Below are 55,461 nucleotides of genomic sequence, written 5' to 3' on the forward strand. Positions count from 1 at the left end.
AGTCCATCAATCAGCAACGCCGCCGCTTCCTTGGCGTCGCCGGCGGGATCCTTGCCGCCTCCAGGCTCGGCTTCCTCGGATCGGCCAGCGCGCAGTCCAAGCCGGCGCTGCCTGCGATCAAGGCTGGCGCCCACACCTCGATCGGTCCCGTCAAGCAGATCAATGCCGGCGTGCTTGATACCGGTTATGTCGAGATGGGTCCTGCGTCCGGTCCCGCAGTGATCCTGCTGCACGGCTGGCCCTACGACATCCACAGCTATGCCGACGTCGCGCCGGCGCTGGCCGAGGCCGGCTACCGCGTGATCGTGCCGCATCTGCGCGGCTACGGCACGACGCGCTTCCTCTCCAGCGACACCATGCGCAGCGGCCAGCCGGTCGCGGTCTCAGCCGACATCATCGCGCTGATGGATGCTTTGAAGATCGAGAAGGCTGTGCTCGGCGGCTATGATTGGGGCGCGCGCACCGCCAACATCATGGCGGTGCTCTGGCCCGAGCGCTGCAAGGCGATGGTGTCGGTGAGCGGCTATCTGATCGGCAGCCAGGCGGCCGGCAAGATGCCGCTGCCGCCGAAGGCCGAGCTGCAATGGTGGTACCAGTTCTATTTCGCGACCGAGCGCGGCCGCGAGGGCTATGCCAAGAACCGGCACGATTTTAACAAGCTGATCTGGCAGCTGGCGTCGCCGCAATGGAAGTTCGATGACGCCACCTACGACCGCAGCGCGGCGGCCTTCGAGAATCCTGATCACGTCGATATCGTGATCCACAATTACCGCTGGCGGCTTGGTCTCGCCGAGGGCGAGGCGAAGTACGACGCGTTCGAGAAGACGCTCGCCCAGGCGCCTGTCATCGCGATCCCGACCATCACGATGGAGGGCGATGCCAACGGCGCGCCGCATCCCGAGCCTGCCGCCTATGCCAAGAAGTTCTCCGGCCACTATGAGCATCGGCTCCTGACCGGCGGTATCGGCCACAATCTGCCGCAGGAAGCGCCGCAGGCCTTCGTCCAGGCCATCATCGACGTCAGCAAGATCTGAGCCGCAAGCGGACAACGGAATCATGAATCAGGTTGTGAAATGGGCAGCTGCCGCGATCGCGGCAGCCTGCATCAGCGCGTCATTGCCGTTTGCCGTCGGGCATGCCGATGATGCGGCACTGGCGTCGCCGATCTTCGGCGTGACAATTCCCGACGGCTATCGCGACTGGAAGCTGATCGCGGTCGGCGAGGAGACCGGGCTGAACGAGCTTCGCAGCGTGCTCGGCAACGCGACCGCCGTGAAGGCCTATCAGGATGGCGCCGCGCGTTTCCCCGACGGCACCGTGCTGGTCAAGCTGGCCTGGAAGCGCAAGCCGGTTGCAGGCCTCGATGGCGCCTTCATCACGGGGCCGGCGACCACGGTCCAGGTCATGGTCAAGGACGCCGCCAGATATGCCGCGACCGGAGGCTGGGGTTTTGGCCGCTTCATCGACGGCAAGCCGGTCGACGCCACGCAGCACGAGACCTGTTTCGCCTGCCACGAGGCGCACGCCAGCGATCACGATTTCGTCTTCACGCGCTACGCGCACTGAGCACCGGCAATATCGGTGTGGAGAGCGGCGCGGTCCGATCTGGCGCTGCGATGGCAGCGGGGCTAGTTTCCCCGCTGCAATCGCATGCGGGGAACGGCCTTGACCATCACCATCTACGGCATCAAGAACTGCGACACCATGAAGAAGGCGCGCAGCTGGCTCGACGATCACGGCGTCGCCTACGACTTCCACGACTACAAGACCGCCGGGATCGCCAAGGACAAGCTCAAGCAGTGGAGCGACGAGGTCGGCTGGGAGACGCTGCTCAACCGCGCCGGCACGACCTTCAAGAAGCTGCCGGATGCTGACAAGGAAGGATTGAACGAGCGCAAGGCGCTGGCGCTGATGGCGGAGCAGCCGTCGATGATCAAGCGCCCGGTGCTCGATCTCGGGCCGAAGCGCGTGGTCGGCTTCAAGCCGGATATCTATGCCAAGGAAGTGCCGGCGAAGGTGCGCAAGAAGGGCTGATGCGTTCCGCGCGAACTAGTAGGGCGTCTACTCATAAATCCGGGACCGTCCGCTTTCGAGGGGTAAGCGGACACGCGACCTCGACCGCAGGGATGTCGCCTTGTGACCCACAGCGGACTTCGCTGACGAGTTTGGAATAGTGCTCCGATACAGCTGTTTGTTCGCTATCTCCTTAAGGTCGAGGCAATCAATCCACGCTATTGTCTCGCCTGTGTCCTTCAAGATGGTAACGGTTGGCACCAAGGGTAATGTCTGGTTACTTCTTCACTGCCTGTCTGATCGTGGTAGCCTTGAGTTTCGAGGTATCGTTTCGCCGATCCTGGAATCTATCACGGAACTCTGAGCTGCTTGGCCCGGCCCAGCGGCTCGCAGTTCGGCGGCGTGCGATGTGGCCGGCAGGCTGCGGGCTAATTTGCATGCTGCTGGGGTGGATCGTACTTCATTTTGTTCAAGACAAGCTTGTTCTCTCCGTGACGGGCAGTCTAATAATGCTTAGTGCCTCTTTCTTCACCGGATCGTTTATTGGCTTTATGGCCGGGACAGCGAATCGGGTTTGAAGCGCCGCGATCAACGCAAAGCGAAAAAGTGCATCGGGCTATGGCCGCCGACAAGCGACCATGACTTTGCCATTGTCCTGTTGATGTCCAGTTTTGGCCCATCCCGACATTTGCTGCGGTTGTACAAAGGCGGTCGGTGTCGGGGCGAACTGGACGTCGGCGGGGGCTTATGAGTATCTGTCCTAGCACTACTTTGGCAGATTGTTGGATTTCGGCTTTTTATTAGGATTCCCGAATCAATTTTTCAATGATTCATGGGTGGTCGGCTCTTGGAGGGCTGACCATGGCGGAATGGGAAGACGAACTCGAACGCTGGCTGATGCCGTTCTTGGACCGGTTGGGTCATAAGACGCGGCAGCGGATGTGTCCCCTGTACGTTGCGGGATTGATCGGTCCTGGCGATCGCAAGAGCATTCAGCCGATGGCAGAACGCCTCGCAACCGGCAACTACGATCAGCTGCACCATTTCATTGCCGATGGTGTCTGGGACGCGTCAGCGCTGGAATCTGAGTTGCTCAACCAGGCCGACCGGCTTGTCGGCGGCAACGATGCGGTGCTGGTTATTGATGACACCGCGATCCCGAAGAAGGGTGAACGTTCGGTTGGTGTTGCAGCTCAATATGCATCGGCTCTCGGCAAAACGGCAAATTGCCAAACGCTGGTGTCTTTGACGCTTGCGCGAGGTGAAGTGCCGGTGATGGTCGCGTTGCGTCTTTTTCTACCCGACAGTTGGACGAGCGACCTGTCTCGTCTAAAGCGCGCTCGCGTGCCGGTCGAACACCGAACGGCACGGTCCAAGCCGGAAATTGCTTTGGCCGAGATTGACCGCGCGATGGCAGCCAACGTGCGCTTTGGATGTGTGCTGGCGGATGCAGGATACGGGCTCAGCGCGCCGTTTCGACAAGGGCTAACGGCACGCGGGCTGGCCTGGGCCGTCGGCATCCCTCGGCATCTCAAGGTGTATCCGGTCAATGTGAAGCTCATTTGGCCGATTACCAAAGTCCGCGGGAAACCACGAAAGCACCACGTACCAGATATCTTATCGATTGCGGCAGAACACATGCTGGCCAGCGCCAAATGGAAAACCGTGAGTTGGCGCAGCGGGACGAAAGGTCGGCTGAAAGCCCGATTTGCTGCTCTCCGTGTCCGCACCGCCGACGGCCCTCCGCAGCGGATTTGGGACAAGGGTCAGCAGCATCTCCCAGGCGACGAGGCCTGGCTCATTGGCGAGCAACGAGCCTCGGGGGAGAAGAAATACTATCTCGCCAATCTCCCTGCGGCGACGGATCTGCGCACACTGGCCGCCACTATCAAGGCAAGATGGGTTTGTGAGCAGGCGCATCAGCAGTTGAAGGAGGAGCTTGGACTTGATCACTTCGAAGGGCGATCATGGCAGGGTCTTCATCGCCACGCCCTGATGACAATGATTGCCTACGCCTTCCTGCAACATCGCCGCCTCGCATACGCGGGGCGGAAAAAAAAGAATCAACGGGCCTCCGCCTCAGCCAACCATGCCCGCCGTGCGTCACGCCATCGTCGATCTCATCCTTCGGCCACCGTCTCAACGGTGTCCATACTGCCGAAAACAAATCCTTGAAAAACACCGGCGCAAACAGATTCTGCCAAAGTAGTGCTAGAACTAGATCAACTCGACCGAATCCTGGCTTGCCGGACGATCTGAGGGGACGAACCTGCGGTCGATCACCGCCCGCACGGTGACGACAGGCACGGCCTTCGCCTTGACGCCCATCAGGTTGTGCAGCCGAAATCCGCCCTCGATGCTGGTCGTCTTGTACGAGCCGATGATGTGTTCGACGGTGTCGCCACGTCCAAACGGCAGCAGCAGCCGCTCATAGGAGACGTCCTTGCCGTCGGTGTCCTCGACCGTCGCAACCGTATAGGTCGGGCGCTTGCGCGCCAGGCAGGCACGATATGACAGGACGACCCCGGCGTAGCGCTCGGGTCCGATCGCATCGTCGAGATAGCGGTCGGTGCGCAGCGGCGGCTCGACATGCTCGTTGCCATAGGCCGTCGTCAGCCTCGCGCCTTCCTGCGTGATCAGGAAACGCGCGGCCTCGGCACTGCCGACGACGTCAAAGCTCATCATGTCGGCGCGCTCGTCGGCGCTGCCCTCGGTATGGAAGTCGCACAATAGCGGAAGCGCGTCCGGCAGGCGCAGCGCGCGCAGCCAGGCGTTCAGCAGGACACGCTGCGTGATCGACTTGACCACCGATGGATCGGCACTTCTGAATTGCATCGGCTAGCCGAATTCAAGCGCGTCCCCGAACGGGATGCGGCCAGGGACAAGTTCATCGATCTGCGGGATGGTTTGGCTGCGGGCATAAAGTCGCAGCCACGTGCCGAGGAAATCACGTTGCGGGATCGAATTGACTACCGAAGAATTGGCGCGTTCGAAATGCAAGGCTCTAGCCATTCATCATGCAATGGCCGGAGCTTCGGCGAGAGGCGCAAATATTCTATGAAAGCGGGAGTCCGGAGCAAAACACCGTTAACGACCGCTTTCCCGAGGCGCAAAGCGCGCCGAAATGCCATTCGACTAAGGATCAACCGGAACCGGTCACGCGGATGCCGCACTGCACAGCTTTCCACCTTGCGTAACCGCCGCAGATGACGGCATATTCCGGCCCGGAGGCGACGGGCCCCGGACGGTTTCCAAGACGGATCGGACGCCTGTCGGACACGAAAAAAGCTGGCCACGCGGGCGAGGGGCTTCGCAGCGATGGCGTATGGGGGAATCTATTTGGCCGATGAGTTCATCCTCGAAACCAGCGGGTTGACCAAGGAATTCGCGGGTTTCTTCGCCGTTCGCGACGTCGCGTTGAAAGTGCGTCGGGGCAGTATCCATGCGTTGATCGGGCCGAACGGCGCCGGCAAGACGACCTGTTTCAATCTGCTGACCAAATTCCTGAAGCCGTCGGCAGGCCAGATTCGCTACAAGGGCCACGACATCACCGCGATGCCGCCGGCCGACGTTGCGCGCCTCGGGCTGGTCCGTTCGTTTCAGATTTCGGCGGTATTTCCGCATCTGACCGCGCTCGAGAACGTTCGCGTGGCGCTGCAGCGGCAACACGGTTCGTCGTTCGATTTCTGGCGTTCGAAAAGCGTGCTCGACCGCTTCAATCCGCGCGCCCACGAGCTCCTGAACGACGTCGGCCTCAGCGAATTCGCCAACACGCCGGCGGTCGAGATGCCGTACGGCCGCAAGCGCGCACTTGAAATTGCAACGACGCTCGCGCTCGACCCCGAGATGATGCTGCTCGACGAGCCGATGGCCGGCATGGGCCACGAGGACATCGACAAGATCGCGGCGCTGATCAAGCGGATCTCCGCGAAATACACCATCCTGATGGTCGAACATAACCTCTCGGTGGTGGCCAACCTCTCCGACATCATCACCGTGCTGACGCGCGGGCAGGTGCTGGCCGAGGGCAACTACGCCGACCTCTCCAAGGACGAGCGCGTGAAGGAAGCCTATCTGGGAGCGGGTCATGGCTGAGGCAAAACTGGCGGAGAAGCCCGTGGCTGCGGCCGGCGCCGACGTGCTGACGGTCAAGGATCTGCAGGCCTGGTACGGCGAATCCCACATCCTTCACGGCATCAATTTCAACGTGAAGGCCGGCGAGGTGGTGACGCTGCTCGGCCGCAACGGTGCCGGCAAGACCACCACGTTGAAGTCGGTGATGGGCGTCATTAACAAGCGCTCCGGCTCGATCCGCTTCGACAATCAGGAAATCATCCGCGCCACCTCGGACCGGATTGCGCGGCTCGGCATCGCATTCTGTCCCGAGGAGCGCGGCATTTTCGCCAGCCTCGACGTGCGCGAGAACCTGCTGCTGCCGCCGGTGGTGCGCCCGGGCGGCCTGCCGCTCGACCAGATCTTCACGCTGTTTCCCAACCTGAAGGAGCGCCTCACCAGCCAGGGCACCAAGCTCTCGGGCGGCGAGCAGCAGATGCTGGCGATTGCGCGCATCCTGCGGACCGGCGCGCGCTTCCTGATGCTGGACGAGCCGACCGAAGGGTTGGCGCCGGTCATCATTCAGCAGATCGGGCACACCATTGCGCGCCTGAAGTCGCAGGGATTCACCATCCTGTTGGTCGAACAGAATTTCCGTTTCGCCTCGACCGTTGCGGACCGCTACTACATTGTCGAGCACGGCAAGGTGATCGACGGCTTCGCCAATTCCGAGCTGTCGGCCAACATGGACAAGCTCCATACCTATCTCGGCGTCTGATATCGCCAGAACCAGAAAATTTAAGACGAGGGAATACGACATGAAGAACAAGATTTCGGCGCTCCTGCTCGGCACCGCGATGGTGCTCTCGGCTGCAAGCGTCGCCTCCGCCCAGGAAAAGCTCGACAAGACGGTCAAGATCGGCGCGCTGTCCGATCAGTCCGGCCTCTACGCCGATCTCGCCGGCCCCGGCTCGACGCTGGCGGCGCAGATGGCGATCGAGGACTCCGGCCTCAAGGCCAAGGGCTGGACCATCGACCTGATCTCCGGCGATCACCAGAACAAGCCGGATATCGGCACCACCATCGCCCGCCAGTGGTTCGACGTCGACAAGGTCGACACCATCGTCGACGTGCCGAATTCCGGCGTCGCGCTCGCGGTCAACAACGTCGTGAAGGAAAAGAACGGCGTATACATCAATTCGGGCGCCGCCACTTCGGATCTCACCAACGCGCAGTGCTCGCCGAACACCGTGCACTGGACCTACGACACCTACATGCTCGCCCACGCCACCGGCCAGGCGCTGGTGAAGGCGGGCGGGGACACCTGGTTCTTCCTCACCGCGGATTACGCGTTCGGCGCGGCGCTCGAGCGCGACACCACGGCCGTCGTCACCGCCAATGGCGGTAAGGTGGTCGGCGGCGTCAAGCATCCGCTCAACACCGCTGACTTCTCCTCCTTCCTGCTGCAGGCGCAGGCCTCCAAGGCCAAGATCATCGGCCTCGCCAATGCCGGCGGCGACACCACCAACTCGATCAAGCAGGCGGCCGAGTTCGGCATCGTCAAGGGCGGCCAGAAGCTCGCGGCGCTGCTGCTGTTCCTCACCGACGTCAAGGCGATCGGGCTCGAGACCGCGCAGGGCCTCAACTTCACCGAGACGTTCTACTGGGACCTCAACGACAAGACCCGGGCCTTCTCCAAGCGCTTCTCGGAGCGGATGAAGAACAGCGCGCCGCCGACCATGGTGCAGGCCGGCGTCTATGCGGGCCTCATCCATTACTTCAAGGCGCTGGAAACGCTCGGCGGCAATCCGCATGACGGCGCCAAGGTGGTCGCGAAGATGAAGACGATCCCGACCGACGATCCGCTGTTCGGCAAGGGCGAGGTCGAGGCCAACGGCCGCGTCACCCACGACGCCTATCTGTTCGAGGTGAAGAAGCCCTCGGAGTCCAAGGGACCGTGGGACTTCTACAAGCTGGTCGGCACCGTGCCGGGCAACCAGGCCTTCACGCCGCTCGACAAGAGCACCTGCGCGCTTCTGAAGAAGTGACGATCATGCCCGCCGGCCATGCGCGTGGCCGGCGGGCTTCATCTATCTAGCGAAAGCTCATTCGATGCAGGCTCTCTACGCACAGCTTCTGGTGGGACTGATCAACGGCTCGTTCTACGCGCTGCTCAGTCTGGGGCTCGCCGTCATCTTCGGCATGCTCAACATCATCAATTTCGCGCATGGCGCGCTCTACATGATGGGCGCCTTCGTGGCGTATTTCCTGCTCAACCTGGGCGGCATCAATTACTGGTGGGCGCTGATCATCGCACCCGTCGTGGTCGGCATCTTCGGCATGATCCTTGAGCGGACCATGCTGCAATGGCTGACCGGCCTCGACCATCTCTACGGACTGCTGCTGACCTTCGGCATCGCGCTGATCGTGCAGGGCGTGTTCCAGAACTATTTCGGCTCCTCGGGCCTGCCTTACTCGATCCCGGATCAGCTCAAGGGCGGCGTCAATCTCGGCTTCATGTTCCTGCCGATCTATCGCGGCTGGGTCGTCATCTTCTCGCTCGTGGTGTGCCTTGCCACCTGGTTTCTGATCGAGAAGACGCAGCTCGGCGCCTACCTGCGCGCCGCAACCGAGAACCCGACGCTGGTGCGCGCATTCGGCATCAACGTGCCGCGCATGATCACGCTGACCTACGGGCTCGGCGTCGGTCTTGCCGCGCTCGCCGGCGTGCTGTCGGCGCCGATCAACCAGGTCCGCCCGCTGATGGGCGCCGATCTCATCATCGTGGTGTTCGCGGTGGTCGTGATCGGCGGCATGGGCTCGATCATGGGCTCGATCATCACCGGCTTCGCGCTCGGCGTGATCGAGGGACTGACCAAGTATTTTTATCCCGAGGCCTCCAACACCGTGGTGTTTGTCCTGATGGTGGTGGTGTTGCTGGTGAAGCCAACGGGACTGACGGGACGGGCGGCTTGATATGTCAGCATTGACCGACGATACACTTCCGATCACGCCGCGCGCGATGCGCGACGAGATGATCGTATTCGCCGCGATGGCGCTGCTGCTGGCGATCGTGCCGTGGACGGGGATCTATCCGTTCTTCGTCATGCAGGCGCTGTGCTTCGCGCTGCTCGCCTGCGCCTTCAACCTCCTGATCGGCTATGGCGGCCTGCTGTCGTTCGGCCACGCGATGTTCCTCGGCACCGCCGGCTACGTCTCGGCGCATGCGCTGAAGGTGTGGGGGCTGTCGCCGGAGCTCGGCATCCTGGTCGGCACCGCGGCCGCGGCCTTGCTCGGCCTGGTCACCGGCTTCATCTCGATCCGCCGCCAGGGCATCTATTTCTCGATGATCACGCTGGCGCTGTCGCAGCTGCTCTACTTCATCTACCTGCAGGCGCCGTTCACCCACGGTGAGGACGGCATCCAGGGCATCCCGCAGGGCCGCCTGCTCGGCATCTTCGACCTCTCGAAGCCGATGGTGCTCTATTACGTCGTGCTGGTCGGCTTCCTCGCCGGTTTCCTGCTGATCTACCGCACCATCAACTCGCCGTTCGGCGAGGTGCTGAAGTCGATCCGCGAGAACGAGCCGCGTGCGATCTCGCTCGGCTACAAGACCGACCAGTACAAGATGCTGGCCTACATCCTGTCGGGCACGCTGGCGGGCTTTGCCGGCTCGCTGAAGGTGTTCGTGGCGCAGAATGCCTCGCTCACCGACGTGCACTGGTCGATGTCCGGTGAAATCGTGCTGATGACGCTGGTCGGCGGTCTCGGCACCATCTTCGGCCCCGTGGTCGGCGCCTTCGTGATCATCGCCATGCAGCAATATCTCGCCGGCTTCGGCCAGTGGGTGACGGTGATCCAGGGCGTGATCTTCGTGGCCTGCGTGCTGCTGTTCCGGCGCGGCCTGGTCGGTGAGCTGGCCCACCTGTTGCGGCGGTCGCTGTAGGGCAGGTCCCGGCGATTTCCGGCCGACATAGCGGTGGACGACCGCCCGTTTGGGCGGTCGATCCCGGTGCTTTCCCCGCCAGATGCTCTATGACAGTTCTGTGACAGTCGCTAAAAGGGCTGTCCCGGAACGATGGAACTGAGACATGCTGCGGTGGTTTCGCGCTTTCCTGCCCAAGGAAGAGCGCTTTTTCGACCTGTTCGCCCGCCACGCCCAGACCTCCGTGCAGTGCTCGTTGGCGCTGCAGGACATGCTGAAGGGCGGGGAGGAGACACCCGTCTTCTGCCAGCGCGTCAATCAGTTCGAGAACGACGCCGATAGCGTCACCCGCGAGGTCCTGACCGCGGTTCGCCGCACCTTCATCACCCCGTTCGATCGCGGCGATATCAAGAACCTGATCACCTCGATGGATGACGCGGTCGACCAGATGCAGGCGACCGCAAAGGCGGTCATGCTGTTCGAGGTGCGCGAGTTCGAGCCGCCGATGCGCGAGATCGGCACGCTGATCGTCGAATGCGCCAACCTGGTGGTCCGCGCGCTGCCCCTGTTGCAGGCGATCGGCCACAACGTCTCGATGCTGACCCAGATCACCGAGGAGCTGACCAAGCTCGAGGGCCGGGTCGACGATCTCCATGACATCGGGCTCAAGGAACTATTCCTGAAGCACCGCGACGCCAATACGATGGACTTCATCGTCGGCGCGGAGATCTACGATCACCTCGAGAAAGTGGCCGACCGCTTCGACGACGTCGCCAACGAGATCAACTCGATCGTGATCGAGCAAGTGTAGAGCGGGGCATCACGTGGACGCCACGCTGGGTCTTCCGATTCTGACCATCCTGATCGCGGTCGCGCTGCTGTTCGACTTCCTGAACGGCCTGCACGATGCCGCGAACTCGATCGCGACCATCGTCTCGACCCGCGTGCTGCGGCCGCAATACGCGGTATTCTGGGCGGCGTTCTTCAACTTCGTCGCGTTCCTGGTGTTCGGCCTGCACGTTGCCAATACCATCGGCACCGGGATCATCGAGCCGTCGGTGGTGGATGCGACCGTGATCTTCGCCGCATTGGTCGGCGCGATCGTCTGGAACGTGATCACCTGGGCGCTGGGCATTCCGTCGTCGAGCTCGCACGCGCTGATCGGCGGCCTGGTCGGCGCCGGCATGGCGAAGGCGGGCATTTCGGCGGCGGTGTGGAGCGGGCTCTCCAAGACCTTGCTCGCGATCGTGCTGTCGCCGCTGGTCGGCTTCCTGCTGGCGCTGGTGCTGGTCGCGATCGTGTCCTGGCTCTCGGTGCGCTCGACGCCGTTCGCGGTCGATCGCGCCTTCCGCATCCTGCAATTCGCCTCGGCGTCGCTCTATTCGCTCGGCCATGGCGGCAACGACGCGCAGAAGACCATGGGCATCATCGCCGTGCTGCTCTATTCGCAGGGCCATCTCGGCGACACCTTCGAGATTCCGTTCTGGGTGGTGCTGGCCTGCCAGAGCGCGATGGCGCTGGGCACGCTGATGGGCGGCTGGCGGATCGTCCGCACCATGGGGCTGCGGATCACCAAGCTGACGCCGATGCAGGGTTTTTGCGCCGAAACCGGCGGCGCCGCGACGCTGTTCATGGCGACCTATCTCGGGGTTCCCGTATCGACCACGCACACCATCACCGGCGCCATCGTCGGCGTCGGCGCGGCACGGCGGCTCTCCGCCGTGCGCTGGAATGTGGCGAGCTCGATCGTCTACGCCTGGGTGATCACGATCCCGGCGTCGGCTGCGGTCGCAGCCGCGAGCTATTGGGCGGTGCAGATTCTGAAGTAGCGTTTTCGAGCGAAGTGGAAGCCGGTTCGCGTTAGGAAAACGCGTCCCAAGGAAGTCATCAGCCGACCAGCTTCAGCCCGACGATGCCGGCAACGATCAGTCCGATGCTGGCCAGCCGCATCGCGGTCGCGGGTTCACCGAGCAGGATGATGCCGAGCGCCGCGGTGCCGACCGCGCCGATCCCGGTCCAGACCGCATAGGCGGTTCCAATCGGCAGCGTCTTGAGCGCGAGGCCGAGCAGGATCACGCTGCCGGCCATCGCCGCCAGCGTCAGCACCGACGGCACCAGCCGCGAGAACCCTTCGGTATATTTCAGCCCGATCGCCCAGCCGATCTCGAGTAGGCCAGCGGTGAACAGAATGGTCCAAGCCATCACGAACCCTCCAGATAAGGCAGGGTCGTCCCCGCGAATGGTATGGTGAGGAGAAGGTCGTCCTTCCGGTGCCTATATGGCGACGGTGCGGTCGTTCCGCATTGCGACAAAACGCCCTTGATTGCGCCCGTTTTCCCTGCCAAATGCCCCGCCATGTCCGACATTTCAGTTTCAGCCGAATCGCCGTCCCGCTCGCCGCTTTCAGAGGAAGTGGCGCGACGGCGCACCTTTGCGATCATCTCGCACCCGGACGCCGGCAAGACCACGCTGACGGAAAAGCTGTTGCTGTTCGGCGGCGCCATCAACCTCGCGGGCCAGGTCAAGGCCAAGGGCGAGCGGCGCAACACGCGCTCGGACTGGATGAAGATCGAGCGCGAGCGCGGCATCTCGGTCGTCACCTCGGTGATGACCTTCGAGTTCAACGACCTCGTGTTCAACCTCTTGGACACGCCGGGCCACGAGGACTTCTCGGAAGATACCTATCGCACGCTGACCGCGGTCGATTCCGCGGTCATGGTGATCGACGCCGCGAAAGGCATCGAGGCGCGCACCCGGAAACTGTTCGAGGTGTGCCGGCTGCGCGACATCCCGATCATCACCTTCATCAACAAGATGGACCGCGAGAGCCGCGACACGTTCGAGCTCCTGGACGAGATCGAGAAGACGCTGGCGCTCGACACCACGCCGATGACCTGGCCGGTCGGCCGCGGCCGCGACTTCCTCGGCACCTATGACGTCGTCAATGGCGGCGTGCGGCTGCTCGAGGGCGGCGGCGCCAAGACCGGCGCCACCGAGCAGATCGACATCGCCGATCTCGGCAAGCGCAACCCCAATCTCGACGTCGCCGAGGTCAAGGACGAGCTCGCGCTGGCGTCGGAGGCCTGCAAGCCGTTCGAGCTCGCGGCATTCCGCGAAGGCCATCTGACGCCGGTCTATTTCGGCAGCGCGCTGCGCAATTTCGGCGTCGGCGATTTGCTGGAAGGCCTCGGCAAGTTCGCGCCGGCGCCGCGCGCGCAGGATTCGGATCTGCGCAAAGTCGAGGCCGCCGAGCCGCGCATGAGCGCGTTCGTGTTCAAGATCCAGGCCAACATGGATCCGAACCACCGCGACCGCATCGCCTTCGCACGGCTGTGCTCGGGCAAGCTCAGCCGCGGCATGAAGGCCAAGCTGGTGCGCACCGGCAAGAACATGAGCCTGTCGAGCCCGCAGTTCTTCTTCGCGCAGGACCGCTCGGTCGCCGACGAGGCCTTTGCCGGCGACGTCGTCGGCATTCCCAACCACGGCACGCTGCGGATCGGCGACACCCTGACCGAGGGCGAGGATCTGACCTTCGTCGGCGTGCCGAGCTTCGCGCCGGAAATCGTCCGCCGCGTCCGGCTCACCGATGCGATGAAGGCGAAGAAGCTGAAGGAAGCCTTGCAGCAGATGTCGGAGGAGGGCGTCGTGCAGGTGTTCCGCCCGCGCGACGGCGCGCCGGCGCTGGTCGGGGTGGTCGGCCCGCTGCAGCTCGACGTGCTGAAGGCGCGGCTGGACGCGGAATACTCGCTGCCGGTCGAGTTCGAGATCTCCGAATTCTCGCTGGCGCGCTGGATCTCATCCGACGACCGCAAGCAGCTTGACGCCTTCATCTCGGCCAACAATTCCGGTATCGCCGACGACGTCGACGGCGATCCCGTGTTCATGGCCAAGAACGAGTTCTATCTCGGCTACACCCGCGAGCGCGCCGAGGGCATCACCTTCTCCAACGTCAAGGACGTGAAGAAGAAGGCGTAAGGCCGCTTGCTCCGGTGTCGTCCCCCGGCTTGACCGGGGGACCCAGTACGCCGGGGCCTATTGGTCAATCACAACTGCCTCTGGAATACTGGATCGCCAGGTCAAGCCGGGCGATGACAGTGGGGTTGTTGCGAGAAAAAACGCGAGGACGTGAAGGAGAAGGCGTAAGGCCGCATACGCGGTGTCGTCCCCCGGCTTGACCGGGGGACCCAGTACGCCGCGGCCCATCAATCGATCACTACTGCCTCTGGAATACTGGATCGCCCGGTCCCGTCTACGCCAAGGCTTCGACCCGGCTCAGGTGCTAGGCGCGCCGTCGCATCTTGCGGAGGCGGCAAGCCGGGCGATCACAGCAGAGGTTGGCGCGAGCGCAAGGAATTGAACACGGCCCCGCTTGATGCGCTCCGGCCGTGGCACCATTTTCCCCGGAAGCGCAATCCGGGTCCATCTGCATGCTCCGACGCGTCGCCATCTGCCTCGCTTTTGCCGTGCTGGCCTTTGGCCTCGCGGGCTTGGCCTCTGCGCGGCAGCGGCATCAGACCAACCCGGTGCCGTTCGCGCACACACCTTGCAGCGTGCTCGACAGCGGACCCTGCATCCCATCCTATTGCAGCGTGTTCAACCACGGGCCGTGCCTGCCCGAGATCGATTATCCGTACGGCGAAAATCTCCAGCTCACGATCCTCACGGTGCCGCCGCAGGACCAGGCCGCGAAGTACCGCAAGCCGGATCATGATCTCGATACCATCGGCGATCTCTTCGCCGCGCTGCGCGCCTGCTGGGCGCCGCCGCCGCCGGACGACGCGCGCGAGGGCATGCAGATGTCGGTGCGCTTCAGCTTCAAGCGGACCGGCGAGATGATCGGCACGCCGCGCCTGACATTTTCGACGCGGGGCATCCCGGCCGACACCCGCACCACCTACCTCAATGCGATCAACGCCTCGCTGGATGCCTGCCTGCCGCTGAAATTCACCGGCGGATTGGGCGGGGCGCTGGCCGGCCGGCCGATCATGATCCGCTATGTCGACAACCGCGAGCTGGCCAAATCGGCCGACAAGCCGTGACACACGTCATTCCGGGGCGCGCTGAAAGCGCGAACCCGGAATCCTGGGATTGGCTTGCGCGCCCGGCAACCTCGAGATTCCGGGTCCGGCCCTGCGGGCCATCCCGGAATGACGGAGTGCGTGGCGTGACGCATTGCCACCCGCCCGGCGAAGGTGATACGCGAAGGCATTGATCGATCAGGGGAGGAACATCGTGGGACTGCTCGTCATGATCCTGGGTCTCGTGCTGTTCCTCGGCGTCCATGTGCTGACGAGCCTGCGCGAGATGCGCGCCGGCCTGATCAAGGCGATGGGCGAGGGCGTCTACAAGATCGCCTATTCGCTCGCCTCCGCGGCCGGGCTCATACTGATCATCTGGGGCTTTGCGCATTATCGCGCGACCGGATGGATCGACGTCTGGACGCCGCCGACCGCGTTCAAGCACATCGCGGTGGCGCTGATGCTGCCCGCCGTCATCCTCGTCGTCGCCTCCTATATCCGCGGCCGCATCTACACCACGCTGAAGCATCCGATGCTCGCCGGTGTGAAGCTGTGGGCGTTCGCGCATCTGCTCGCCAATGGCGACCTCGGCTCGATCATCCTGTTCGGCTCGTTTCTCGGCTGGGCGGTCTATGACCGCATCTCGCTGAAGCGCCGTGCGGATGCCGGCGCGCCGCCGATTCCGGTGGGCGGCCCAACCAACGACCTGATCGCGATCGTGGTCGGTGTCATCGTCTATCTGGCGCTGGCGTTTGCGTTCCACCCGGTCGTGATCGGCGTGCCTGTCATGGGAGCCTGACTATGTCTGTTCAATCCGCCATCAAGCGCAAGACCGCGCCCGATCTGCGCGCCCGCAAGAACGGCGAGCCGATCGTGATGCTGACGTCCTATCATGCGCACACCGCGGCGCTGGTCGACCGTCATTGCGACGCCATCCTGGTCGGCGATTCCCTCGGCAACGTCATGCACGGCTTCGAGACCACGGTGCCGGTGACCCTCGACATGATGATCCTGCAGGGCCGCGCGGTGATGCGCGGCTCGCAGGCCGCGCTCGTCGTGGTGGATATGCCGTTCGGCTCCTATGAGGGTTCGAAGGAGCAGGCGTTTCAATCCGCGGTGCGGATCATGAAGGAAACGCTGTGCGGCGCGGTCAAGCTCGAGGGCGGCGCGCGGATGGCGGAGACGGTGGCGTTCCTGTCCGACCGCGGCATTCCGGTGATGGGCCATATCGGTCTGACGCCGCAGTCGATCAACACGCTCGGCTCGTTCCGCGCGCAGGGCCGCGAGGAGGAGAACTGGGCGCCGATCGAGAACGACGCCAGGGCGATCGCGGAAGCCGGCGCGTTCTCGATCGTGGTCGAGGCGGTTGCCGAGCCGCTGGCGCGCAAGATCACGCAGTCGATCGCCGTGCCCACCATCGGCATCGGCGCCAGCGCGGCCTGCGACGGCCAGGTGCTGGTGCTGGAGGACATGCTCGGCCTGTCGCCACGGGCGCCGAAATTCGTGCGCCGCTACGGCAATCTCGGTCCGATGATCGAGGAGGCGATCGCCGGCTATGCGCGCGACGTGAAGAGCCGCGCATTCCCGGGGCCAGAGCACGTCTACGGCATGAAGAAGAGCTGACGGGGCAGACATGGACTGGTCGCAGCACGCAATTCCGCCGATGCGGCTCGAGCCGCGCTTCGGCGACCGCGTCGTGCCGGCTTTCCCGGAGCGGCCCGGCAGCCTGTGGGCGATGATCGCGGACGCCGTTGCGCAGAATGGCGACGGCGAGGCGCTGGTCTGCGGCGCGACGCGCCTGAGCTGGCGCGAGGTCGCGGAGAAATCGGCCAAGGTCGCGGCGGGCTTTGCAAAACTCGGCCTTGCGCCCGGCGACCGCGTCGCGATCCTGCTTGGCAACCGCATCGAATTCGTGCTGACGATGTTCGCCGCCGCGCATGCCGGGCTGGTCACGGTGCTGCTCTCGACGCGCCAGCAGAAGCCCGAGATCGCCTATGTGCTGAATGATTGCGGCGCGACGCTTCTGGTCCATGAGGCCGCGCTTGCCGACCGCATCCCCGATGCGGCTGACATTCCCGGCCTCAAGCATCGCATCTCCGTCAGCGACGACGGCGCATCGCAATTCGCTGGACTCGCGGACAACGCTCAGGCCCAGGCGCCGGCACAGGTGAGGGAAGAGGACACCGCGATGATCCTCTACACCTCGGGCACCACGGGCCGGCCGAAGGGCGCCATGCTCGCCCATTGCAACATCATCCACTCCTCGATGGTGTTCGCCTCGTGCCTGAAGCTGACCAGGGCGGATCGCTCGATCGCCGCGGTGCCGCTCGCGCATGTCACCGGCGCGGTCGCCAACATCACCACGATGGCACGCTGCGCCGGCGCGCTGATCATCATGCCGGAGTTCAAGGCCTCGGAATATCTGAAGGTCGCGGCGCGCGAGCGCGTTACCTACACGGTGATGGTGCCGGCGATGTACAATCTCTGCCTGATGCAGCCGGATTTCGACAGCTACGATCTGTCGAGCTGGCGGATCGGCGGCTTCGGCGGCGCGCCGATGCCGGTCGCGACCATCGAAAAACTCGACGCCAAGATTCCCGGGCTGAAGCTTGCGAATTGCTACGGCGCGACCGAGACCACGTCGCCCTCGACGCTGATGCCGGGCGAACTGACCGCCGCCCATATCGACAGCGTCGGCCTGCCGTGCCCCGGCGCCGAGATCATCGTGATGGGCGCCGACGGCCGCGAACTGCCGCGCGGCGAGATCGGCGAGCTCTGGATCCGCAGCGCCTCGGTCATCAAGGGCTACTGGAACAATCCGAAGGCAACCGCGGAGAGTTTCACCGCCGGCTTCTGGCATTCCGGCGATCTCGGTTCGATCGATGCGGCAAACTTCGTCCGCGTGTTCGATCGCCAGAAGGACATGATCAACCGCGGCGGCCTGAAGATCTATTCCGCCGAGGTCGAGTCCGTCCTGGCCGGCCATCCCGCCGTGGTCGAGAGCGCGATCATCGCCAAACCTTGCCCGGTGCTCGGCGAGCGCGTGCACGCCGTGATCGTGACACGCACGGACGTGGATGCGGAGAACCTGCGCGCCTGGTGTGCCGAGCGGCTCTCGGACTACAAGGTGCCGGAGACCATGGCGCTGACATCAGAGCCGCTGCCGCGCAATGCCAACGGCAAGGTGATCAAGCGCCAGATCAGGGAGAGCTTGCCGGCAAGCGGGGCTTAATGTCCTGCACCTGCGGGCCGGAAAGGGAGCCCACGTAGTTTAAGGCCAGCCGCAAACGTCCCCCGTTAACACTTTGATCCGCCTCGCTTTGCCTTGCCTCCGCCACACCATTAGGGTAACGCCGCGGCGATGTGGGGATCGGGTAGGGGCTGGGCCCCACCGATAGCAGCGGTCCCGAGGGGATGGGATAGCATTAAGTGTCTGAATTATTTGACGAAGTCGACGAGGAAGTCCGTCGCGATCAGCTCAAGAAGCTGTGGGACAAGTACTCGCTCTTTATCATCGCGCTGGCGATCCTGATCGTTGCGGGCGTCGGTGGCTGGCGCGGCTACCAGTATCTCGAGGCCAGGAAGGCCGCCGAGGCCGGCGCGGCGTTCGACCGCGCCGTCGAACTGTCCGATCAGAACAAGCATGCCGAGGCGGAGGCCGCCTTTGCCGCCCTCATCACCAAGGCGCCGTCGGGTTACCGCAATCTGGCGCGGCTGCGCATGGCCGCCGAGGTCGCGACCCGCGATCAGCCGGCTGCCGCGAAGCTCTATGACGAGATCGCAGCCGACCGCAGCGTCGGCGGTCCCGAGCAGGACCTGGCGCGGATTCGCGCCGCGCAGATCCTGATGGAGACCACCACCTATCCGAACATGCTGCAACGGCTCGAGGCGACGGCAACGGCGAAGGACTCGACGTTCCGCCATTCCGCGCGCGAGCTGCTGGCGCTGTCGGCCTGGCGCGCCAACGATGCCACCGCTGCGCGGCAGTGGCTCGACCAGATTGCCAACGACGGCGAGACGCCGCCGAGCATGCGCTCGCGCGCCGAGGCGCTGCAGGCACTGTTGCCGCCGGTGGCGAAAAGCTGACTTGAGGCATGATCCGGAAAAGTGGGAACCGGTTTTCCGATCGGATCATGCCCAGACAAAACCCGAGTTTGAGTGAGAGATCGACCATGCGCCGCTCGCAACGCCTGATCGCAGCCGCAGTTCTGACAGCGCTTTGCAGCGTGCTGGCGGGTTGCGGCGGTGGCGGCATGTCCAATTTCGATCCGAGCGACCTGCTCGACTTCCTCGATACCAAGAAGAAGCTGCAGGGCGACCGCAAGCCGGTATTCCCCGAGGGCGTGCCCGGCCTCGAGCAGGGCGTGCCGAAGGAAATGTACAAGGGCTCGCAGCAGGAACAGATCGATCAGCAGAACGCCGCGGCAGCCGCCGCCGCCCAGCCGGCCCCGCCGCCGGAGCCGCCGGAGCCGCCGAAGGGCGCCAAGAAGCACGCCAAGGGCAGGGCAGCGCCGGCCGCAGATCAGGCGGCTGCGCCCGATGCCGCAGCCGAGGAGGGCGCGCCCGCCGCGCTGCCGCCGGAGCCGAAGCCGAAGAAGATCGTCCGCCGCCGCACCACCGCGCCACCCGCCGACGACCAGCAGCCGCAGCCTGCGGCGCCGGCCCAGGCCCAGACCTCGCAACAATCCGGCGGCGCCTTCCCCGCGCCGCTACCGAGCGGTGGATTTAGCCGCTAGGCTCCTGCTTAAATTCATTGGCGCGCGCCGCGCCGCGGCGCCTGGATGATCCATGTCTTTTACCATCGCCATTATCGGCCGGCCCAATGTCGGAAAGTCGACGCTGTTCAACCGGCTGGTCGGCCAGAAGCTCGCGCTGGTCGACGACGAGCCCGGCGTGACGCGTGATCGCCGCGAGGGCCAGGCACGGCTCTACGATCTCGACTTCACCATCATCGATACCGCAGGTCTGGACGAAGGCGCCAAGGGTTCGCTGACGGCGCGTATGCAGGAGCAGACCGAAACCGCGATCGAGCTCGCCGACGCCCTGATGTTCGTGATCGACGCCCGCGTCGGCCTGACGCCGACCGACCGTGCCTTCGCCGACTTCGCGCGAAAGGCCAACAAGCCGGTGGTGCTGGTCGCCAACAAGGCCGAGGGCAAGCATGGCGAGATCGGCGCGATGGAATCCTACGCGCTCGGGCTCGGCGATCCCGTCCAGATCTCGGCCGAGCATGGCGAGGGCATGGGCGACCTCCACGAGGCGCTGAGCGCGCTGGTGCCGGAGACACCGGAGGACGACGACGAGCTCGAGGATGACGAGGACATCTCGGAGGAGGAGGCCGCGCAGCGCCCGATCCGCGTCGCCATCGTCGGCCGCCCCAACGCCGGCAAGTCGACGCTGATCAACCATCTGCTCGGCGAGGAGCGGCTGCTGACCAGTCCCGAGGCCGGCACCACGCGCGATTCCATCGCGGTCGAGATCACGTGGCAGGGCCGCCAGTTCCGGGTGTTCGACACCGCCGGCCTGCGCCGCCGCTCGCGGATCGAGGAGAAACTGGAGAAGCTCTCGGTCGCCGACGCGTTGCGCGCGGTGCGCTTTGCCGAAGTCGTCGTGATGATGATGGACGCGCAGAACAAGTTCGAGGAGCAGGACCTGCGCATCGCCGACCTGATCGAGCGCGAAGGCCGCGCCATCGTGCTCGCGGTCAACAAATGGGACCTCGTCGAGCGCAAGCCCAACCAGATCTCGCAACTGCGCACCGATGCCGACCACTGGCTGCCGCAGGTCAAGGGCGCGCCGATCGTCGCCGTCTCCGGCCTGATGGGCGAGGGCATCGACCGCCTGATGACGGCGATCCAGGAAGCCTACGCGGTCTGGAACCGGCGCTTGCCGACCTCGGCGCTCAATCGCTGGTTCGAACAGGCGATCCAGGCCAACCCGCCGCCGGCGGTCTCGGGCCGCAGGCTGAAGCTGAACTACATCACGCAAGTGAAGGCACGCCCGCCGAGCTTCGTGCTGTTCTGCTCGCGCGCCGACGCGATCCCGCGATCCTATCTGCGTTACCTCATCAACTCGCTGCGCGAGACCTTCGACCTGCCGGGCACGCCTGTTAGAATCACACTGCGCGAGAAGGCCAATCCGTTCGCCCACAAGCGCAAACGGCCGTCGTGAGCGAAGGGGCGGAGAGTGACACGGTTGCTGTAGCGCAGCCGCGCAGCGGCGCGGTGATCTTCATCTTCATCACCCTGCTGCTCGACATGCTCGCGCTCGGGATCATCATCCCGATCCTGCCGAAGCTGATCGAAGGGTTCGTCGACAACGACACCGCAAACGCGGCGCGCATCTTCGGCGTGTTCGGCTCGATCTGGGCCTTGATGCAGTTCGTCTGCTCGCCGATCCTCGGCGCACTGTCCGATCGCTTCGGCCGCCGGCCGGTGGTGCTGCTGTCGAATTTCGGCCTCGCCGCCGACTATGTGCTGATGGCGCTGGCGCCGAACCTGATCTGGCTGTTCACCGGGCGGGCGATCTCGGGCATCACCTCGTCGAGCATCTCGACCGTGTTCGCCTATATCGCCGACGTCACCGTGCCGGAGCAGCGCGCCGCGATGTTCGGCAAGATCGGCGTTGCCTTCGGCGCCGGCTTCATCCTCGGACCGGCTCTGGGCGGCCTGCTCGGCGAGATCGATCCGCGGCTGCCGTTCTGGGCGGCGGCGGGTTGAGCTTCGTCAACGGGCTCTATGGCCTGTTCATTCTGCCGGAGTCGCTGCCCGTGGCGCGGCGCGCGCCGTTCAAATGGAAGAGCGCCAATCCGATCGGCGCGCTGCATTTCCTGCGCTCGAACCGGACGCTCGCCGGCCTGTCGCTGGCGACGTTCTTCGGCCAGCTCGCGCATGTCGTGCTGCCCTCGGTGTTCGTGCTCTACGCCACCTATCGCTATGGCTGGGACACCGGCACCGTCGGTGCGACGCTGGCGCTGGTCGGCCTCTGCGGCATGATCGTGCAGGGCGCGGCGATCGGCCCGATCGTGCAGCGCATCGGCGAGCGCAACGCGCTGTTCCTCGGCCTCGTCTGCGGCGCCCTGGGCTTCGTGATCTTCGGCGCCGCGCCGACCGGCCAGCTGTTCTGGATCGGCATTCCCGTGATGGCGCTGTGGGGCCTCTCGGGCGCTGCAACGCAGGCGCTGACGACGCAGCTCGTCGCCGCCGACCAGCAGGGCCAGCTGCAGGGCGCGACATCAAGCGTGCAGAGCATGTCGGAATTGATCGGCCCGTTCCTGTTCACGCTGACCTTCGCGTATTTTATCGGCGACAACGTGCCGGTGAAGCTGCCCGGAGCCCCGTTCTATCTGGCCGGCGCCCTGCTGCTGCTCGCGCTCGCCATCGCCTGGCGCGCGACGGCGGCGAAGAGAGCGTAGGGCGGGCAAAGCCGCCGACGGATCCACCACGAGACGCTCTATTCCCTCGCCGGCACCGAATGGTGTTCGTGCATGACGCGCCACTCGCCGTCGACCTTGCGCAATCCGATCGTCAGCCTGAACTGGAACGTGGCATCAGGTGGGCCGCACCGCATCACCGCGAACGCGAAGGCCACATCGTCGCCGGCGGTGATCGTGATCTCCTCGATATCGAAGGCGTAGGAGGGGCGGTGATACCTGAAGAACAAGTCCCACGTCTTGCTGTACGCGTCCAATCCGCGTGACTGCAACGGCGGCGGAACGTCGAACATCACGATGTCCTGATCGTGATGCGCGAAGATGCCTGGATAGTCGCGTCGGCGGACGGCGTCCGTCCAGGCGTCGATGAGCGCCCTGATTTCGGTTTCCGCTTTCTGTTTCTGCTGTGTCATCGCTCGCGTGCTCCGAGTGCTGGCTGATGCTTCGAGGACGAATGCGAGCGCGCCGATCCGACATGCGTCCGGACCGGCTACATCGGGAGGATTGCGTCATTTTGCCTATTTACAAACCATCCGGTTGGTTTGTATAAAGCTGATGCCGGTTGAAGACGCGCGCCTTGCTCCGGGGCGCTCTGCCAGGAGCAGCATGGTGACCGACGAGGCCGTTGATATCTGCGATGAATTGACCCGCTTCAGCGACGCGCAGGCGGCGCTGCTGACATCGCGCGGCCTTGTCTACCTGACCGACCTGAAACTCGATGGCGGCAGGCACGGGACGATCGTCGCGGCAAGTTATGCCGACGCGCAGTCCATCGCCCGCGCGCGCGGTCGAGGGGAAAGGGTCGTCGGCCGAATGGCCCACGGTTTCCTTCATGGCCTGCTGCAGAAGGTTCGCTTGTGCGCGTGAGCGATCGGATGGCTCGATGACCGATTCCTGAAATTGATGCGTCTTTCGAGGCCGGCACCGCCATTTCGCGGACGCCGTTCGCGCTGTTCTCGCAGATCAGATGCGGCGCTTGAGATTGACCGAAGCCGCTGAGATACTGTGATCTCAAGCGACTCCTTCCTGAGTACACCATGGATAATCCTTCCCGCTCGGAACGCTCCCGCAACGCCGCACTTGACGCCGCGATCACCATCGTGACGCGCGATGGTCCGGGGCGCCTGACGCTGGACGCGATTGCGCGCGAGAGCGGTCTCAGCAAGGGCGGCGTGATGCATCAGTTCCGCACCAAGGAAGCGGTGCTGCGCGCCTTGCTCGAGCAGCAGATGGCGCATTTCGAGGAATTCTCGAACCGCTACATCGAAAAGGTACGCGGGACAACGGACCAGCCCGAACTGTCGGCGCAGATCGCGACGCTGCGGGAGGCGATCTCAACGCCGCGGGCAGGGGCGTTCGCACTGCTGGCGGCGATGAACGAGAATCCCGAATTGATGGCGATGCCGCGCGATGTCGACATCAAGAAGGTCGCGCTGATGAAGGCCGAGGCGAGGGATCCCGATCTCGCGCTGCTGCGCTGGGCGGCGGCGCGGGGTCTGCTGCTGAGCTCGTTGTTCGGCCTGTCGTCGCTGTCGGACGCCGAGCGCGATCGCCTGTTCGAGCGCTTGCTCGACGACAGCAAGTGGACCGCGATGGAGCAGGGGGCGACCGAGGCAACAAAGCCGTCCAGGGCGACGGCGGCACGCGCGGCATCGCCGCGGCCTGCCGGCGCACCTGCCACAAAGCCGGCATCGGCGCGCAAGCGCGGCTGAAGTACCGGCGCTTTCGAAAGCGCAACGCCGCCCAAGCGGAATATGGATCGCTTGGCGGCGTTGGATCGGCACCGGGCCCCTGAAATCCCCCGGCGATTTCTGCCGTACCACACGAGATATCGCAGGTTTGTGACAACGCGCGGCCGCCCCTCGCGAAGCGGCCTCGCCAGCCAGCACGACATTTCGATCGCCGCATTTTTCCGACGCGGTTCCTGCAATTGCAACTTTACAAACCAACTGGTCGGTTTTATAGTTTGTCGCACTGAGGCAAGATCTGGCGGCGCCGCGACGGCGAGCCGGGTCGGCAGTGACGGCCGCAGCCGTACTTTCAGCCCCGGACGCGGCTGCGGCCGAGCTGCTCTTCCGCTTCAGGGTCGGATGAGGAGATTGGAATGGAGAGCTCGATCGCCGCGCGCGGTCTGGGAGCGATGGCGCTTTGCGTCCTCGCCGGAGGATGTGCCGCCGTCACGCCGGTGGCCTATTCGGATGTGGCCTCGTCGGCCTACATGACGCCGGACACGTCCGATACTTCAGGGCGTGTGCCGTATCGCTATGCGCCGCCGGTCGACTGGCGGAGCTACAACAAGGTGATGATCGATCCGGTCGTGATCTATCGCGGCGCGGATCATCAGTTCGGCGACATGTCCGAGAAGGACAAGCAGACGCTCGCCGCCTACATGCAGACCCGCTTCGCCGGCAAGCTGCGCGGCCGCTTCACGCTGGTGAACACGCGCGGGCCGAACACGTTCCGCCTGCGGCTGACGCTGACCGGCGCGGTCGCCAACATGCCGGTGCTCGGCACGCTGTCGCGGTTCGATCTGGCAGGCGCGGTCTACAACGGCGTGCAGGCCGCGCGCGACGGCGAGGGCACGATGACGGGCTCCGTCATCTATGCCGTCGAGATGTTCGACAGCTCGACCTCGCGCCTGCTCGGCGCCTATGTCAGCAAGCAATATCCCAACGCCTACGACATCAAGGCCAGCGTCGGCGATCTCGCCGCCGCCACCGCCGGCATCGATAAGGGCGCCGATGCATTCATGGCGCAATTGAAGTGAGGCGCGCCGCGCGCGTCCGAAAAACCATCCAGACGCTGAAAGGTCCTTTACCATGAACTTTCTGGTTCGCATGTTTCTGCGCAGCCTCGTCGCTGCCTTGCTGATGAGCTCGACCGGCCGCGCCGAGACGATCGCGCCTGCCGATCCCAGCGGCACCTGGCTGACCGAAGACGGCCGCGCACGCATCCGCCTCGAGCGCTGCGGCACCGCGCGTGACCGCATCTGCGGCTTCATCGTGTGGATGAAGGATCCGTTTGATTCACACGGCCAGCCGTTCCGCGACAGCTTCAATCCCGACCCCGACAAGCGGACGCGTGCGCTGCTCGGCCATCAGCTGATCCTCGGATTGAAGCTGACGCCGGAGGGCAAGTTCGACGGCGACATCTACAACGCCGAGGACGGCAAGTCCTATGCGGTCTCGCTGTGGCGCGACAGGTCCGACCGGCTGAAACTCAAGGGATGTCTGCTCAAGCTGCTGTGCCAGACCCAGACCTGGACGCAGACGCTGGACGTGCAGCCGGGTCAGCTCGTCGGCCTGACCGGCGATGTCGGCGGCCCGCGCGCCGACAGGGAATGGGCATCGTTGCCGCCGCCGGCGCGGAAGTCCGCCGCGAAGTGATGAATGTAGGGTGGGTTGCGCTTCGCCAAACCCACCCTACGGACTTCGTTTACTTCTTGACCAGCGGACAGTCGCTGGCCTCAAGCGGCTTCGCGGCGTCTTCCGGCGCGATGGTGGCGATCAGCTTGTAATAGTCCCAGGGGTATTTGGACTCTTCGGGCTTCTTCACCTCGAACAGATAGGCCGGAATCAGGCGCCGGCCGTCGGCGCGCAGCGGGCCCTTGCCGAACAGCGGATCGTCGGTCGGCAATTCCTTCATCTTGGCGACGACCTTGGCGCCGTCATGCGGATTGCCGCCGAGCGCTTCCATCGCCTTGAGATAATGCAGCACCATCGCGTAGTTGCCGGCCTGGGTCATCGACGGCATCGCGTTTTTGTTGGCTAAAGCGGAGAACCGCTTCGACCAGGCGCGGGTCTGGTCGTTCATGTCCCAGTAGAAGGATTCCGTGAACATCAGGCCTTGCGCGGTCTTCAACCCGAGCGAATGCACGTCGTTGATGAACAGCAGCAGCGCGGCAAGTTTTTGGCCGCCGGAAACGATGCCGAATTCGGCCGCCTGCTTGATCGCGTTGGTGGTGTCGCCGCCGGCATTGGCGAGGCCGACCACCTTGGCCTTGGACGATTGTGCCTGCAGCAGGAACGACGAGAAATCGGCGGTGTTGATCGGATGCTTGACGCTTCCGAGCACCTTGCCGCCATTGCCGTTGACGACCGCGGTGGTGTCGCGCTCAAGCGCGTGGCCGAATGCATAGTCGGCCGTCAGGAAGAACCAGGTGTCGCCGCCGGCCTTCGTCAGTGCCTTGCCGGTGCCGTTGGCCAGCATATAGGTGTCGTAGGTATATGAAATCGTGTTCGGCGTGCAGGCCTTGCCGGTGAGGTCCGCGGTCGCCGCGCCCGAATTCAAGAGGACGATGTTCTTCTCCTTGACGAGATTGTTGACCGCAAGCGCCACGCCGGAGTTCGGCGTGTCGGCGATCGCATCGACCTTCTCGTTGTCGACCCACTGCCGTGCGATGTTGACGCCGACGTCGGGCTTGTTCTGGTGGTCGCCACTGAGGACGTCGATCTTCCAGCCCTTCTTGAGCAGGCCGGAATCCTCGACGGCCATCTTGATCGCAACCACCGAGTTCGGTCCGCCGATGTCGGCATAGAGGCTCGACATATCGTTCAGCACGCCGATCTTGACGGTCTTGTCCTGCGCGAACGCAGAGGTTGAGAAGCCGAGTGCAGCGCAAGCAAGAAGCGCGGCGCAGCGCCGCGCAAACGTCGTTGTCATGAAATTCCCTCCACTGTCTAAAGCCCGGGCAGCCCTCTTGCGGAGCCTTTTTGCCGTTCGCTCAAGTTCCCGCTTACCCTTTCCCGGGGGAGGCGGCAATCCGCCTAAAGCCGGGTGGGCCTGCGTCGAAGCGTCATCCCGTGAAACCCTTACTTGAGCGCCTCGGAGGTCAGCTTGAATTTCTGGATCCGCTTTCCGGTGTCGACCTCGGCGGTATAGACGTTGCCCTTGGCGTCGACCGCGAGCGCGTGCACCCAGTGGAATTGCCCGGCGTTGCGGCCGTTGCGGCCGAAGCTGCCGACCACCGCGCCGTCGTCACGCCTGATGATGCGGATCTCGTTGTTCTCGCCGTCGGCGGAGAGCAGGTAGGTTTGCTTGGGGTCGGGCCAGAGCGCGATGTCCCACACCGCGCCGTTGCCGAGCGTGCTCTTCTCGAAGAAGAACTCCTTCACGAAGCTGCCGTCCTTCCTGAACACCTGGATGCGGTTGTTGATGCGGTCGCAGACATAGACCAGTCCGTCATTGGCGATCTTCACGCAGTGCACGGGATTGCCGAACTGCTGCGCGACCTGCGCCTTCGGATCGTAGGGCGGCTGCTTGGCGTCATCGGGCTTGTTGCCATAGGCGCCCCAGTGCCGCTTGTAGGCGCCGGTGGTGGCATCGAACACGATGACGCGCCGGTTGCCGTAACCGTCGGCGACGTAGATCTCGTTGGCCTCCTTGTCGATCGCGGTCTCTGCGGGCTTGCCGAGCTGGGTGGTGTCGTTGCTGCCCTTGCCCGGCGCGATCGAGCCGATCTGCGCGACGAACTTGCCGTCGAGGGTGAATTTGAGGATCGCATTGTCATTGTCGGCGTTGCCGCCGATCCAGACGAAGCCGCGCTCGTCGACCTCGATGCCGTGCTCGCGGCCAACCCACTCATAGCCGTCACCCGGGCCACCCCAGGCGCGCAGCAGATTGCCGTCAGCGTCGAATTCGAGCACCGGCGGCGCCGAGACGCAGCATTTCGAGCGCGGCGGATTGAGGCTCGCGCCCTTCTCGTCGTCGGTCAGCGAGCGCGGCCGGTGGATCATCCAGATATGGCCCTGCCAATCCACCGTGATGCCGCCGACCTGGCCGAGGATCCAGTTGTTCGGCAGCGGCTTTGGCCAGGACGCATCGACCGCGAAGGTCGGGACATCGCCGGCCCTGGCGGGCGCGTGCAGAGCGAGAAGGGCGGATGATGCGATGCAGGCGGAGAGAAACAATCCGGACAGAATGGAGCGCGCACGATTGATCGTCGGCGTCATTGGTTGCCTCCCGAGATTTTTCTTGGCGGTGGTCCCGCTGGGGAGCGCAGTCAATCGTGGGGAAGAGAAGGAGTCAATCGCAAGGGAAAGGCAAGCCGACGCGCCACAAACGGTGTCATCGCCCGGCTCGACCGGGCGATCCAGTACGCCGCGGCGTCTCGATTCAAACGCAATCGCCTCTGGAATGCTGGATCCCCGCATTCGCGGGGATGACAATCGAAGGCGCGGCCCGCCTGCAACTCCTCACGCCGGCGGCTGGAAGGTCCGCAGCGTGCGCGCCTTGTAGTCGTAGAGCTTGCCGGTCTCGATCCAATCAGGCGAACACATCGGCACGATGAATTCGGCGGCCATATCGGGCGTATCCAGCGTCATCGGGTCTTCGCCGGGAAACACCTGCGCGCGCATCCGGGTGCGGATCGGGCCGGGGCTGAACAGGTTGACGCGCAGCGCCGTGTTGGCGGTCTCGTTGGCCCAGGAGCGCACCAGTGCCTCCAGCGCGGCCTTCGAGGCCGCATAGGGGCCGAGATAGGCGTTGGCCTTGTGGGCCACGCCCGACGTCACGAACACGGCGCGGCCGGCGTCGGACTGGCGCAGCAGCGGGTCCATGCAGCGGATCAGCTGGAAATTGGCGTTGACGTTGATCGCGAACACGTCGTTCCACGGCTTCAGCTCAATATGGCCGAGCGGCGAGGAGGGACCCGCGGTGCCGGCATTGCCGACCAGGATGTCGAGCTTGCCGTGGCGCTGATGCAGCGCGAGCCCGAGCCGCGCGATGCCGTCGTAATCGGTGAGCGACAGCGGCACCAGGGTGGCGCTGCCGCCGGCCTTGCGGATCTCGTCGTCGAGCTCTTCCAGCCCGCCCTGCGTGCGCGCCACCGCTACGACATGCGCGCCGGCCTTGGCCAGTGCGACCGCGGTCGCATAGCCGATGCCGCGCGAGGCGCCGGTCACGAGGGCAATCCGGGAGGCGAGGGGTTTTGTCATGGAAGGGACTCTAACAAATCGTCGTCCCTGCGAAAGCAGGGACCCATACGCCGTGACGGCGATAATGGAAGATAGTGCTCGTGTCTAACGCTGCACCAGCCACGCAGGCCGGTGGTAATGGGTCCCTGCTCCGGAGCGCAATCGCGCCCTAGGCAGGGACGACACCGTGGATGGGCCGTCAGCTCGCCTCCGCCAGCAGCGAGAGCTGGCGCGGCGGCGCCTCGGTTTCGCTCTGGTCGGTGAGGTGGGTCGGGTAGGCGCCGGTGAAGCAATGGTCGGCGAATCTCGGATTTGCCGGGTCGCGCCCCTCATGGCCCATCGCGCGGTACATGCCGTCGATCGACAGGAAGGCGAGCGAGTCGGCGCCGATGATGTCGCGCATCTCCTCGAGCGAATGGGTCGCGGCGAGCAGGCCGCCGCGGTCCGGCAGGTCGATGCCGTAATAGTCGGGATAGAGGATGGGCGGCGAGGCGAGGCGGAAATGCACCTCGCGTGCGCCGGCGTCGCGCATCATGCGCACGATCTTCTTCGAGGTGGTGCCGCGCACGAGGCTGTCGTCGATCAGGATGATGCGCTTGCCCTCGATCGCGGCGCGGTTGGCCGAATGTTTCATGCGCACGCCGAGCTCGCGCACGCTCTGGGTCGGCTGGATGAAGGTGCGGCCGACATAGTGGTTGCGGATGATGCCGAGCTCGAACGGCACGCCGGAATACTGGCTGTAGCCGACCGCGGCGGGCACGCCGGAATCCGGCACCGGCACCACGACGTCGACCTCGGGATGGCTCTCGCGCGCGAGCTGGGCGCCGAATGCCTTGCGCACGTCGTAGACCGAGCGGCCGCCGACGATCGAGTCGGGCCGGGCGAAATAGATGTATTCGAAGATGCAGGGCCGGGCCGGCTTCGGCGGGAACGGCTTGTGGCTGTGCGCGCCGGTCTCGTCGAACACGATGATCTCGCCGGGCTCGATGTCGCGGACGTATTTCGCGCCGATCATGTCGAGCGCACAGGTCTCCGAGGTCAGGATCGGACGGCCGTCGAGGTCGCCGAGCACCAGCGGGCGGATGCCGAGCGGATCGCGCGCGCCGACCAGCTTCTTGTTGGTCAGCGCGACCAGCGCATAGGCGCCCTCGATGGTGCGCAGCGCCTCGATGAAGCGGTCGATGAAGCGGGTGCGCTTGGACTGTGCCACGAGATGCAGGATCACCTCGGTGTCGGTGGTCGACTGCATCATGGCGCCGCCCTTGACCAGCTCGCGGCGCAGGGTCAGGCCATTGGTGAGGTTGCCGTTGTGGCCGACCGCAAAGCCGCCGGCGCTGAGCTCGGCGAACAGCGGCTGCACGTTGCGCAGGATGGTGCCGCCGGTGGTGGAGTAGCGGACATGGCCGACCGCGGCGTTGCCGGGCAGGCGCTCGATCACCTCGCGGCGGGAGAAGGCGTCGCCGACCAGACCGAGGCGGCGTTCACTGTGGAAGCGGCTGCCGTCGAAGGAGACGATGCCGGCAGCTTCCTGGCCGCGGTGCTGCAGGGCGTGCAGGCCGAGTGCGGTGATCGCGGCGGCCTCGGGATGGCCGAAGATGCCGAACACGCCGCATTCCTCGCGGAGCGTGTCGCCATCAAGATCCGGGTGATATCTGAGAGGGTCTTGCAGTTCGATCGGGCCGAGGTCGAGATCCATTTGGTCGGTATGATCCGAAGGGGTCTGCATCTCGTTCATCGCCTCTCGTAAGGGCCCAAATAGTTTATCGGCCCGCGGGTTTCTCGATCAGCTTCTTCAAGCTGTCACGCGCAGGTTTGCTATAGCCATCACCCGACGCCGGCGTCGCCTGATCATTGGTATCGGCCGCAGAATCGTCGTCTGGCTTATTCTTCTTGAACTTCTTTAAGATGGTGTTCTCGGGGTCGTCAGGCAAGAGTGACATCAGCCAATCCCCGGTTCCCTGCAGCACCACCCGGGACTTCGCCCCGGTCACCCAATCGGGCCGCTGCTTGTCCGGAACCAGCCAAGTGAAGAACATGAACGCCACGACCACGATCAAAAGGCCGCGGGCGAGCCCGAACAGGAAGCCGAGGGTGCGGTCGAGTGCGCCGATCCGGGAATCCAGGATCATGTCCGAGATCCGCACCGTGACGATCGAGACCACGATCAGCGTGCCGATGAAGACGCCGGCCACCACGACCACGGCCGCGACCGTGTCGTTGTTGAAGTAGGTCTTGGCGGTCGGCAGAAGCTTCGAGAACGCATACAGCGTGACCAGCGCGGCGGCGCCCCAGGCCGCGATCGACAGGATCTCGCGCATGAAGCCGCGCACCATCGCGAGCAGGCCCGAAATCAGCATCACGCCGAGCAGGACGAGATCAAGTATCGTTATGGGCATCGGCTGGTCAGGTCCGCTGGGTACGTTTCGGTACGCTGTTAAGGGCTTACCTTGTTAAGGGCTTACGCTGCTAAGGGTTCTCGCGAATCGGCAAAGTCGGTGCCGTCCTAACTGAGGCGCATTGGGGGCATCCGGCAAGGCCAGAGCGCCACCTGTCCCGCGCGGCGGATGTATAGCGGCGGGGGGCTGATACGTCACGCCCGCTTTAGCTGGTCTCGCGACGGAATCGGGCCGGTGTGGCATTTTTCTCAGCCGCATCAGGGCCTCCGGAGCCGCCCGGGTCGCGCCGGTCGCCTCGCGGCGTTCCCCGGTCGCCTCTTGGCGTACCGCGTGCCGCAATTTCTGCGACCAGCGTGGTGAGATTGCCGACGCTGTTGAGGGTGAGCCCTGAATCGCCGCCGCTCTCGCCGCGGGCCGATTCGGGCAGGATGGCGCGGGCGAAGCCGAGCTTGAGGGCCTCCTTGAGCCGGGCCGGGGTCTGCGCCACCGGGCGGATCGCGCCCGATAGCGAAATCTCGCCGAAATAGACCGCGTCCGTCGGCAGCGGCGCATTCACCAGCGAGGAGACCAGCGCGGCCGCCGCGGCAAGGTCTGCGGCCGGCTCCTGGATGCGCAGGCCGCCGGCGACATTGAGATAGACGTCATGTCCGGACAATTTGACGCCGCAATGCGCTTCCAGCACCGCGAGCACCATCGACAGCCGGCTCGGATCCCAGCCGACCACGGCACGGCGCGGGGTGCCAAGCGAGGTCGGCGCCACCAGCGCCTGCAATTCGACCAGCACCGGACGGGTGCCCTCGATGCCAGCGAATACCGCCGTGCCGGGGCTGCCGAGCTCGCGTTCGGAGAGGAACAATTCGGAGGGGTTGGTGACCTCGCGCAGGCCGAGCCCGGTCATCTCGAACACGCCGATCTCGTCGGTCGCGCCAAAACGGTTCTTCACCGAGCGCAGGATGCGGAACTGCTGCGAGCCTTCGCCCTCGAACGACAGCACCGCGTCGACCATGTGCTCGACCACGCGGGGGCCGGCGATTTGGCCGTCCTTTGTCACATGGCCGACCAGGATGATCGCGGCACCCGTCTTCTTGGCAAATCTGATCAGCGCCTGCGCCGAGGCGCGGACCTGGGTCACCGTGCCGGGCGCGGATTCCACCGTGTCGGTCCACATGGTCTGGATCGAATCGATCACGATCAGGCGCGGCACCGCGCCTTCCGACAGCGTCGCGACGATGTCCTCGACCGACGTTTCCGAAGCCAGCTGCACCGGCGCGTCCGCGAGCCCGAGCCGTTCGGCGCGCAGCCGCACCTGGGCGACCGCCTCTTCGCCGGAGATATAGACCGCGCGGTGGCCGGCGCGCGCCATCATGCTGGTCGCCTGGGTCAGCAGCGTCGATTTCCCGATGCCGGGATCGCCGCCGACCAAAAGCACCGAGCCGCGGACGAAGCCGCCGCCGGTGACGCGGTCGAGCTCGGCCATGCCGGAGGACAGCCGCGGCGCGTCCTGGGTCTTGCCGGACAGCGATTCCAGCGCAAACGTCCGCCCCTTGCGCTTGCTGCGGATCGAGACCGGCACCGAGCCTGTGGTGTCTTCCTCGGCCAGCGTGTTCCACTCGCCGCAGGAGTCGCATTTGCCCTGCCAGCGATTATACGCCGCGCCGCAGTTCTGGCAGACAAAGGAGAGGGTGGATTTGGCCATGGAGCAGGTGAGTCGCGCTATCGAGCACGATGCATAACACGGTTCGGCCGCCGCGCACGATCCATCGAAGACGGAGCGCCCGATGGCGGGGCCGGCTCAGCGCGAGAACACCCGTGTTCCGCTCGGCCAGCGCGGCTTGTCGCCGACCGGGCTTGCGCCGATTTCCCAGCCGACGCCGCCCCACAGCACGTCGACGGCACCAAGCTCTCCGGCGCTGTCGCGGACGTAGAACACGTTCGGCTTGGCGTTGACCTCCAGCGGGCCGGAGCTGCCGCTGGGCTGTCGTCTCAACGCGCACCAGACGTCGGCCAGCCTGCTCTCGTGGATCTGACCGAGTTTGGCGACGATCTCCTTGTCGCTCGAGGCTGCGCTCAGGATGAAGGTCTGCAACGATGCGCCGCCGCTATCGTCCTCGATCTTGTTCGTGAAGCGCTGCGCGAAGGTCGCGCCCAACCAGGAAATCCTGACCGGCGCGCTCGAGGCGATGTCCTCCTTGAAATGTTCCCGCGCGACGAATTTTTCGGCGTGGGGAATTGCCGAGGTCGACGACGGATCGGACGGCTCGTCGCTTTTCGGCTGCAGGGAACATGCAATGCGGTCAGCGGCGGCAACGGCACCCGGTTGTCCCGGTTTTGTATCGTCCGCCGCGACGCTCAAACCTTGTGCCGCCAGAAACACAGTCAACCACAGGGTGAGGCTTGGCTGGCGCATCTTGTTGTTGTCCCTGAATCCGCTGTGCTCGCGGAGACAAGGTAAACCGCATCTTGCAGATGTAAATCAAAGATCAGGTTTCTGGTTAAGGATAAAAAGTAAGTTCAACTACAGCGCGAATTTGAATCAAATGCGCTTTCGCGCAAGGGAACCGCTCTCGTTTGTACGCGCGGTCAAACGCGGAGGTCCCGCCGCGACAGCAGCAGCGGCGGAGTCTCGCGCGGCGTCAAACTCGTCGGCAGAGCCCGGCAGCATCTCGCCTGCGCGCGCAACGGATCGCTCCAGCTCCAGCGAACCCGCCACGACGGATTGTTGGCGTAGGCCGGAATGCGCCAGACCCAGATCGTCTCGTAAACGCTGTCTCCGAACTGCGCGACATCGGGCTTTGCCGTCGGCCATAACGCCGAGCCGGCGACCGCGAACGTCATAATCGCCGCAGTCGTGATCATCATTTTGCGCATCGCGCGCCTGCCTTTCCCGCCTGTCGTGGGCTTTGACAACCCGCGACTCCCAATGCTTCGACTTGCGATCTCGAATTCGTCAGGCCGACATCGGCGACATCAGGCGCCGGGCTGTGCGCCCGATCTGCACGCCATGTGTCGCTGAACTCGTGTCGCCTGAACTCTCGGGACTCGCATCCGGGTCGTCGATCAACCCTGTGATGCCTGCTGGAGCAAAGTTCTTTTCCGCAAACGATCAAGTGCAAGTAATGAGATTGTCATAAACGCAGTGGCCGGATGGTGGCAATCCGGATAACAACGGAAGCTGAGCGCTCAACAAAACTCTTTCGGGGTACACGCCACCCGATGCGCAAAGCCCCGTAGAATTACGACATGATCGGGAGAATGTCGGTGTTCGTCACGGTGAAATCCGTTTGCCCAAGGCCTGGTCTGACGCAGTCGATGTCGGAATTTTACTGCGTCATTGCAGACCACAGCAACGCCGTGCCCGCCGCCAGCATGATGCCGTCCATGATCAGGCGGAATGACTCCGGCTTCAGCTGCAGCACGAAGCGCTTGGCGATGAAGGCGCCGGCCATCAGCGAGGCGCCGGCGATCAGGCCCTTCAGCGCGATGTCCGGCGTCAGCGCGCCGAAGCGCTCGAACGTCACCGACTTGCTGACATAGAGCCCGAGCGAGCTTGCCGCCTCGGTGGCGAGGAACGCGCCCTTGCTGAGGCCGTAGAACAGGAACAGCGGCACGCTGAGCGGACCGGTCGAAGCCACGATGCCGGTGAGATAGCCGATGAGCGCGCCGCCGATTGCGAGATGCCAGAGATTGGCCTTCAGCCTGTGCCGCGCCAGCCAGTGCCGCACCGGCACCATCGCGATCAGGAATACGCCGATCGCGACATCGACCGCATGCGAGGGCAGCGCGAGCAGGGTGCGCGCGCCGAGTGCCGCGGCCGGGATGCCCGTGATCGAATAGGCCATGCAGGCACGCCAGTCGACCTCGCGCCACCAGGCGAGGATGCGCGACAGATTGGCCATCACGGCGGCGACGGCCATGATCGGTACCGCCTGCTTCGGCCCGTACTGATAGACCAGCACCGGCATCAGCATGATCGACGAGCCGGTGCCGACGATGCCGGAAATGATGCCGGCGACCAGGCCGACGATGAGGACGAAGAGGAAGCCCACCTGCGCGCTCCGGTGAGGTGTGATCGCCCCATACCTCTGAGTTGGCCGACCGCGCAAGCCCCCGCAGCTCGCGCAACAAACTCGATGTCGTCCCGGCCTAGTGCGCAATTGCGCACGGGAGCCGGGACCCATAGCCACCGAAGGTGATTGTTGCACGACGCTGGGGCCACAGCTTTCCCTACCAAGCCAATCCTGTGGTTATGGGTCCCGGCCTGCGCCGGGACGACGGCGGTGTGTGCGGCATCATCCGATCCACGTCGCGACCACCATCATGCTGATTGTCACAAGGCGTGATGCCGTGCATCACCTCAGCACCACCCACGCCGGCGCGTGATCGCTGGCGCCATCCTCGCCGCGGATGGCGCGGTCGACGCCGGCTTTCACAAGCCGCGGCGCCACTGCGGGGCTGAGCAGGAGATGATCGAGCCGGAGGCCTGCATCGCGTGGCCAGCGCTGGCGCTTGTAGTCCCAGAAGGTGAACATCGGCGCGTCCGGATGCAGGCTGCGGATCGCATCACACCAGCCCTGATCGACCAGCGCCTTGAAGGCGGCACGGCTCTTCGGCTGGATCAGCGCATCCTTGTCCCAGGAGCGCGTCGGATAGATGTCGAACGGCGTCGGCGCGACATTGTAGTCGCCGGCGAGCACCACCGGGACGTCCTCTTTGAGCAGCTTGGCGGCGTGGGCGCGCAGCCGCTTGAACCAGGCGAGCTTGTAATCGAATTTCGGCCCGGGCTGCGGATTGCCGTTCGGCAGATAGAGGCTGGTGACGACGATGCCGCGCACCGCGGCCTCGATGTAGCGCGCTTCGTGATCGCCGGCATCGCCGGGCAGGGCGGTGCGGATCAGCACCGGCTCGGCCTTGCGCGCGAGGATGGCGACGCCGTTCCAGGTCTTCTGTCCCTGCCACACCGCGCCGTAGCCGGCCTGCTCGATCGCGGCCGCGGGAAATTCGGCGTCGCTGGCCTTCAACTCCTGCAGACTGACGACGTCAGGCTTGGCGGTCTTGAGCCAGCGCAACAGGTTGGGCAGGCGGCGGTTGATGTTGTTGATGTTGAAGGTCGCGATCTTCATGCGCACCGGCAATCGCGGACCTGGATCATGTCAGGTGGACGTCGCCGTTGGCTCGGCGGCCGGCAATGGCGGCGGCGCAGCGGGCGCTGCTGTTGGCAAGGCTGGCGGCGCTGCGGGCGTGGCAGCCGGCTCGCTCGTCTCGGCGACCGTATCGCTTCTCGCGGCGACGGCATCGCCGCCCTTGTAGATGCGCACGAAGCGGCGGCCGAGGCTGGTCAGCACCTCGTAGCCGATGGTGCCGAAATGATGCGCGACCTCGTCGACCGTGATGCCTTCGCCGATCAGCGTCACCATGTGGCCGCGCCGCACGGCATTCTTGTCGAGGTCGGTGACATCGACCGCGATCAGGTCCATCGAGACGCGGCCGGCGATCGGGCAGCGCTTGCCGGCGACCACGACCTCGGCGCCGCGGGTGCCGTCATTGGCGCTGGCGGCGCGGAAATAGCCGTCGGCATAGCCGGCGGCGACGATCGCAAGCCGGGTCGGCCGGCGCGCGGTCCAGGTGCCGCCATAGCCGACGGTCTCGCCGCGGTCGATGTTGCGGATCTGCACGATGCGCGCCTTGAGATCGACCACCTGCTGCATCGGGTTGTCGGCCTCCGGCGTCGGATTGACGCCATAGAGCGCGCAGCCCGGCCGCACCATCTCGAACTGGAATTGCGCGCCGAGAAACACGCCGGAAGAATTCGCCAGCGAGGCCGGCACGCCGGTGAACAGGCTCGCGATCTCGCGGAAGCTCGCAAGCTGCCTGGCGTTGGCGGGATTGTTGAGCAATTCGGCGGAGGCGAGGTGGCTCATGACCAGCGTGATGCCGTGGTCGCCGGCATTGATCCGCGGGATGATGCCCTGCGCCTCGCTGACCGTGAGGCCCAGCCGGTTCATGCCGGTGTCGATATGGATGGCGGCGCCGCCGGACCAGCCGGAGCGGCGGCAGAACACGTCCCATTCGGCGAGCTCGTTGAGATCGCCGATCACCGGCTTGCAGTCGATCCTGGCGTAGGCGTCGCCGCTGTTCTGGAAGAAACCGCCGAGCGAATACACCGTCGCCTCGGGAGCGGCCGCGCGCACCGCGGCGGCCTCCTCGACGCTGGCGACGAAGAAGGTCTTGCAGCCGGCCTTGGCCAGCGCCCGCGAAACCTGCTCGGCGCCGCAGCCATAGGCATTGGCCTTGACCACGGCGGCGCATTCGGCCGGCACCGCGGTCTTCTCGAGCTTGCGCCAGTTGGCGATGATGGCGTCGAGGTCGATGGTGAGGATACCGCTGGCGGTCGGGTGGGCCGCCAGCAAACTGGCCTCGGGCGTCAGCTGCGATTTCGCGTCAGTCACGATGTTCATGGCTCAGTTGTACGCGGGTGCCCTGCGTCGTTCAACCGAGTCCGGATCTCAGTGGCCGTGATCCGGAACCTGACCGTCGGGTGCGAGGTCGCCGAAGCGCGTGACGCTGGCCTCGAAGTGCAGATCGACCGTGCCGGTCGGACCATGGCGCTGCTTGCCGATGATGACTTCGGCCTTGCCGTGGGCAAGGTCCATGTCCATCTGCCACTTCTCATATTCCGGCGTGCCCGCGCGCGGCTCCTTGTTGGCGAGGTAGTATTCCTCGCGATAGACGAAGATCACGACGTCGGCGTCCTGCTCGATCGAGCCGGATTCACGCAGGTCGGACAGCTGCGGCCGCTTGTCGTCGCGATTTTCGACCTGACGCGACAGCTGCGACAGCGCGATGATCGGAACGTTCAGTTCCTTGGCCAGCGCCTTCAGGTTGGTGGTGATCTCGGTGATTTCCTGCACGCGGTTGTCGTTGCCGCGTTTACCCGAGCCCTGCAGCAGCTGGATGTAGTCGATCACGATCAGGTCGAGGCCCTTCTGGCGCTTGAGCCGTCGCGCCCGCGCGGTGAGCTGCGAGATCGAGAGACCACCGGTTTCGTCGACGTAGAAGGGCAGCGATTGCAGCTCGATCGAACAGTCGCGGATCTTCTCGAAATCGAGCTCGGAGATGCCGCCGCGGCGGATGTGGCTCGAGGGGATGCCGGTGCGCTCGGCGAGAATACGGGTGGCGAGCTGCTCGCCGCTCATTTCGCAGGAGAAGAAGCCGACACAGCCGCCATTGACTGCCTTGGTGGTGCCGTCCGCCTGGACCTCGGGCACATAGGCTTTGGCGATGTTGTAGGCGATGTTGGTGGCGAGCGATGTTTTGCCCATGCCGGGACGGCCGGCGAGGATGATGAGGTCGGACGGCTGCAGGCCGCCCATCTTGGCGTCGAGGTCGCGCAGACCGGTCGAGATGCCCGACAGCTTGCCGTCGCGCTGGAACGCCTTCGCCGCCATGTCGACCGCGATCGTCAGTGCCTGTGCGAAGCGCTGGAAGCCGCCATCATAGCGGCCGGTTTCAGCAAGGCCGTAGAGCTGCCGCTCGGCGTCCTCGATCTGGGCGCGCGGCGCGAAGTCGACCGGCGCGTCGTAGGCGACGTTGACGATGTCCTCGCCGATCTGGATCAGGTTGCGGCGCAGGCTGAGATCGTAAACGGTGCGTCCGTAGTCCTGGGCGTTGATGATGGTGGTCGCTTCGGCGGCAAGCCGGGCGAGGTATTGGCCGACCGTCATGCCGCCGATGTCGAGCTCGGCCGGCAGGAACGTCTTCAAGGTCACGGGGTTCGCGACCTTGCCCATCCGGATCAGGCTTCCGGCGGTTTCATAGATTTGCTGATGGATGGTCTCGAAGAAGTGCTTCGGCTCCAGGAAATCGGAGACCCGGTAGAAGGCGTCGTTATTGACCAGGATCGCGCCCAGCAGGCCCTGTTCCGCTTCGATGTTGTGCGGCGCACTCCGGTAGGCCGGGGATGCGGCGTCGGGCGCGAGCTTGTGGACGTTCGAATCAATCAAGGCCATGGACGAGCTTATTCTTCTGATTTCGTCGTTACTGAGATTTTCGGATGTGGGGCCGCGATGAAGCGCCAGCCCGGCACGAAGCGAAAGGACGGATGTTTCTTATGCACGATTCACACAACGCGAGGTGTGAATCCGAAACAGTCGGATGCATTCCGCTTGACGGCGGTTTTGTCCGAAACCGGGCGGGACCCGGCCGATCAGCACTGTCGTTGGCAAAAATCGGACGCAGCCTGAACCTTTTGCCAGGCGAGCGGACCCATGGAGAGGCGAGGCGGCTGTTGGCGTCGATTTCTCAGACCAAAATGAGGAAGGCCAGCGCGATCAAGGCGGCCACCACGCCAGTGGCGATCAGGGCGTAGTCGGTCGTGATATCGCGCTGCGGGTCCAACATCGTCTGGTGTGTTTCTCGGGTCATTCCGGACCACTACGACAGCCCGGGACAGACCTCTGTGAAGCAGATCACATGCGCCGCACTTTTTTTGCGGCAGGTTCGCGGGAACGACCCGGCGGATTCCGGGTTGTCTCCGCTCAGGGAAGATACGGCGGCGATGGCTCGAGAGTTTCAGACAGCGCGATCAGGGCTCGGCCGGGCAGGTGGCATGGACCGCCGCTGGCTGGCTTCGCTCGTCGATGCCATGGAGCAGGCGGCGCGTCCGGAGGTCCGCAATGTTCCCTGCGATGCCCGGTTGATTTCCGCCGCGGCGGCCCATCTGGCCCGTCCCGCACCGACCTTCGCCCATTGCAGGTCGGTCTACAGCCTGCGCAACTAGCAGCACCCGGTCCGTCAGACCTATTCGCCGGCGAGTTGCAGCCGGGGCTTGGCCGCGCCGGCCTCCTTCAGCCGCAGACGGGCTTCTTCACCGCCGATATAGTCGCGGGTGATCGGGACGACGCCCTGGCGCTTGGTGAGCTGCAGCTGGAAGTTCATCATGTTCTGCACGCGGAACGACATCTCCGAGGCCGCCAGATAGAATTCCCACATCCGGGCGAAGGTCTCGTCGTAGAGCCGCACGGCCTCCTCGCGCCGCGCCATGAAGCGCTCGCGCCACGCCTTCAGCGTCTCGGCATAGTGCAGGCGCAGGATCTCCATGTCGCAGATCAGCAATCCGGCCTTCTCGATCGCCGGCATGACCTCGGACAGCGCCGGAATGTAGCCGCCGGGGAAGATGTATTTCCGGATCCAGGGGCTGGTGACGTCGGGGCCGGTCGAGCGGCCGATCGAATGCAGCACCATGACACCGTCGTCGCTCAAGAGTTCGGCGCAGCGCGCAAAGAAGGTTTCATAGAAGGCGACCCCGACATGCTCGAACATGCCGACCGAAACGATGCGGTCGAACGGTCCGGGGATGTCGCGGTAGTCCTGCATCAGGAAACGCGCGGAGTGCGCCAGGTTCCGCTCCGCCGCCCGCGCGTTGGAAATCTGCAGCTGCTCCGTCGACAGCGTGACGCCGGTGACGTCGGCGCCGCTCATCTCGGCGAGATAGAGCCCAAGGCCGCCCCAGCCGGAACCGATGTCGAGGATGCGGTGACCGGGCTTGATCAGGAGTTTTGCGGCGAGGTGACGCTTCTTGGCGAGCTGGGCATCGTCGAGCGTCGCGTCCGGTGCCTCGAAATAGGCGCAGCTGTATTGCTTGTCCGCGTCGAGGAAGAGGGAATAGAGGCGGCCGTCGAGATCGTAATGACGGGCGACATTGCTCCTGGATCGGCCGCGCACATTGATCTGCTGGGCGCGGCGCCCGAGGAAGCGCACCCAAGCCTGCAGCCGGGCAAAGTTCGGCAGCATGGCTGCCTGACCCATCAGGACCGCCAGCACGTCGGCGATGGTGCCTTGCTCCACCACGAACGTGCCGTCCATGAAGGCTTCGCCGAGATAAAGTTCGGGATCGACCAGGATGCGGAGTTCGGCCGCCCGCGTCATGAAGCGCACGGCGACCGGTACGCCCGTGCCGTCACCGCAGGTGAACTGAGCGCCGCTCGCGGTCGTGAACGTGATCGAACCGCGGCGGATAAAGCGCCCCAAGAAGTATCGCAACAATCGGTCCATCGAAACACCAACGGAACGGCAAGCTGCACACCGACACCACCGGAGCTGATCACCCCAATGTGTCCCCAACCTCAAGATAGGCAGGGAATTAGATCGCGCTATTGCGTTGTGGTCAAAGCCGATATTCCAAAATGTGACAATTGCGTGGATGCGTCATGGGCGCGCTTCCATTCGCGCGATAATCGGCTAAAAGGTGACCGCCGCGGCCGATCCATCAGGCGCTGGCGAATTTTTCCGAAATCTGGAGACTTAAGGAATGTTGAGCCGAGCCCTCAGTCTGGCGACGGTGGCGCTTCTGATTGGCTGCCTGTCAGCCGTTTCGGCGCAAGCGCAAAACCTCGAGGCCGGCAAGAGCCCCTCCCAGATCTTCGCAAGCACCTGCACTGCTTGCCACAAGAGCCCGCGCGGCCTGCTGAAGTCGGTGCCGGCCGGTTCGCTGCCGGGCTTCCTGCGCCAGCACTACACGACGTCCAGCGACATGGCCGGCGTGCTTGCGTCGTATCTGATTTCGAACGGCGCCAACGATCCGCGCTATCAGGCCAAGGATCAGCCCAAGGGGGCCAAGGGACGGGACGGCCGGCAGGAAGCCAACCAGTCGCCCGAGCAGCCGTCCGAGCGTCCGGCCCGCCGACGGCACCAGGATGCAGCGCCGCAGGAAGGTGCCAAACCCGACGCCGATGGCTTGAATCCCGAAGGGCGTCCGGGTCGCCACGGCAAGCGGATGGCGCGCCCGAGCGAGGCGCCGGAGGGCGCGAAGCCGGACGACGGCCAGACGCCGCAGGCTGTGGGCGAGGGCAAGCCGTCGCGTCAGAAGCACGGCCGTCGCGGCAAGCCGGTCGAGGAGCCGAAGTCCGAGGAGACGCCCAAGGGCGCGGCGACCAGCGACGAGTCCAAGACAGAGCCCAAGACCGAACCCAAGACGTCCACCAGGCATGATGACAAGGGTGAAGCCGAGAAGCCGGCGAAGCCCGCCGCTGAGCCCGACACGGCAAAGGTCGACGCGCCGAAGAGCAATGGCGGCGGCGAACCGGCTGCCGTGCGATCCGATCCGGTTCCGCAGATCACACCAGCGCCTGCGGCGGCTGCGCCTGCCGCGTCCGAGCCGGCCGCAGCCGCATCGCCCGCTCCGGCGCCAGCCGCGCCGCCGGTGACTGCGACCGCGCCGCCGCCACCTCCGCCCACGACGCCAGGCTCCGGCCCACCGGAAGCCCCGACCTCGAAATAATCGCCAACGCCGGGCCGCAAGGTCCGGCGTATTCGTTTGACCACCGCTGGAGCAATGCTCTAGAGTGATGATCTAGTCAGGAGAGATCGACTTGAGCACGGCGCGCGAAGATCTGCTGGCGGCGGGACTGGCGGTGTTCGACCGCGACGGGTTCGAGGGCGCCACGGTGGCCGAGATCCGCTCCCGCGCCCGCGCGTCCAACGGCAGCTTCTTCCACTTCTTCACCTCGAAGAAGGAGCTCGCCGGGACCCTGTTCCTGGAAATCCTGCAGGCCTATCACGCCGCGATCATCACCTCGGTCGACGGCAGCTGCGGCGCCGGCGAGGGCGTCGCGCGACTGATCCACGCCCATCTCGATTGGGTCGTGACCTTCAGGCGCGAGGCGCGCTTCCTGTTCGAGATTTCGCGCAGCGAGTGGGGCGAGGAGGTGCGCGGCGCGCAGCGCAGCGAGAATTCGCGGCTCACCGATGGCATCGAGCGCTGGCGCGCGCCGCTGCTCGCGCGTGGCGAATTGCTGCCGATGAGCGCTGTCCTGTTCTTCAGCCAGATCATCGGGCCGGCGCAGATCTTCTGCCGCGCCTGGCTGTCGGGCCGCCATACCGGCGATCCGCGCGAACAGGTCGAGACGCTGATCGCCTGCGCGATCCGCGCGGTGGTGGCGCCGGGTGCGCCGGAACGAACAAGAGGAACGTCATGAGCGAGACCGATCCGGACTTTGCGCCGATCGCGACACGAATTCGCGACAATGTCGGCCGGCAGGGCTTCATGGGTCTTGTCGGTGCCGAGGTGGCCGAGCTGTCGCGCGGCACGTGCACGCTCGCGGTCGACCGCCGTCCGGAGCTGTTGCAGCAGCACGGGCTGTTTCACGGCGGGGTGACGGCGTTTCTGGTCGACAACGCCACCACGATCGCGGCGGCGACGTCGCGCGGCCAGCCGGCACTGACGGCGGAGTACAAGCTGAACCTGCTGTCGCCGGCGTCGGGCGATCGCCTGATCTGCCGGGCGCGGGTGATCAAGCGGGGACGTCAGGTCGCCGTCGTTGCGGCCGACGTGTTCTGCGTCATCGACGGCAAGGAGGAGCACACCGCGACCGCTTTGGCGTCGATCGCGATGCTCGACGACCAGGCGGCGGCACGAATCCAAAACCCGGCCTGAATAAGGCCGGGCTTCAAGTGGATACCAGTTCGCGTGAAGAACACGCGTCAAAACCAGAATCGAGAGCATCGGTTCAGAACCGATGCCCTCGTCGGTTGGACGATGGCGAGATGCTTACTTCTCTTCGGCGGCCGGAGCCGGCGCGGCTTCCTCGTCCTGCTGGGCTTCCGGATCGAAGAATTCGCCGGCGGCGGCGAGCGCCTCGGCGGCAGCGTCCTGGTCTTCCTGGCGGGTCGAGATGTCCTCGCCGCGCTTGATCCGCTCGGCCTCTTCGGAGGAGCGGGCGACCGTCACGGTGACGCTGGTCTCGACCTCGGGGTGAACCGCGATCGTCACCTTCTGCGCGCCGATCACCTTGATCGGCGAGTCGAGCCAGACCTGCGGGCGGGAGACCGTCACGCCGTCGGCGGCCAGCGCGGTGACGATGTCGCGCACCGTGACCGAGCCGAACAGCTGGCCGGATTCGGAAGCCTGGCGGATGATGACGATGTCGCGGCCATCGATCTTCTCGGCGACCACGGACGCTTCGCCCTTGGCCTTGATGTTGTTGGCCTCGAGCTCGGCCTTCATGCCGTCATACTTGGCGCGGTTCGCCTCGGTGGCGCGCAGCGCCTTGCCGCGCTTCAGCAAGAAGTTGCGGGCGAACCCGTCCTTGACGCGCACGACTTCGCCCATCTGGCCAAGCTTGGCAACGCGTTCGAGCAGAATGACTTCCATTTTCGTTCTCCTTTAGATGCTAAGTACGGGTTTAAGTGGTTGGATCGAATCTCAAGCCGCGGGCAATGGCGGCGGTCTTGTCTGCAGATAGCGCTGGCGCAGTCCGAACACGGCGTCGGCGATGCCGAGCGCGAACATCGCCACGATTGGCCAGCCGAACATGGCGACGACGGCGTAGACGCCGCCGAGCCAGAAGCCGCGATTGGCGAGCGACAGCGTCAAGGTGTGCAGCACCGCGAAGCCGACCAGCGCGTAGGCGATCACCAGCGCCGTCGCGACGATCTGCGCCAGCAGCGCGAGCATGCCGCCGACGAAGCTGGCGCCGACCGCCACGATCAGCACGACCAGCGTCACGGCGGGGAGCGCGGTGCGACGGAACTCCGGCCACGGTCGGTTCAGTCGCCCGGAGGTTTGCGTGATCTTGCCGGCGAGCCAAAGGTTCAGCGTCAGCGTCACCATGGAGATGACCGTCGCCGCGAGCGGCGCGAAGATCACCAACGCGTCGACCAGCCGTTCGATGTCACCGCTGGGCTGCGCTTCGCCGGCGCTGAGCATCTTGAGCAGGCCGCGCCGCAGCGTGCCGGTGATCGTGTCGGTATCGGTCCCGAGCGTTAGCAGCGCAGCGGTCGTGGTGATGATGGCGAAGGCTGCAATCCAGAGCAGGATGCGGCCGACGGGGTACCATTCAAGCGCAGGCGGCTGCTGCTTGGCGCTGTCGCCGGCTGCGCCCGCGATCGGCCGTCCGAGCAGGGCGAGGTGGCCGAGCCACCAGCCGGGCACGGCGACCATCATGGCAAACGCGATGCTGTAGGGAAGGCCGAAGATCGTGCCGAGCACGGATGCCGCACCCACTCCACCAATAGCGGCGGTGAGGGGACCCCAGCCGAGTGCCGCCACCATGATCGGCAGCGATGCGAGATAGAACAGCAATATGGAGATCAGCGCGCCCGAACTGATCGAGGCGAACATCAGCGCCGACGCGGCGCCGGCTGCGAGTGCAACGGTGAATATTCCGATCATCAGCTGTCCCGCCCCCTTTCGAGCGGTTAGGGGTCCTGCATCGAGAACCCCAACCATCGGCGACCGGACGACCCGGAAGCCTTATGAGAATGAGCGGCCGGCGGCGCGGGCCGCCGGCCGTTGTCAATTAGCGAATGACGTAAGGCAGCAGGCCGAGGAAGCGCGCGCGCTTGATGGCGCGGGCGAGCTCACGCTGCTTCTTGGCGGACACGGCCGTGATGCGGCTCGGCACGATCTTGCCGCGCTCGGAGACGTAACGCATCAGCAGCTTGGAATCCTTGTAGTCGATCTTCGGCGCATTCGCGCCCGTGAACGGGCAGGACTTGCGACGACGGAAAAACGGACGGCGGGCACCAGCATCAGCCATGATTCATTACTCCTCGGTCGCAGCTTCTTCTTCGCGCGGACGGCGCGGGCCACGGTCGCCACGGAAACCACCACCATCGCGGTCACCACGGAAGCCGCCTTCGCGGTCGCCACGGAAGCCACCACCACGGTCATCGCGCTCGCGATCACGGTCGGCCTTGCGCATCATCGCGGACGGGCCTTCCTCGTGCTCTTCGACGCGCACGGTGAGATAGCGGATGACGTCTTCGTTGATCCGCTCCTGACGCTCGATCTCGGTGACGACAGCCGACGGTGCGTCGATGTTCATCAGCACGAAATGCGCCTTGCGGTTCTTGTTCATGCGGTAGGTGAGGGAGCGCACGCCCCAGCTCTCGGTCTTGGTGACCTTGCCGCCGCCCTGTTCGACGATCCCCGTCATCTGGGCCGTCAGTTCATCCACCTGCTGGGTGCTCGCATCCTGACGCGCGAGAAAAACATGCTCATAAAGAGGCATGGTTGTCCTTTCCTGTGTTGGCGCGGTTTCCGGCGACAAGCCCTTCGAGACCTTCGGAAAGGACTCGAGCTGCTCAGAAGGCGGGAGCACGGGACGACGGGCCGACTGGCCCTGCCACATCAAAATCAACGGGTGAATTTGCTGAGACCGTCCGTTCAGCTCCCGGCCGGAGCCCACGAATGGCGCGCTTATACGGATTTTGGCCGCGAAAGCAAGGGTTCTCGGCTTCCGGATGCGCGAAGCGTCGTAGCCCTCCGAGCCGTTTGACGCAACCTCAGGCGTTTTCCAGTTGATTTCTTTGTTTGTATATCATACAAATATCTCTGGGAGGACGAGATATGGGTTCGGAGACCGCCAGCGGCATGTCTGCGCCCGATCCGAAGCACGCGGTCCGCGCGACGCGGTCGGCGGGGCGCAAGATGCGCTCGCTGCTGCTCGATGCCGCCAGCCGCCTGTTCAAGGAGCGCGGGCTGTCGGGCACCTCGATCTCCGACATCGCCGCGACCGCCGACGCCTTTCCGAGCCAGATCACCTATTACTTCCGCACCAAGGAAGCGCTGTTCGTCGAGGCCGCCAGCCGCGACATGCTCTATCTCGCGCGCGCGACCGAACAGGCCGCCCTGAATGCCCACACCCCGCGGGACTACACCCACGCCCTGGCCGAGACCGTGACCGCGACCGACACGGTCGCCTTTTTCGCGGAGGCCTTGACCCTCACGCGGCGCCGGCAGGACCTCGCGCCCCTCGTCGAGCGCACCATCGAACGCCTGCACAGCGAGGGCGCGCGCGCCTATGCGGGCCAGGTCGAGCGCCACGGCTGGCGCTCGCTGCGCGCGCCCGAGGAGAGCTCGCGGCGGTTCTGGGCAATTGCGATCGGCGTGATCGTCGAAGGTTTTGCGATGGGCCGTGGCTCCGAGGAAATGTGCCGCGAATTGCTGCGCGCGCTCGGTGAGCAGGCGACATCAACTTCAACGTCGGCCAATGACGGGACGCGGTTGCGCCTGGTCGGCGATCCCAGCACTTCATCCTCAACGGACGGGGAGACAAGCACATGACCGCGCTTCGCATGCGAGCCCGCGATTTCCTGACCGAGGACGAACTGGTCGCGGTGCGCGAGCGCACGACGTGGAAGGGCGCTGCCCTGATCGTGCACGCCTGGGCGCTGATCCTGGGCGCGATCGCGCTGGTCGCGTGGTGGCCCAATCCGCTGACGTATCTGCTCGCGGTTGCGATCATCGGCTCGCGCCAGCTCGGGCTCGCGATCCTGATGCATGACGGGGCGCACGGCTGTCTGTCGGCGGACGAGCGGACCAATCTGACGCTGAGCCAGTGGTTCTGCGCCTATCCGATCTTCGCGGAGACCCGCGGCTATCGCCGCTATCATCTGCAGCATCATGCGCGGACGCAGCAGGAGGATGATCCCGATCTCGTGCTGTCGGCGCCGTTTCCGATCACGAAGATGAGCTACCGCCGAAAGTTCTTCCGCGATATCACCGGGCAGACCGGCTACCAGCAGCGCAAGGCGCAATTGCTCAATGCGATCGGGCCGAAGGAGTGGCCGCTGTCGCGGCGCGCCGCCAACTTCTGGCAGAAGCTCGGGCCGCAATGCGTCACCAACGCGCTGCTGTTCGCAGGGCTCGCCGCCGCGGGCGTGTGGTGGGCCTATCCGCTGTTGTGGCTGGTGCCGCTGCTGACCTGGATGATGGTGATCACGCGTATCCGCAACATCGCCGAACACGCCGTCGTGCCTGACAGCTCCGATCCCCTTCGCAACACCCGCACCACGCGGGCCAACGTCCTCGAGCGTCTGTTCATCGCGCCGTACTACGTGAACTATCACCTCGAGCATCATTTGCTGTTCTACGTGCCCTGCTACAACCTGCCGCGCGTCCATCGCATCCTGAGCGAAAGCCGCTATGCCGGCCGGATGGAAGTGCAGCCGGGCTACGCCGCCGTGCTGCGGCTTGCGACCGCCAGGCCCGCCAACGAGGATCGTCCGGGGCAGCTGGTCAACAGCGCACGCCGGGCGAGGGCCGGCGCCAAGGTTAATGCCGACCAGAATGCCGGTGGGTTCTAGCCCGGAGCCGGACCGGCATCCCCAGGGTTCCTCCGGCGCGGCTTGACAGCACCGCCCCCGTCAGTGTCTTACGGCCCGGTCCGAGGCCGGTTGCAAGGCTTGGTTGCCAAGGCTTGGTTGCCAAGGCTTGGTTGCCAAGGCCCGATTGCTCAGGCTTGGTTTGCGAGGGATTGGCCCGGACCCGCTGTGGCGCGTTTTGCGCGACGCGGATACCGTTTTCCCCTGCCAGGCCTAAAGCGCCTGCGCGGAGATCACGCTCAACAAGGTAGGGATCGCCGATGACGGCAGCATTTACGTTTCCCGGGCAGGGCTCGCAGGCGGTTGGCATGGGCAAGGCCCTGGCCGACGCCTTTCCGGCGGCCAAGACGGTGTTCGACGAGGTCGATTCCGCGCTGGGCGAGAAGCTGACCGCGATCATCTGGGATGGTCCCGGCGAGACATTGCAACTCACCGAAAATGCCCAGCCCGCCCTGATGGCGGTGTCGATCGCCACATTGCGCGTGCTCGAGAGCGAAGCCGGCTTCTCGGTCGGCCGCAACGCGGCCTTCGTTGCCGGGCACTCGCTCGGCGAGTATTCGGCGCTGGCCGCCGCCGGGAGCCTCTCCGTCAGCGACGCCGCGCGGCTGCTCCGCACCCGCGGGCTCGCGATGCAGAAGGCGGTGCCGGTCGGCGTCGGTGCGATGGCCGCGCTGCTCGGTCTCGACTACGAAACCGCCGTGGCGGTCGCCAACGAGGCGGCGCAGGGAGAAGTCTGCCAGGCCGCCAACGACAATGGCGGCGGCCAGGTGGTGGTCTCCGGCGACAAGGCCGCGGTCGATCGCGCGGTCGAAATCGCCAAAACCAAGGGCGCCAAGCGCGCCATGCTGCTGCCGGTGTCGGCGCCGTTCCACTGCAAGCTGATGCAGCCCGCGGCCGATGCGATGGCAGAGGCGTTGTCCGGCGTGACCATTAAGGCGCCCGCGGCGCCGCTCGTCTGCAACGTGCTGGCCTCCGCTATCACCGATCCCGACGAGATCCGCCGCCGCCTGATCGAACAGGTCACCGGGACGGTTCGCTGGCGCGAGTCGGTCGCCTATATGGCGGAGCAGGGCGTGACGCGGTTCTTCGAGATCGGCGCCGGCAAGGTGCTGAGCGGCCTCGTCAAGCGCATTGCCGACGGCGCGGTCGGCGTGTCCGTCGGCGGTCCGAACGATATCGCTGCGGCCAAGGACGCGCTCGCAGCTTCGGCGTGAAGCAGCCGGAAGGAGAATTCGATGTTTGATCTGACTGGCAAGACGGCGCTCGTCACGGGCGCAACCGGCGGCATCGGCGGCGCGATCGCGCAGGCGTTGCATGCGCAGGGCGCGACGGTCGCGATCTCGGGGACGCGGCGTGAGGTGCTGGACGGCTTTGCGGCCAAGCTCGGCGAGCGCGTGCACGTGCTGCCCTGCAATCTCTCCAGCAAGGATGATGTCGAGGCGCTGGTGCCGGCAGCGGAAGCTGCGATGGGGCAGGTCGACATCCTGATCGCCAACGCCGGCATCACCCGCGACAACCTGTTCGTGCAACTGCGCGACGAGGACTGGGATGACGTGATCGCGGTCAACCTGACCGCGACGTTCCGCCTGGCGCGCGCCGCGACCAAACTGATGATGCGCAAGCGCTTCGGCCGCATCATCGCGATCACCTCGATCGTCGGCGTCACCGGCAATCCGGGGCAGGGCAACTACACCGCGTCGAAGGCCGGCATCATCGGCCTGATTAAGACGCTGGGCGCCGAATACGCCAAGCGCGGCGTGACCGCCAATTGCATCGCGCCGGGTTTCATCAAGACGCCGATGACGGATGCGCTCAACGACAAGCAGCGCGAAACCATCCTGGCGAAGGTTCCTGCGGCGCGCCTCGGAACGCCCGAGGACATCGCCGCTGCGGCGGTCTATCTGGCCTCGAACGAGGCCGCCTACGTCACCGGACAGACGATTCACGTCAACGGCGGGATGGCTATGATTTGAGCTGCTTGCTGGCTCTCGCAATGCGGCGAAAAGCCGTTTTCGAGAGCCGGTTCAGGCGTGTAGTCAAGGCTTTGGAAGTATGGTAGCTGAACCCCCCATGGATGGGCAAAGAACGCCATTGCAGGATTTTGAAACCCTGTATATTGGCGTGGCGACGCCTGCCGTTCGCCGGGGCTTTAGTCGGCTACGACCGGGCCGAATCAAGACTATGCGCGACTGAGTAATCGAGACGACCACGATGGCTCGTATCGTCTTGGGGTCGGGTCCAATGGAACAACGAGGTTGAACGATGAGTGAGATTGGCGAGCGGGTTAAGAAGATTGTGGTCGAGCACCTTGGTGTCGAACCCGAGAAGGTGGTCGATAGCGCGAGCTTCATCGATGACCTCGGCGCCGACAGCCTCGACACGGTCGAGCTCGTGATGGCATTCGAAGAAGAATTCGGTTGCGAGATTCCCGACGACGCGGCGGAGACGATTCTGACCGTCGGCGACGCGACCAAGTTTCTTGAGAAGAACGCGAAGAGCTGACGCCGATCGCGAATTTGACGGGGCCGGACGGACCGCGATCGAGCGGTCCCCCGGCTTCTTATTATCAGCCGCGCATTGCTGGCCGGAGACGTGGAAATGAGACGAGTTGTCGTCACGGGGCTGGGCATGCTTACACCGCTCGGCTGCGGCGTTGACGCAACTTGGGCGCGCATCCTCGCCGGAGACAGCGGCGGCAAGACGATCGACACGTTCGACGTGTCCGACCTGCCGAGCCAGGTCGCCTGCTACATTCCGCGCGGCGACGGCTCCAACGGCACGTTCAATCCCGATCAGTGGATGGAGCCGAAGGACCAGCGCAAGGTCGACGACTTCATCCTCTATGCGATGTGCGCGGCCAAGCAGGCGCTGGACGATGCCAACTGGCATCCGAAGTCGGATGAGGACCAGTTCGCCACCGGCACGATGATCGGCTCCGGCATCGGCGGCCTCACCGGCATTGCCGAGACTGCGGTGCTGCTGAAGGAGCGCGGACCGCGCCGGGTCTCTCCCTTCTTCATTCCGGGCCGTCTGATAAATCTGGCGTCCGGCTACGTCTCGATCGAGCACGGCCTGAAGGGACCCAATCATGCGGTGGTCACGGCGTGCTCGACCGGCGCGCATGCGGTCGGCGACGCAGCGCGGCTGATCGCGCTCGGCGACGCCGAGGTGATGGTCGCGGGCGGCGCCGAATCGCCGATCTCGCGCATCGGCATCGCCGGCTTCTGCGCGGCGCGTGCGCTGTCCACCGGCTTCAACGACACCCCGCAAAAGGCATCGCGGCCGTATGACAAGGATCGCGACGGCTTCGTGATGGGCGAGGGCGCGGGCGTCCTGGTGCTCGAGGAATACGAGCACGCGAAGCGCCGCGGCGCGAAGATCTATGCCGAGGTCACCGGCTATGGCCTGTCGGGCGATGCCTTCCATATCACCTCGCCGCCGCCGGACGGCAACGGCGGCTTCCGCAGCATGAGCATGGCGCTGAAGCGCGCCGGCCTCGCGGCATCCGACCTCGACTACATCAATGCACACGGCACCTCGACGCAGGTCGGCGACGAGATCGAGCTCGGCGCGGTCGAGCGTCTGCTCGGCAATGCGGCCTCGAAGGTTTCGATGTCGTCGACCAAGTCCGCCACCGGACATCTGCTCGGTGCGGCCGGCGCGATCGAGGCGATCTTCGCGATCCTGGCGATTCGCGATAACGTGGTGCCGCCGACCATCAATCTCGACAATCCGTCGGTGCAAACGGCGATCGATCTTGTGCCGCATACGTCGCGCAAGCGTGACGTCAATGTGGCGCTGTCCAATTCCTTCGGTTTCGGCGGCACAAACGCCTCCGTGATCGTGCAGCGCGTGACCAATTAGCAGGTCTTTAGAACTAGTCCACCGTTTTGCCGTATTCCGCGGTGACTCCTAATAGCGGGCGTATGCTATTGGCAGGGCAGGGGTTTGTCCGGCCACGATTCAACCGGCAGGATATTGGTTTGCATCGATGAGTGAGAGGCCGCCCATTTCACCGAGGAGTCCACGCGCCGCGCTGGAGCCCGAACAGCTTCCGCCGCCGCCCAAGCGCTCGGATCGCGCCCGCAATCCCTTCGTGATCGTCGGCAATGCCATCTTCACCATCCTGATCATCCTGATGATCGGCGCCGGAGCGACGTATTACTACGGCAAGCAGGCGCTGGAATCGCCGGGACCGCTGCAGGAAGACAAGATCGTCAACATCCCGGCGCGCGCCGGCAAGCGTGACATCGCCGACGTGCTCTCGCGTGAGGGCGTCATCAACGTCAATCCGTGGGTCTTCATCGGCGGCGTGTTCGCGCTGAAGGCAAGCTCCGATCTCAAGCCCGGCGAATATTCGTTCCAGAAGAATGCCAGCCTGCGCGACGTCATCGCCACCATCGTCGACGGCAAGGTGGTGCAGCACGCCATCACGATACCGGAAGGCCTGACTTCCGAGCAGATCGTGACGCGGCTCTCCGACAACGACATCTTCACCGGCTCGGTGCGCGAGATCCCGCGCGAGGGCACGCTGCTGCCGGAGACCTACAAATTCCCGCGCGGCACCACGCGCGACCAGGTGATCCAGCGCCTGCAGCAGGCGCAGAAGCGCGTGCTCGCCGAAATCTGGGAACGCCGCAACACCGACACGCCGCTGAAATCGCCGGACCAGCTGGTGACGCTGGCCTCGATCGTCGAGAAGGAAACCGGCCGCGCCGACGAGCGCAGCCGCGTGGCCGCCGTGTTCGTCAACCGCCTGCGCCAGCGGATGAAGCTGCAGTCCGATCCGACCATCATCTACGGACTGGTGGGCGGCAAGGGAACGCTGGGCCGTCCGATCAAGCGCAGCGAGATCACGCAGCCGTCGCCCTACAACACCTATGTGATCGACGGCCTGCCGCCCGGGCCGATCGCCAATCCCGGCCGCGCCTCGCTGGAGGCGACCGCCAACCCGGCGCGGACCCGCGACCTGTTCTTCGTCGCCGATGGAACCGGCGGCCACGCCTTCACCGAAACCTACGACCAGCACGCGAAGAACGTCGCCAAGCTGCGCGCGTCGGAGAAGCAGATCCAGAACGACACCGTCGAGCCCGCGGATGATCCGGCGCCTGCCGCCGCGGCGCCCGGCGCCGACACCAATCCCACGGCGACGACGCCGAAGCCCACCAATCAAAAGAAGCCGCCGCGCGGTCGGCAGGGCGCAGCCCAGCAGACCAATTCGCCGCCGGTGGTGCAGCGCTAAAGCGCGATGCTATCGTCGCGCTTTAGCTTCTTGTTTGAGCACGATCTTTCGGAAAACCGCTTCGCACTTTTCCGGATCATGCTGTAGCTCTGCGTTTCCGGAGGTGGAACGTAATTCCACTTTCACGGAATCCGTTTTAAGGTCGCACCGGCTCCCCACGAGTCTCGCAGGCTCCGGGTGAGTCCCATATCCTTCTGTTGGAGAGTTTCACGCGATGGCGCTGTCGAGCATGACTGGCTTTGCCCGAAGCCATGGCGCAAGCGGTCCCTATACGTTCGAGTGGGAGCTGAAATCGGTCAATGCCAAGGGCTTTGACCTGCGGTTGCGGCTTCCGCCGGGCTGGGACGAACTGGAAGCGCTTGCCAAGAAGCGGGCCGGCGAGCTGCTGTCGCGCGGCACGGTCTACGCCAATCTCAGCGTCAAGCGCACCGACGCGGCGCAGACGATCCGGATCAATGAGGACGTGCTCTCCGCCGTGGTGAAGGTCGCGGGCACGCTCGCGCAGCGGATCGACGCGGTGGCACCGAGCATCGACGGACTGCTCGGCATCAAGGGCGTCATCGAGGTGGTCGAGCCCGAGAGCAACGAGGACGAGGACAAGGCGGCGCGTGAGGCGGCAGCGATGGCCTTCGAGCAGGCGCTCGGCAGCCTTGTCGAGATGCGCCGCCGCGAGGGCGATGCGCTGGGGCGGATCCTGATGCAGCGGATGGACGAGATCGAGCGGCTCGCCAAGCGCGCCGAGACCGCTCCCGGCCGCAAGCCCGAGGCGATCAAGGTGCGGCTTGCCGAGCAGATCGCGGCCCTGCTCGAGACCTCCGACCGCTTCGATGCCGACCGCCTGAACCAGGAGGCGATCCTGATCGCCACCAAGGCCGATATCCGCGAGGAGCTCGACCGCATCGCCTCGCACATCACCCAGGCGCGCGAGATGATCGGCAAGGGCGGTCCGGTTGGGCGCCGGCTCGACTTCCTCGCCCAGGAATTCAATCGCGAGGTGAACACCTGCTGCTCGAAGTCGAACGATGTCGAGCTGACGAACACCGGGCTTGAAATGAAGAACGTGGTCGAGCAGTTCCGCGAACAGGTCCAGAATCTGGAGTGAATGATGACGGCGCAGGGTTTTGACGGCGTTGAGCGGCGCGGACTGATGTTCGTCCTGTCGTCGCCCTCGGGCGCCGGCAAGACCACGCTGTCGCGCATGCTGCTGGAGCGCGAGCCGGGCCTGAAGATGTCGGTGTCGGCGACGACGCGGCCGATGCGACCGGGCGAGGTCGAGGGCCGCGACTATTTTTTCGTGGACAAGAAGAAGTTCGAGACGATGGTCGAGCACGGTGAACTGCTCGAATGGGCCACCGTATTCGACAA

58 protein-coding genes and 1 pseudogene (2 of these 59 running past the window's edge) are annotated in these 55,461 nt (G+C 65.0%); 37 read left to right on the forward strand and 22 right to left on the reverse strand.

Annotated elements, in window-relative coordinates; translation table 11 throughout:
- From ACE10X_RS19440 to ACE10X_RS19455, 4 genes are all read left to right on the forward strand, one after another.
- Positions 1 to 1,034: the 3' portion of an alpha/beta fold hydrolase gene (locus ACE10X_RS19440; RefSeq protein WP_375764462.1), read on the forward strand. Its footprint begins 7 nt before the window's first position; the window shows 1,034 of its 1,041 coding nt (coding positions 8-1,041); its start codon lies beyond the left edge, outside the window; its stop codon occupies positions 1,032 to 1,034.
- Between the two features lie 22 nt (positions 1,035 to 1,056).
- Positions 1,057 to 1,566: a cytochrome P460 family protein gene (locus ACE10X_RS19445; RefSeq protein WP_038383658.1), complete on the forward strand. Its 510-nt coding sequence runs from the start codon at positions 1,057 to 1,059 to the stop codon at positions 1,564 to 1,566.
- Positions 1,567 to 1,665: 99 nt separating this feature from the next.
- Positions 1,666 to 2,034 (forward strand): ArsC family reductase, encoded by a 369-nt coding sequence (locus tag ACE10X_RS19450; protein ID WP_085970555.1) that lies wholly within the window; start codon positions 1,666 to 1,668, stop codon positions 2,032 to 2,034.
- An 804-nt stretch (positions 2,035 to 2,838) separates the two neighbouring features.
- The gene (locus ACE10X_RS19455; protein WP_304556539.1) at positions 2,839 to 4,188 is read left to right on the forward strand and encodes an IS701 family transposase; all 1,350 of its coding nucleotides are present in this window, start codon (positions 2,839 to 2,841) and stop codon (positions 4,186 to 4,188) included.
- Positions 4,189 to 4,230: 42 nt separating this feature from the next.
- Here the strand turns inward: ACE10X_RS19455 and ACE10X_RS19460 are convergent, their stop codons facing one another.
- Entirely contained in the window at positions 4,231 to 4,848 is a 618-nt protein-coding gene (locus tag ACE10X_RS19460) for a hypothetical protein (protein ID WP_038383661.1), read from the reverse strand.
- Positions 4,849 to 4,851: 3 nt separating this feature from the next.
- Positions 4,852 to 5,013 carry a hypothetical protein gene (locus ACE10X_RS19465; protein WP_157787906.1) on the reverse strand — a complete coding sequence of 54 codons (162 nt, stop codon included), beginning with the start codon at positions 5,011 to 5,013 and terminating at the stop codon, positions 4,852 to 4,854.
- 339 nt (positions 5,014 to 5,352) lie between these two features.
- Here ACE10X_RS19465 and ACE10X_RS19470 point away from each other — a divergent pair, with 339 nt between their 5' ends.
- From ACE10X_RS19470 to ACE10X_RS19500, 7 genes are all read left to right on the forward strand, one after another.
- The gene (locus ACE10X_RS19470) at positions 5,353 to 6,108 is read left to right on the forward strand and encodes an ABC transporter ATP-binding protein (protein ID WP_016839877.1); all 756 of its coding nucleotides are present in this window, start codon (positions 5,353 to 5,355) and stop codon (positions 6,106 to 6,108) included.
- Positions 6,101 to 6,844 (forward strand): ABC transporter ATP-binding protein, encoded by a 744-nt coding sequence (locus ACE10X_RS19475; protein WP_038383662.1) that lies wholly within the window; start codon positions 6,101 to 6,103, stop codon positions 6,842 to 6,844. The genes ACE10X_RS19470 and ACE10X_RS19475 overlap by 8 nt, the downstream gene beginning before the upstream one ends.
- Positions 6,845 to 6,884: 40 nt before the next feature.
- Positions 6,885 to 8,114, forward strand: coding sequence for an ABC transporter substrate-binding protein (locus ACE10X_RS19480; RefSeq protein WP_038383663.1), 1,230 nt, complete (start codon positions 6,885 to 6,887; stop codon positions 8,112 to 8,114).
- Between the two features lie 64 nt (positions 8,115 to 8,178).
- Positions 8,179 to 9,042, forward strand: a complete 864-nt coding sequence (locus ACE10X_RS19485) for a branched-chain amino acid ABC transporter permease (RefSeq protein ID WP_016839880.1) — start codon at positions 8,179 to 8,181, stop codon at positions 9,040 to 9,042.
- 1 nt (position 9,043) lies between these two features.
- Positions 9,044 to 10,012 carry a branched-chain amino acid ABC transporter permease gene (locus ACE10X_RS19490; RefSeq protein ID WP_038383664.1) on the forward strand — a complete coding sequence of 323 codons (969 nt, stop codon included), beginning with the start codon at positions 9,044 to 9,046 and terminating at the stop codon, positions 10,010 to 10,012.
- 145 nt (positions 10,013 to 10,157) lie between these two features.
- Positions 10,158 to 10,802, forward strand: coding sequence for a DUF47 domain-containing protein (locus tag ACE10X_RS19495; RefSeq protein WP_038383665.1), 645 nt, complete (start codon positions 10,158 to 10,160; stop codon positions 10,800 to 10,802).
- Positions 10,803 to 10,815: 13 nt separating this feature from the next.
- Positions 10,816 to 11,820: an inorganic phosphate transporter gene (locus ACE10X_RS19500; protein WP_038383666.1), complete on the forward strand. Its 1,005-nt coding sequence runs from the start codon at positions 10,816 to 10,818 to the stop codon at positions 11,818 to 11,820.
- 58 nt (positions 11,821 to 11,878) lie between these two features.
- Here ACE10X_RS19500 and sugE read toward each other — a convergent pair whose 3' ends face one another.
- On the reverse strand, positions 11,879 to 12,193 hold the full coding sequence (gene sugE, locus ACE10X_RS19505) for a quaternary ammonium compound efflux SMR transporter SugE (RefSeq protein ID WP_016839884.1): 315 nt from the start codon (positions 12,191 to 12,193) through the stop codon (positions 11,879 to 11,881).
- 153 nt (positions 12,194 to 12,346) lie between these two features.
- Here sugE and ACE10X_RS19510 point away from each other — a divergent pair, with 153 nt between their 5' ends.
- The 9 genes and pseudogenes from ACE10X_RS19510 (at position 12,347) to ACE10X_RS19550 (ending at position 22,423) form a co-directional block, all read left to right on the forward strand.
- Positions 12,347 to 13,966 (forward strand): peptide chain release factor 3, encoded by a 1,620-nt coding sequence (locus ACE10X_RS19510; protein ID WP_038383667.1) that lies wholly within the window; start codon positions 12,347 to 12,349, stop codon positions 13,964 to 13,966.
- A 452-nt stretch (positions 13,967 to 14,418) separates the two neighbouring features.
- Positions 14,419 to 15,030 carry a hypothetical protein gene (locus ACE10X_RS19515; RefSeq protein WP_038383668.1) on the forward strand — a complete coding sequence of 204 codons (612 nt, stop codon included), beginning with the start codon at positions 14,419 to 14,421 and terminating at the stop codon, positions 15,028 to 15,030.
- Between the two features lie 193 nt (positions 15,031 to 15,223).
- Positions 15,224 to 15,808 (forward strand): NnrU family protein, encoded by a 585-nt coding sequence (locus tag ACE10X_RS19520; protein WP_038383671.1) that lies wholly within the window; start codon positions 15,224 to 15,226, stop codon positions 15,806 to 15,808.
- Positions 15,809 to 15,810: 2 nt separating this feature from the next.
- A complete protein-coding gene (gene panB, locus ACE10X_RS19525) occupies positions 15,811 to 16,632 on the forward strand; it encodes a 3-methyl-2-oxobutanoate hydroxymethyltransferase (RefSeq protein WP_028344770.1) in 822 nt (273 codons plus the stop codon).
- A gap of 10 nt (positions 16,633 to 16,642) precedes the next feature.
- The gene (locus tag ACE10X_RS19530) at positions 16,643 to 18,241 is read left to right on the forward strand and encodes a class I adenylate-forming enzyme family protein (RefSeq protein WP_304555636.1); all 1,599 of its coding nucleotides are present in this window, start codon (positions 16,643 to 16,645) and stop codon (positions 18,239 to 18,241) included.
- A 197-nt stretch (positions 18,242 to 18,438) separates the two neighbouring features.
- Positions 18,439 to 19,095 (forward strand): tetratricopeptide repeat protein, encoded by a 657-nt coding sequence (locus ACE10X_RS19535; protein WP_016839891.1) that lies wholly within the window; start codon positions 18,439 to 18,441, stop codon positions 19,093 to 19,095.
- 86 nt (positions 19,096 to 19,181) lie between these two features.
- Entirely contained in the window at positions 19,182 to 19,745 is a 564-nt protein-coding gene (locus ACE10X_RS19540) for a hypothetical protein (RefSeq protein WP_038383673.1), read from the forward strand.
- 52 nt (positions 19,746 to 19,797) lie between these two features.
- A complete protein-coding gene (gene der / locus ACE10X_RS19545) occupies positions 19,798 to 21,180 on the forward strand; it encodes a ribosome biogenesis GTPase Der (protein ID WP_038383674.1) in 1,383 nt (460 codons plus the stop codon).
- A gap of 86 nt (positions 21,181 to 21,266) precedes the next feature.
- Positions 21,267 to 22,423 (forward strand): annotated as a pseudogene (locus tag ACE10X_RS19550) (MFS transporter).
- A gap of 38 nt (positions 22,424 to 22,461) precedes the next feature.
- Here the strand turns inward: ACE10X_RS19550 and ACE10X_RS19555 are convergent.
- Positions 22,462 to 22,854, reverse strand: coding sequence for a nuclear transport factor 2 family protein (locus ACE10X_RS19555; protein ID WP_038383676.1), 393 nt, complete (start codon positions 22,852 to 22,854; stop codon positions 22,462 to 22,464).
- A 193-nt stretch (positions 22,855 to 23,047) separates the two neighbouring features.
- Here ACE10X_RS19555 and ACE10X_RS19560 point away from each other — a divergent pair, with 193 nt between their 5' ends.
- From ACE10X_RS19560 to ACE10X_RS19575, 4 genes are all read left to right on the forward strand, one after another.
- A complete protein-coding gene (locus tag ACE10X_RS19560) occupies positions 23,048 to 23,308 on the forward strand; it encodes a hypothetical protein (RefSeq protein ID WP_038383677.1) in 261 nt (86 codons plus the stop codon).
- A 170-nt stretch (positions 23,309 to 23,478) separates the two neighbouring features.
- A complete protein-coding gene (locus tag ACE10X_RS19565) occupies positions 23,479 to 24,153 on the forward strand; it encodes a TetR/AcrR family transcriptional regulator (RefSeq protein WP_038383678.1) in 675 nt (224 codons plus the stop codon).
- A 392-nt stretch (positions 24,154 to 24,545) separates the two neighbouring features.
- Positions 24,546 to 25,208: a DUF3313 domain-containing protein gene (locus ACE10X_RS19570; protein ID WP_038383679.1), complete on the forward strand. Its 663-nt coding sequence runs from the start codon at positions 24,546 to 24,548 to the stop codon at positions 25,206 to 25,208.
- A gap of 52 nt (positions 25,209 to 25,260) precedes the next feature.
- Positions 25,261 to 25,827, forward strand: a complete 567-nt coding sequence (locus ACE10X_RS19575; protein ID WP_038383680.1) for a DUF2147 domain-containing protein — start codon at positions 25,261 to 25,263, stop codon at positions 25,825 to 25,827.
- Positions 25,828 to 25,876: 49 nt separating this feature from the next.
- Here the strand turns inward: ACE10X_RS19575 and ACE10X_RS19580 are convergent, their stop codons facing one another.
- The 13 genes from ACE10X_RS19580 to ACE10X_RS19640 form a co-directional block, all read right to left on the reverse strand.
- Positions 25,877 to 27,103, reverse strand: a complete 1,227-nt coding sequence (locus tag ACE10X_RS19580) for an ABC transporter substrate-binding protein (RefSeq protein ID WP_038383681.1) — start codon at positions 27,101 to 27,103, stop codon at positions 25,877 to 25,879.
- A 149-nt stretch (positions 27,104 to 27,252) separates the two neighbouring features.
- Positions 27,253 to 28,392, reverse strand: coding sequence for a hypothetical protein (locus tag ACE10X_RS19585; RefSeq protein ID WP_038383682.1), 1,140 nt, complete (start codon positions 28,390 to 28,392; stop codon positions 27,253 to 27,255).
- A 243-nt stretch (positions 28,393 to 28,635) separates the two neighbouring features.
- Positions 28,636 to 29,376 (reverse strand): SDR family NAD(P)-dependent oxidoreductase, encoded by a 741-nt coding sequence (locus ACE10X_RS19590; protein ID WP_038383683.1) that lies wholly within the window; start codon positions 29,374 to 29,376, stop codon positions 28,636 to 28,638.
- Positions 29,377 to 29,554: 178 nt separating this feature from the next.
- Entirely contained in the window at positions 29,555 to 31,081 is a 1,527-nt protein-coding gene (purF, locus tag ACE10X_RS19595; RefSeq protein ID WP_028344783.1) for an amidophosphoribosyltransferase, read from the reverse strand.
- 34 nt (positions 31,082 to 31,115) lie between these two features.
- Positions 31,116 to 31,751 carry a CvpA family protein gene (locus ACE10X_RS19600; protein WP_026192677.1) on the reverse strand — a complete coding sequence of 212 codons (636 nt, stop codon included), beginning with the start codon at positions 31,749 to 31,751 and terminating at the stop codon, positions 31,116 to 31,118.
- Positions 31,752 to 31,956: 205 nt separating this feature from the next.
- Positions 31,957 to 33,447 carry a DNA repair protein RadA gene (radA, locus tag ACE10X_RS19605; protein WP_018271275.1) on the reverse strand — a complete coding sequence of 497 codons (1,491 nt, stop codon included), beginning with the start codon at positions 33,445 to 33,447 and terminating at the stop codon, positions 31,957 to 31,959.
- A 96-nt stretch (positions 33,448 to 33,543) separates the two neighbouring features.
- Positions 33,544 to 34,158 (reverse strand): hypothetical protein, encoded by a 615-nt coding sequence (locus ACE10X_RS19610; RefSeq protein ID WP_375764463.1) that lies wholly within the window; start codon positions 34,156 to 34,158, stop codon positions 33,544 to 33,546.
- Positions 34,159 to 34,331: 173 nt separating this feature from the next.
- Positions 34,332 to 34,610, reverse strand: coding sequence for a hypothetical protein (locus tag ACE10X_RS19615; RefSeq protein ID WP_375764464.1), 279 nt, complete (start codon positions 34,608 to 34,610; stop codon positions 34,332 to 34,334).
- A 461-nt stretch (positions 34,611 to 35,071) separates the two neighbouring features.
- Complete coding sequence (locus ACE10X_RS19620; protein ID WP_038383686.1) at positions 35,072 to 35,797, reverse strand: sulfite exporter TauE/SafE family protein; 726 nt, start codon at positions 35,795 to 35,797, stop codon at positions 35,072 to 35,074.
- Positions 35,798 to 36,100: 303 nt separating this feature from the next.
- The gene (locus ACE10X_RS19625; protein ID WP_038383687.1) at positions 36,101 to 36,871 is read right to left on the reverse strand and encodes an exodeoxyribonuclease III; all 771 of its coding nucleotides are present in this window, start codon (positions 36,869 to 36,871) and stop codon (positions 36,101 to 36,103) included.
- A gap of 30 nt (positions 36,872 to 36,901) precedes the next feature.
- Positions 36,902 to 38,206 carry an alanine racemase gene (gene alr / locus ACE10X_RS19630; protein ID WP_038383688.1) on the reverse strand — a complete coding sequence of 435 codons (1,305 nt, stop codon included), beginning with the start codon at positions 38,204 to 38,206 and terminating at the stop codon, positions 36,902 to 36,904.
- Between the two features lie 48 nt (positions 38,207 to 38,254).
- A complete protein-coding gene (locus tag ACE10X_RS19635; protein ID WP_028344789.1) occupies positions 38,255 to 39,757 on the reverse strand; it encodes a replicative DNA helicase in 1,503 nt (500 codons plus the stop codon).
- A gap of 292 nt (positions 39,758 to 40,049) precedes the next feature.
- Positions 40,050 to 40,172: a hypothetical protein gene (locus ACE10X_RS19640; protein ID WP_276325849.1), complete on the reverse strand. Its 123-nt coding sequence runs from the start codon at positions 40,170 to 40,172 to the stop codon at positions 40,050 to 40,052.
- Positions 40,173 to 40,206: 34 nt separating this feature from the next.
- On the opposite strand from ACE10X_RS19640, the gene ACE10X_RS19645 reads away from it, so the two are divergent.
- On the forward strand, positions 40,207 to 40,527 hold the full coding sequence (locus ACE10X_RS19645) for a hypothetical protein (protein WP_157787907.1): 321 nt from the start codon (positions 40,207 to 40,209) through the stop codon (positions 40,525 to 40,527).
- Between the two features lie 20 nt (positions 40,528 to 40,547).
- Here ACE10X_RS19645 and ACE10X_RS19650 read toward each other — a convergent pair whose 3' ends face one another.
- The gene (locus ACE10X_RS19650) at positions 40,548 to 41,801 is read right to left on the reverse strand and encodes a cyclopropane-fatty-acyl-phospholipid synthase family protein (protein ID WP_038383689.1); all 1,254 of its coding nucleotides are present in this window, start codon (positions 41,799 to 41,801) and stop codon (positions 40,548 to 40,550) included.
- A gap of 256 nt (positions 41,802 to 42,057) precedes the next feature.
- Between ACE10X_RS19650 and ACE10X_RS19655 the strand changes: the two genes are divergently transcribed.
- From ACE10X_RS19655 to ACE10X_RS19665, 3 genes are all read left to right on the forward strand, one after another.
- On the forward strand, positions 42,058 to 43,026 hold the full coding sequence (locus ACE10X_RS19655; protein ID WP_304555616.1) for a hypothetical protein: 969 nt from the start codon (positions 42,058 to 42,060) through the stop codon (positions 43,024 to 43,026).
- Between the two features lie 91 nt (positions 43,027 to 43,117).
- The gene (locus ACE10X_RS19660) at positions 43,118 to 43,723 is read left to right on the forward strand and encodes a TetR/AcrR family transcriptional regulator (RefSeq protein WP_038383692.1); all 606 of its coding nucleotides are present in this window, start codon (positions 43,118 to 43,120) and stop codon (positions 43,721 to 43,723) included.
- Positions 43,720 to 44,181 (forward strand): PaaI family thioesterase, encoded by a 462-nt coding sequence (locus ACE10X_RS19665; protein WP_038383693.1) that lies wholly within the window; start codon positions 43,720 to 43,722, stop codon positions 44,179 to 44,181. Before ACE10X_RS19660 ends, ACE10X_RS19665 begins: the two co-directional genes overlap by 4 nt.
- Before the next feature lie 114 nt (positions 44,182 to 44,295).
- Here ACE10X_RS19665 and rplI read toward each other — a convergent pair whose 3' ends face one another.
- From rplI to rpsF, 4 genes are all read right to left on the reverse strand, one after another.
- Positions 44,296 to 44,898 carry a 50S ribosomal protein L9 gene (gene rplI, locus ACE10X_RS19670; RefSeq protein WP_038383694.1) on the reverse strand — a complete coding sequence of 201 codons (603 nt, stop codon included), beginning with the start codon at positions 44,896 to 44,898 and terminating at the stop codon, positions 44,296 to 44,298.
- Between the two features lie 51 nt (positions 44,899 to 44,949).
- Positions 44,950 to 45,918: a DUF2232 domain-containing protein gene (locus ACE10X_RS19675; protein WP_038383695.1), complete on the reverse strand. Its 969-nt coding sequence runs from the start codon at positions 45,916 to 45,918 to the stop codon at positions 44,950 to 44,952.
- Between the two features lie 127 nt (positions 45,919 to 46,045).
- On the reverse strand, positions 46,046 to 46,285 hold the full coding sequence (gene rpsR, locus ACE10X_RS19680; protein ID WP_016844287.1) for a 30S ribosomal protein S18: 240 nt from the start codon (positions 46,283 to 46,285) through the stop codon (positions 46,046 to 46,048).
- A gap of 6 nt (positions 46,286 to 46,291) precedes the next feature.
- Entirely contained in the window at positions 46,292 to 46,759 is a 468-nt protein-coding gene (gene rpsF, locus ACE10X_RS19685) for a 30S ribosomal protein S6 (RefSeq protein ID WP_026192679.1), read from the reverse strand.
- A 338-nt stretch (positions 46,760 to 47,097) separates the two neighbouring features.
- Here rpsF and ACE10X_RS19690 point away from each other — a divergent pair, with 338 nt between their 5' ends.
- The 9 genes from ACE10X_RS19690 to gmk all read left to right on the forward strand — a co-directional run.
- Complete coding sequence (locus ACE10X_RS19690) at positions 47,098 to 47,814, forward strand: TetR/AcrR family transcriptional regulator C-terminal domain-containing protein (RefSeq protein WP_038383696.1); 717 nt, start codon at positions 47,098 to 47,100, stop codon at positions 47,812 to 47,814.
- Positions 47,811 to 48,836, forward strand: a complete 1,026-nt coding sequence (locus tag ACE10X_RS19695) for a fatty acid desaturase family protein (protein ID WP_038383697.1) — start codon at positions 47,811 to 47,813, stop codon at positions 48,834 to 48,836. Before ACE10X_RS19690 ends, ACE10X_RS19695 begins: the two co-directional genes overlap by 4 nt.
- A gap of 278 nt (positions 48,837 to 49,114) precedes the next feature.
- Complete coding sequence (gene fabD / locus ACE10X_RS19700) at positions 49,115 to 50,068, forward strand: ACP S-malonyltransferase (RefSeq protein WP_304555614.1); 954 nt, start codon at positions 49,115 to 49,117, stop codon at positions 50,066 to 50,068.
- 21 nt (positions 50,069 to 50,089) lie between these two features.
- A complete protein-coding gene (fabG, locus tag ACE10X_RS19705) occupies positions 50,090 to 50,827 on the forward strand; it encodes a 3-oxoacyl-[acyl-carrier-protein] reductase (RefSeq protein ID WP_024581467.1) in 738 nt (245 codons plus the stop codon).
- 289 nt (positions 50,828 to 51,116) lie between these two features.
- Positions 51,117 to 51,356 carry an acyl carrier protein gene (locus tag ACE10X_RS19710; RefSeq protein ID WP_002716125.1) on the forward strand — a complete coding sequence of 80 codons (240 nt, stop codon included), beginning with the start codon at positions 51,117 to 51,119 and terminating at the stop codon, positions 51,354 to 51,356.
- A gap of 96 nt (positions 51,357 to 51,452) precedes the next feature.
- Positions 51,453 to 52,718 carry a beta-ketoacyl-ACP synthase II gene (gene fabF / locus ACE10X_RS19715; RefSeq protein WP_028344799.1) on the forward strand — a complete coding sequence of 422 codons (1,266 nt, stop codon included), beginning with the start codon at positions 51,453 to 51,455 and terminating at the stop codon, positions 52,716 to 52,718.
- Between the two features lie 127 nt (positions 52,719 to 52,845).
- Positions 52,846 to 54,096, forward strand: coding sequence for an endolytic transglycosylase MltG (gene mltG / locus ACE10X_RS19720; RefSeq protein WP_016844279.1), 1,251 nt, complete (start codon positions 52,846 to 52,848; stop codon positions 54,094 to 54,096).
- Positions 54,097 to 54,310: 214 nt separating this feature from the next.
- Entirely contained in the window at positions 54,311 to 55,198 is an 888-nt protein-coding gene (locus ACE10X_RS19725; protein WP_038383702.1) for a YicC/YloC family endoribonuclease, read from the forward strand.
- Between the two features lie 3 nt (positions 55,199 to 55,201).
- Positions 55,202 to 55,461: the beginning of a guanylate kinase gene (gene gmk / locus ACE10X_RS19730; protein ID WP_038383703.1), read on the forward strand. Its footprint extends 394 nt past the window's final position; 260 of the gene's 654 nt are visible here — the first part of the coding sequence; its start codon is at positions 55,202 to 55,204; the stop codon falls past the right edge of the window.

This window comes from Bradyrhizobium sp. Pha-3 (genome assembly GCF_042258325.1).
Lineage (GTDB): Bacteria > Pseudomonadota > Alphaproteobacteria > Rhizobiales > Xanthobacteraceae > Bradyrhizobium > Bradyrhizobium elkanii.

Bases quoted from the DNA above. Each gene is read 5' to 3' on its own strand.
- panB (WP_028344770.1), top strand. From the start codon at position 15,811: ATGTCTGTTCAATCCGCCATCAAGCGCAAGACCGCGCCCGATCTGCGC.
- ACE10X_RS19485 (WP_016839880.1), top strand. From the start codon at position 8,179: ATGCAGGCTCTCTACGCACAGCTTCTGGTGGGACTGATCAACGGCTCG.
- ACE10X_RS19690 (WP_038383696.1), top strand. From the start codon at position 47,098: ATGGGTTCGGAGACCGCCAGCGGCATGTCTGCGCCCGATCCGAAGCAC.
- ACE10X_RS19510 (WP_038383667.1), top strand. From the start codon at position 12,347: ATGTCCGACATTTCAGTTTCAGCCGAATCGCCGTCCCGCTCGCCGCTT.
- ACE10X_RS19480 (WP_038383663.1), top strand. From the start codon at position 6,885: ATGAAGAACAAGATTTCGGCGCTCCTGCTCGGCACCGCGATGGTGCTC.
- ACE10X_RS19725 (WP_038383702.1), top strand. From the start codon at position 54,311: ATGGCGCTGTCGAGCATGACTGGCTTTGCCCGAAGCCATGGCGCAAGC.
- rplI (WP_038383694.1), bottom strand. From the start codon at position 44,898: ATGGAAGTCATTCTGCTCGAACGCGTTGCCAAGCTTGGCCAGATGGGC.
- ACE10X_RS19460 (WP_038383661.1), bottom strand. From the start codon at position 4,848: ATGCAATTCAGAAGTGCCGATCCATCGGTGGTCAAGTCGATCACGCAG.
- ACE10X_RS19530 (WP_304555636.1), top strand. From the start codon at position 16,643: ATGGACTGGTCGCAGCACGCAATTCCGCCGATGCGGCTCGAGCCGCGC.
- ACE10X_RS19540 (WP_038383673.1), top strand. From the start codon at position 19,182: ATGCGCCGCTCGCAACGCCTGATCGCAGCCGCAGTTCTGACAGCGCTT.
- ACE10X_RS19650 (WP_038383689.1), bottom strand. From the start codon at position 41,801: ATGGACCGATTGTTGCGATACTTCTTGGGGCGCTTTATCCGCCGCGGT.
- ACE10X_RS19665 (WP_038383693.1), top strand. From the start codon at position 43,720: ATGAGCGAGACCGATCCGGACTTTGCGCCGATCGCGACACGAATTCGC.
- ACE10X_RS19455 (WP_304556539.1), top strand. From the start codon at position 2,839: ATGATTCATGGGTGGTCGGCTCTTGGAGGGCTGACCATGGCGGAATGG.
- ACE10X_RS19625 (WP_038383687.1), bottom strand. From the start codon at position 36,871: ATGAAGATCGCGACCTTCAACATCAACAACATCAACCGCCGCCTGCCC.
- fabG (WP_024581467.1), top strand. From the start codon at position 50,090: ATGTTTGATCTGACTGGCAAGACGGCGCTCGTCACGGGCGCAACCGGC.
- ACE10X_RS19615 (WP_375764464.1), bottom strand. From the start codon at position 34,610: ATGATGATCACGACTGCGGCGATTATGACGTTCGCGGTCGCCGGCTCG.
- ACE10X_RS19490 (WP_038383664.1), top strand. From the start codon at position 9,044: ATGTCAGCATTGACCGACGATACACTTCCGATCACGCCGCGCGCGATG.
- rpsR (WP_016844287.1), bottom strand. From the start codon at position 46,285: ATGGCTGATGCTGGTGCCCGCCGTCCGTTTTTCCGTCGTCGCAAGTCC.
- ACE10X_RS19610 (WP_375764463.1), bottom strand. From the start codon at position 34,158: ATGCGCCAGCCAAGCCTCACCCTGTGGTTGACTGTGTTTCTGGCGGCA.
- ACE10X_RS19495 (WP_038383665.1), top strand. From the start codon at position 10,158: ATGCTGCGGTGGTTTCGCGCTTTCCTGCCCAAGGAAGAGCGCTTTTTC.
- ACE10X_RS19710 (WP_002716125.1), top strand. From the start codon at position 51,117: ATGAGTGAGATTGGCGAGCGGGTTAAGAAGATTGTGGTCGAGCACCTT.
- ACE10X_RS19655 (WP_304555616.1), top strand. From the start codon at position 42,058: ATGTTGAGCCGAGCCCTCAGTCTGGCGACGGTGGCGCTTCTGATTGGC.
- ACE10X_RS19575 (WP_038383680.1), top strand. From the start codon at position 25,261: ATGAACTTTCTGGTTCGCATGTTTCTGCGCAGCCTCGTCGCTGCCTTG.
- alr (WP_038383688.1), bottom strand. From the start codon at position 38,206: ATGAACATCGTGACTGACGCGAAATCGCAGCTGACGCCCGAGGCCAGT.
- mltG (WP_016844279.1), top strand. From the start codon at position 52,846: ATGAGTGAGAGGCCGCCCATTTCACCGAGGAGTCCACGCGCCGCGCTG.
- ACE10X_RS19635 (WP_028344789.1), bottom strand. From the start codon at position 39,757: ATGGCCTTGATTGATTCGAACGTCCACAAGCTCGCGCCCGACGCCGCA.
- ACE10X_RS19570 (WP_038383679.1), top strand. From the start codon at position 24,546: ATGGAGAGCTCGATCGCCGCGCGCGGTCTGGGAGCGATGGCGCTTTGC.
- purF (WP_028344783.1), bottom strand. From the start codon at position 31,081: ATGCAGACCCCTTCGGATCATACCGACCAAATGGATCTCGACCTCGGC.
- fabF (WP_028344799.1), top strand. From the start codon at position 51,453: ATGAGACGAGTTGTCGTCACGGGGCTGGGCATGCTTACACCGCTCGGC.
- ACE10X_RS19640 (WP_276325849.1), bottom strand. From the start codon at position 40,172: ATGACCCGAGAAACACACCAGACGATGTTGGACCCGCAGCGCGATATC.
- ACE10X_RS19600 (WP_026192677.1), bottom strand. From the start codon at position 31,751: ATGCCCATAACGATACTTGATCTCGTCCTGCTCGGCGTGATGCTGATT.
- ACE10X_RS19580 (WP_038383681.1), bottom strand. From the start codon at position 27,103: ATGACAACGACGTTTGCGCGGCGCTGCGCCGCGCTTCTTGCTTGCGCT.
- ACE10X_RS19585 (WP_038383682.1), bottom strand. From the start codon at position 28,392: ATGACGCCGACGATCAATCGTGCGCGCTCCATTCTGTCCGGATTGTTT.
- ACE10X_RS19675 (WP_038383695.1), bottom strand. From the start codon at position 45,918: ATGATCGGAATATTCACCGTTGCACTCGCAGCCGGCGCCGCGTCGGCG.
- der (WP_038383674.1), top strand. From the start codon at position 19,798: ATGTCTTTTACCATCGCCATTATCGGCCGGCCCAATGTCGGAAAGTCG.
- ACE10X_RS19590 (WP_038383683.1), bottom strand. From the start codon at position 29,376: ATGACAAAACCCCTCGCCTCCCGGATTGCCCTCGTGACCGGCGCCTCG.
- ACE10X_RS19475 (WP_038383662.1), top strand. From the start codon at position 6,101: ATGGCTGAGGCAAAACTGGCGGAGAAGCCCGTGGCTGCGGCCGGCGCC.
- sugE (WP_016839884.1), bottom strand. From the start codon at position 12,193: ATGGCTTGGACCATTCTGTTCACCGCTGGCCTACTCGAGATCGGCTGG.
- rpsF (WP_026192679.1), bottom strand. From the start codon at position 46,759: ATGCCTCTTTATGAGCATGTTTTTCTCGCGCGTCAGGATGCGAGCACC.
- ACE10X_RS19515 (WP_038383668.1), top strand. From the start codon at position 14,419: ATGCTCCGACGCGTCGCCATCTGCCTCGCTTTTGCCGTGCTGGCCTTT.
- ACE10X_RS19555 (WP_038383676.1), bottom strand. From the start codon at position 22,854: ATGACACAGCAGAAACAGAAAGCGGAAACCGAAATCAGGGCGCTCATC.
- radA (WP_018271275.1), bottom strand. From the start codon at position 33,447: ATGGCCAAATCCACCCTCTCCTTTGTCTGCCAGAACTGCGGCGCGGCG.
- ACE10X_RS19565 (WP_038383678.1), top strand. From the start codon at position 23,479: ATGGATAATCCTTCCCGCTCGGAACGCTCCCGCAACGCCGCACTTGAC.
- ACE10X_RS19445 (WP_038383658.1), top strand. From the start codon at position 1,057: ATGAATCAGGTTGTGAAATGGGCAGCTGCCGCGATCGCGGCAGCCTGC.
- ACE10X_RS19560 (WP_038383677.1), top strand. From the start codon at position 23,048: ATGGTGACCGACGAGGCCGTTGATATCTGCGATGAATTGACCCGCTTC.
- fabD (WP_304555614.1), top strand. From the start codon at position 49,115: ATGACGGCAGCATTTACGTTTCCCGGGCAGGGCTCGCAGGCGGTTGGC.
- ACE10X_RS19695 (WP_038383697.1), top strand. From the start codon at position 47,811: ATGACCGCGCTTCGCATGCGAGCCCGCGATTTCCTGACCGAGGACGAA.